At 60.3% G+C, this 55,428-nt stretch carries 57 protein-coding genes, 2 tRNA genes and 1 pseudogene (1 of these 60 only partly in view); 41 read left to right on the top strand and 19 right to left on the bottom strand.

Features of this window, described 5'->3' with window-relative positions; genetic code table 11:
- Positions 1-42 precede the first annotated feature (42 nt).
- On the top strand, positions 43-606 hold the full coding sequence (locus tag G9X67_RS22630) for a YdeI/OmpD-associated family protein (RefSeq protein ID WP_138334492.1): 564 nt from the start codon (positions 43-45) through the stop codon (positions 604-606).
- 281 nt (positions 607-887) lie between these two features.
- Positions 888-1,097: a cold-shock protein gene (locus tag G9X67_RS22625; RefSeq protein ID WP_003545273.1), complete on the top strand. Its 210-nt coding sequence runs from the start codon at positions 888-890 to the stop codon at positions 1,095-1,097.
- Positions 1,098-1,517: 420 nt separating this feature from the next.
- On the opposite strand, the gene G9X67_RS22620 is transcribed toward G9X67_RS22625, so the two are convergent.
- Complete coding sequence (locus tag G9X67_RS22620; RefSeq protein ID WP_138334491.1) at positions 1,518-1,961, bottom strand: MarR family transcriptional regulator; 444 nt, start codon at positions 1,959-1,961, stop codon at positions 1,518-1,520.
- 115 nt (positions 1,962-2,076) lie between these two features.
- On the opposite strand from G9X67_RS22620, the gene G9X67_RS22615 reads away from it, so the two are divergent.
- On the top strand, positions 2,077-2,481 hold the full coding sequence (locus G9X67_RS22615; RefSeq protein ID WP_138334490.1) for a GFA family protein: 405 nt from the start codon (positions 2,077-2,079) through the stop codon (positions 2,479-2,481).
- Between the two features lie 108 nt (positions 2,482-2,589).
- Positions 2,590-3,033: a nuclear transport factor 2 family protein gene (locus tag G9X67_RS22610; protein WP_138334489.1), complete on the top strand. Its 444-nt coding sequence runs from the start codon at positions 2,590-2,592 to the stop codon at positions 3,031-3,033.
- A 6-nt stretch (positions 3,034-3,039) separates the two neighbouring features.
- Here G9X67_RS22610 and G9X67_RS22605 read toward each other — a convergent pair whose 3' ends face one another.
- Entirely contained in the window at positions 3,040-4,242 is a 1,203-nt protein-coding gene (locus G9X67_RS22605) for an MFS transporter (protein ID WP_138334488.1), read from the bottom strand.
- A gap of 137 nt (positions 4,243-4,379) precedes the next feature.
- Here G9X67_RS22605 and G9X67_RS22600 point away from each other — a divergent pair, with 137 nt between their 5' ends.
- Complete coding sequence (locus G9X67_RS22600) at positions 4,380-4,937, top strand: TetR/AcrR family transcriptional regulator (protein ID WP_138334487.1); 558 nt, start codon at positions 4,380-4,382, stop codon at positions 4,935-4,937.
- 110 nt (positions 4,938-5,047) lie between these two features.
- Here G9X67_RS22600 and G9X67_RS22595 read toward each other — a convergent pair whose 3' ends face one another.
- Positions 5,048-8,569, bottom strand: a complete 3,522-nt coding sequence (locus G9X67_RS22595) for a hybrid sensor histidine kinase/response regulator (RefSeq protein WP_171599732.1) — start codon at positions 8,567-8,569, stop codon at positions 5,048-5,050.
- 222 nt (positions 8,570-8,791) lie between these two features.
- Here G9X67_RS22595 and mscL point away from each other — a divergent pair, with 222 nt between their 5' ends.
- The 5 genes from mscL (at position 8,792) to G9X67_RS22570 (ending at position 14,965) form a co-directional block, all read left to right on the top strand.
- Positions 8,792-9,229: a large conductance mechanosensitive channel protein MscL gene (mscL, locus tag G9X67_RS22590; protein ID WP_138334485.1), complete on the top strand. Its 438-nt coding sequence runs from the start codon at positions 8,792-8,794 to the stop codon at positions 9,227-9,229.
- 121 nt (positions 9,230-9,350) lie between these two features.
- Positions 9,351-10,517, top strand: coding sequence for a pyridoxal phosphate-dependent aminotransferase (locus G9X67_RS22585; RefSeq protein WP_171599731.1), 1,167 nt, complete (start codon positions 9,351-9,353; stop codon positions 10,515-10,517).
- A gap of 220 nt (positions 10,518-10,737) precedes the next feature.
- Entirely contained in the window at positions 10,738-11,772 is a 1,035-nt protein-coding gene (gene galE / locus G9X67_RS22580) for a UDP-glucose 4-epimerase GalE (protein WP_171599730.1), read from the top strand.
- 108 nt (positions 11,773-11,880) lie between these two features.
- The gene (locus G9X67_RS22575; protein ID WP_171599729.1) at positions 11,881-13,842 is read left to right on the top strand and encodes an EAL domain-containing protein; all 1,962 of its coding nucleotides are present in this window, start codon (positions 11,881-11,883) and stop codon (positions 13,840-13,842) included.
- A gap of 70 nt (positions 13,843-13,912) precedes the next feature.
- A complete protein-coding gene (locus tag G9X67_RS22570) occupies positions 13,913-14,965 on the top strand; it encodes an enoyl-CoA hydratase/isomerase family protein (RefSeq protein WP_171599728.1) in 1,053 nt (350 codons plus the stop codon).
- A gap of 11 nt (positions 14,966-14,976) precedes the next feature.
- Here the strand turns inward: G9X67_RS22570 and G9X67_RS22565 are convergent, their stop codons facing one another.
- Positions 14,977-17,034: an ATP-dependent helicase gene (locus tag G9X67_RS22565; RefSeq protein WP_171599727.1), complete on the bottom strand. Its 2,058-nt coding sequence runs from the start codon at positions 17,032-17,034 to the stop codon at positions 14,977-14,979.
- Positions 17,035-17,141: 107 nt separating this feature from the next.
- Positions 17,142-17,408 (bottom strand): hypothetical protein, encoded by a 267-nt coding sequence (locus G9X67_RS22560; protein WP_171599726.1) that lies wholly within the window; start codon positions 17,406-17,408, stop codon positions 17,142-17,144.
- A gap of 178 nt (positions 17,409-17,586) precedes the next feature.
- Between G9X67_RS22560 and G9X67_RS22555 the strand changes: the two genes are divergently transcribed.
- Together G9X67_RS22555 and G9X67_RS22550 are read left to right on the top strand one after the other, a co-directional pair.
- Positions 17,587-17,847: a BON domain-containing protein gene (locus G9X67_RS22555; RefSeq protein WP_171599725.1), complete on the top strand. Its 261-nt coding sequence runs from the start codon at positions 17,587-17,589 to the stop codon at positions 17,845-17,847.
- Between the two features lie 150 nt (positions 17,848-17,997).
- On the top strand, positions 17,998-18,261 hold the full coding sequence (locus G9X67_RS22550; RefSeq protein WP_171599724.1) for a hypothetical protein: 264 nt from the start codon (positions 17,998-18,000) through the stop codon (positions 18,259-18,261).
- Between the two features lie 237 nt (positions 18,262-18,498).
- Here G9X67_RS22550 and G9X67_RS22545 read toward each other — a convergent pair whose 3' ends face one another.
- Both G9X67_RS22545 and G9X67_RS22540 read right to left on the bottom strand, forming a co-directional pair.
- A complete protein-coding gene (locus G9X67_RS22545) occupies positions 18,499-18,741 on the bottom strand; it encodes a DUF982 domain-containing protein (RefSeq protein ID WP_171599723.1) in 243 nt (80 codons plus the stop codon).
- Positions 18,742-18,985: 244 nt separating this feature from the next.
- A tRNA-Thr gene (locus G9X67_RS22540) sits at positions 18,986-19,060 on the bottom strand.
- 154 nt (positions 19,061-19,214) lie between these two features.
- On the opposite strand from G9X67_RS22540, the gene G9X67_RS22535 reads away from it, so the two are divergent.
- The 12 genes from G9X67_RS22535 to G9X67_RS22480 all read left to right on the top strand — a co-directional run bounded on the left by G9X67_RS22535 (position 19,215) and on the right by G9X67_RS22480 (position 25,933).
- On the top strand, positions 19,215-19,409 hold the full coding sequence (locus G9X67_RS22535) for a hypothetical protein (protein ID WP_138388150.1): 195 nt from the start codon (positions 19,215-19,217) through the stop codon (positions 19,407-19,409).
- Positions 19,410-19,516: 107 nt separating this feature from the next.
- Positions 19,517-20,809, top strand: coding sequence for a UDP-N-acetylglucosamine 1-carboxyvinyltransferase (murA, locus tag G9X67_RS22530; protein ID WP_003545312.1), 1,293 nt, complete (start codon positions 19,517-19,519; stop codon positions 20,807-20,809).
- Positions 20,810-20,917: 108 nt separating this feature from the next.
- Complete coding sequence (locus tag G9X67_RS22525) at positions 20,918-21,349, top strand: DUF2948 family protein (RefSeq protein ID WP_012755989.1); 432 nt, start codon at positions 20,918-20,920, stop codon at positions 21,347-21,349.
- 54 nt (positions 21,350-21,403) lie between these two features.
- Positions 21,404-22,702: a histidinol dehydrogenase gene (gene hisD, locus G9X67_RS22520; RefSeq protein WP_171599722.1), complete on the top strand. Its 1,299-nt coding sequence runs from the start codon at positions 21,404-21,406 to the stop codon at positions 22,700-22,702.
- Positions 22,703-22,706: 4 nt separating this feature from the next.
- Positions 22,707-23,180, top strand: a complete 474-nt coding sequence (locus tag G9X67_RS22515; RefSeq protein ID WP_011650397.1) for a UPF0262 family protein — start codon at positions 22,707-22,709, stop codon at positions 23,178-23,180.
- Positions 23,177-23,662, top strand: a complete 486-nt coding sequence (locus G9X67_RS22510) for a low molecular weight phosphatase family protein (protein WP_171599721.1) — start codon at positions 23,177-23,179, stop codon at positions 23,660-23,662. Before G9X67_RS22515 ends, G9X67_RS22510 begins: the two co-directional genes overlap by 4 nt.
- 123 nt (positions 23,663-23,785) lie before the next feature.
- On the top strand, positions 23,786-24,004 hold the full coding sequence (gene infA, locus G9X67_RS22505) for a translation initiation factor IF-1 (protein ID WP_003545338.1): 219 nt from the start codon (positions 23,786-23,788) through the stop codon (positions 24,002-24,004).
- Between the two features lie 57 nt (positions 24,005-24,061).
- Positions 24,062-24,682, top strand: a complete 621-nt coding sequence (locus G9X67_RS22500) for a Maf-like protein (RefSeq protein ID WP_003545339.1) — start codon at positions 24,062-24,064, stop codon at positions 24,680-24,682.
- Between the two features lie 32 nt (positions 24,683-24,714).
- The gene (gene yacG, locus G9X67_RS22495) at positions 24,715-24,927 is read left to right on the top strand and encodes a DNA gyrase inhibitor YacG (protein WP_020048404.1); all 213 of its coding nucleotides are present in this window, start codon (positions 24,715-24,717) and stop codon (positions 24,925-24,927) included.
- Between the two features lie 179 nt (positions 24,928-25,106).
- A tRNA-Phe gene (locus tag G9X67_RS22490) sits at positions 25,107-25,182 on the top strand.
- 149 nt (positions 25,183-25,331) lie between these two features.
- On the top strand, positions 25,332-25,577 hold the full coding sequence (locus G9X67_RS22485) for a cytotoxic translational repressor of toxin-antitoxin stability system (protein ID WP_171599720.1): 246 nt from the start codon (positions 25,332-25,334) through the stop codon (positions 25,575-25,577).
- Positions 25,578-25,585: 8 nt separating this feature from the next.
- On the top strand, positions 25,586-25,933 hold the full coding sequence (locus tag G9X67_RS22480; RefSeq protein ID WP_138388143.1) for a helix-turn-helix transcriptional regulator: 348 nt from the start codon (positions 25,586-25,588) through the stop codon (positions 25,931-25,933).
- A gap of 155 nt (positions 25,934-26,088) precedes the next feature.
- Here the strand turns inward: G9X67_RS22480 and G9X67_RS22475 are convergent, their stop codons facing one another.
- From G9X67_RS22475 to G9X67_RS22460, 4 genes are all read right to left on the bottom strand, one after another.
- The gene (locus tag G9X67_RS22475) at positions 26,089-26,367 is read right to left on the bottom strand and encodes a transposase (RefSeq protein ID WP_164986455.1); all 279 of its coding nucleotides are present in this window, start codon (positions 26,365-26,367) and stop codon (positions 26,089-26,091) included.
- 7 nt (positions 26,368-26,374) lie between these two features.
- Complete coding sequence (locus tag G9X67_RS22470) at positions 26,375-27,799, bottom strand: HlyD family type I secretion periplasmic adaptor subunit (RefSeq protein WP_171599719.1); 1,425 nt, start codon at positions 27,797-27,799, stop codon at positions 26,375-26,377.
- A 14-nt stretch (positions 27,800-27,813) separates the two neighbouring features.
- On the bottom strand, positions 27,814-29,529 hold the full coding sequence (locus G9X67_RS22465; protein ID WP_171599718.1) for a type I secretion system permease/ATPase: 1,716 nt from the start codon (positions 29,527-29,529) through the stop codon (positions 27,814-27,816).
- A 103-nt stretch (positions 29,530-29,632) separates the two neighbouring features.
- Complete coding sequence (locus G9X67_RS22460; protein ID WP_138334522.1) at positions 29,633-30,208, bottom strand: PE-PGRS family protein; 576 nt, start codon at positions 30,206-30,208, stop codon at positions 29,633-29,635.
- Positions 30,209-30,954: 746 nt separating this feature from the next.
- On the opposite strand from G9X67_RS22460, the gene G9X67_RS22455 reads away from it, so the two are divergent.
- The 3 genes and pseudogenes from G9X67_RS22455 to G9X67_RS35090 form a co-directional block, all read left to right on the top strand.
- Positions 30,955-32,043: a hypothetical protein gene (locus G9X67_RS22455; protein WP_171599717.1), complete on the top strand. Its 1,089-nt coding sequence runs from the start codon at positions 30,955-30,957 to the stop codon at positions 32,041-32,043.
- Positions 32,044-32,855: 812 nt separating this feature from the next.
- On the top strand, positions 32,856-33,620 hold the full coding sequence (locus G9X67_RS22450; protein ID WP_138388139.1) for a response regulator transcription factor: 765 nt from the start codon (positions 32,856-32,858) through the stop codon (positions 33,618-33,620).
- A gap of 49 nt (positions 33,621-33,669) precedes the next feature.
- Positions 33,670-33,759 (top strand): annotated as a pseudogene (locus G9X67_RS35090) (LysR family transcriptional regulator); the annotation flags it as partial.
- A 38-nt stretch (positions 33,760-33,797) separates the two neighbouring features.
- Here G9X67_RS35090 and G9X67_RS35085 read toward each other — a convergent pair.
- Complete coding sequence (locus G9X67_RS35085) at positions 33,798-33,983, bottom strand: hypothetical protein (protein WP_138334440.1); 186 nt, start codon at positions 33,981-33,983, stop codon at positions 33,798-33,800.
- Between the two features lie 326 nt (positions 33,984-34,309).
- Positions 34,310-35,179, bottom strand: a complete 870-nt coding sequence (locus G9X67_RS22445) for an AraC family transcriptional regulator (RefSeq protein ID WP_246413133.1) — start codon at positions 35,177-35,179, stop codon at positions 34,310-34,312.
- A 190-nt stretch (positions 35,180-35,369) separates the two neighbouring features.
- On the opposite strand from G9X67_RS22445, the gene G9X67_RS22440 reads away from it, so the two are divergent.
- From G9X67_RS22440 to G9X67_RS22420, 5 genes are all read left to right on the top strand, one after another.
- Entirely contained in the window at positions 35,370-36,539 is a 1,170-nt protein-coding gene (locus G9X67_RS22440; RefSeq protein ID WP_138334438.1) for a sugar ABC transporter substrate-binding protein, read from the top strand.
- A 22-nt stretch (positions 36,540-36,561) separates the two neighbouring features.
- Positions 36,562-38,121: a sugar ABC transporter ATP-binding protein gene (locus tag G9X67_RS22435; RefSeq protein ID WP_171599716.1), complete on the top strand. Its 1,560-nt coding sequence runs from the start codon at positions 36,562-36,564 to the stop codon at positions 38,119-38,121.
- Positions 38,118-39,122, top strand: coding sequence for an ABC transporter permease (locus G9X67_RS22430; RefSeq protein WP_171599715.1), 1,005 nt, complete (start codon positions 38,118-38,120; stop codon positions 39,120-39,122). The genes G9X67_RS22435 and G9X67_RS22430 overlap by 4 nt, the downstream gene beginning before the upstream one ends.
- A 28-nt stretch (positions 39,123-39,150) precedes the next feature.
- Positions 39,151-40,578 carry an arabinose isomerase gene (locus tag G9X67_RS22425; RefSeq protein WP_171599714.1) on the top strand — a complete coding sequence of 476 codons (1,428 nt, stop codon included), beginning with the start codon at positions 39,151-39,153 and terminating at the stop codon, positions 40,576-40,578.
- Positions 40,579-40,903: 325 nt separating this feature from the next.
- Positions 40,904-41,161: a hypothetical protein gene (locus tag G9X67_RS22420; protein ID WP_064647809.1), complete on the top strand. Its 258-nt coding sequence runs from the start codon at positions 40,904-40,906 to the stop codon at positions 41,159-41,161.
- Between the two features lie 3 nt (positions 41,162-41,164).
- Here the strand turns inward: G9X67_RS22420 and G9X67_RS22415 are convergent, their stop codons facing one another.
- The 6 genes from G9X67_RS22415 to G9X67_RS22390 form a co-directional block, all read right to left on the bottom strand.
- Positions 41,165-41,890, bottom strand: coding sequence for an SDR family oxidoreductase (locus G9X67_RS22415; RefSeq protein ID WP_171599713.1), 726 nt, complete (start codon positions 41,888-41,890; stop codon positions 41,165-41,167).
- An 11-nt stretch (positions 41,891-41,901) separates the two neighbouring features.
- Positions 41,902-42,963, bottom strand: a complete 1,062-nt coding sequence (gene ugpC / locus G9X67_RS22410) for a sn-glycerol-3-phosphate ABC transporter ATP-binding protein UgpC (protein ID WP_171599712.1) — start codon at positions 42,961-42,963, stop codon at positions 41,902-41,904.
- A gap of 59 nt (positions 42,964-43,022) precedes the next feature.
- On the bottom strand, positions 43,023-43,229 hold the full coding sequence (locus G9X67_RS22405) for a DUF2160 family membrane protein (RefSeq protein WP_003556377.1): 207 nt from the start codon (positions 43,227-43,229) through the stop codon (positions 43,023-43,025).
- 4 nt (positions 43,230-43,233) lie between these two features.
- Positions 43,234-44,070, bottom strand: a complete 837-nt coding sequence (locus G9X67_RS22400) for a carbohydrate ABC transporter permease (protein WP_003556379.1) — start codon at positions 44,068-44,070, stop codon at positions 43,234-43,236.
- Positions 44,071-44,074: 4 nt separating this feature from the next.
- The gene (locus tag G9X67_RS22395) at positions 44,075-44,950 is read right to left on the bottom strand and encodes a sugar ABC transporter permease (RefSeq protein ID WP_003545408.1); all 876 of its coding nucleotides are present in this window, start codon (positions 44,948-44,950) and stop codon (positions 44,075-44,077) included.
- Positions 44,951-45,047: 97 nt separating this feature from the next.
- Positions 45,048-46,481 (bottom strand): extracellular solute-binding protein, encoded by a 1,434-nt coding sequence (locus G9X67_RS22390; protein WP_171599711.1) that lies wholly within the window; start codon positions 46,479-46,481, stop codon positions 45,048-45,050.
- A 297-nt stretch (positions 46,482-46,778) separates the two neighbouring features.
- On the opposite strand from G9X67_RS22390, the gene G9X67_RS22385 reads away from it, so the two are divergent.
- From G9X67_RS22385 to G9X67_RS22345, 9 genes are all read left to right on the top strand, one after another.
- On the top strand, positions 46,779-47,663 hold the full coding sequence (locus G9X67_RS22385) for a sugar phosphate isomerase/epimerase (protein ID WP_171599710.1): 885 nt from the start codon (positions 46,779-46,781) through the stop codon (positions 47,661-47,663).
- A gap of 62 nt (positions 47,664-47,725) precedes the next feature.
- On the top strand, positions 47,726-48,952 hold the full coding sequence (locus G9X67_RS22380) for an ROK family transcriptional regulator (protein WP_138334430.1): 1,227 nt from the start codon (positions 47,726-47,728) through the stop codon (positions 48,950-48,952).
- Positions 48,953-48,982: 30 nt separating this feature from the next.
- Entirely contained in the window at positions 48,983-49,960 is a 978-nt protein-coding gene (locus G9X67_RS22375; RefSeq protein ID WP_171599709.1) for a sugar kinase, read from the top strand.
- Positions 49,960-51,237 carry a D-tagatose-bisphosphate aldolase, class II, non-catalytic subunit gene (locus G9X67_RS22370; protein WP_171599708.1) on the top strand — a complete coding sequence of 426 codons (1,278 nt, stop codon included), beginning with the start codon at positions 49,960-49,962 and terminating at the stop codon, positions 51,235-51,237. Before G9X67_RS22375 ends, G9X67_RS22370 begins: the two co-directional genes overlap by 1 nt.
- A 30-nt stretch (positions 51,238-51,267) precedes the next feature.
- Positions 51,268-51,993, top strand: a complete 726-nt coding sequence (locus G9X67_RS22365) for an SDR family oxidoreductase (RefSeq protein WP_171599707.1) — start codon at positions 51,268-51,270, stop codon at positions 51,991-51,993.
- 11 nt (positions 51,994-52,004) lie between these two features.
- Positions 52,005-52,778 (top strand): SDR family oxidoreductase, encoded by a 774-nt coding sequence (locus G9X67_RS22360; RefSeq protein WP_171599706.1) that lies wholly within the window; start codon positions 52,005-52,007, stop codon positions 52,776-52,778.
- Between the two features lie 136 nt (positions 52,779-52,914).
- A complete protein-coding gene (locus G9X67_RS22355; RefSeq protein ID WP_171599705.1) occupies positions 52,915-53,739 on the top strand; it encodes an aldolase in 825 nt (274 codons plus the stop codon).
- A 22-nt stretch (positions 53,740-53,761) separates the two neighbouring features.
- Positions 53,762-54,916: a Gfo/Idh/MocA family oxidoreductase gene (locus tag G9X67_RS22350; protein ID WP_171599704.1), complete on the top strand. Its 1,155-nt coding sequence runs from the start codon at positions 53,762-53,764 to the stop codon at positions 54,914-54,916.
- On the top strand, positions 54,916-55,428 hold the 5' portion of the coding sequence (locus G9X67_RS22345; RefSeq protein ID WP_171599703.1) for a D-lyxose/D-mannose family sugar isomerase. The gene runs 159 nt beyond the window's last position; 513 of the gene's 672 nt are visible here — the first part of the coding sequence; its start codon is at positions 54,916-54,918; its stop codon lies beyond the right edge, outside the window. The genes G9X67_RS22350 and G9X67_RS22345 overlap by 1 nt, the downstream gene beginning before the upstream one ends.

Genomic DNA, 55,428 nt, shown 5'->3' with positions numbered 1-55,428 from the left:
GCAAGCAACACACGCTTCGCTGTCACCCGGACCGGACCGCCCATGCAACCATCCACCGACATCCTCGCCTTCGCCGATCCGATGGAGTGGGAATCCTGGCTCTGCCTGCATCATGCGGCATCGACCGGCGCCTGGCTGAAGATCGGTAAGAAAAATCCGAAACGAACTCTCATCACCATCGACGAGGCGCTGGATGTGGCGCTCTGTTACGGCTGGATTGACAGCCAGCGCAAGGGGTTTGACGCGCATTCCTACCTGCAGCGTTATTCGCCCCGGCGCGCCAAAAGTCCGTGGTCCAAGCTCAATGTCGATCGTGTCGCAGCACTTGCAGAAACCGGGCGCATGCGGCCCGCGGGCCTTGCCGAAGTCGCTGCCGCCAAAGCCGACGGACGATGGGCTGTCGCCTACGCTCCGCAACGCGATGCCGGCCTGCCGGACGATCTGGCGGCGGCGCTCGCTGAGAACGCTGCCGCCGGCGCTGCCTTTGCGCGGCTCGACAAGACCGGCCAATATGCAATCGTCCTGCCGCTCCTGAAGGCAACGACCCCGGAAGTGCGGGTCGCCCGCCTCGGCAAGGCGATCACCAGGTTGGCGCAGGCGGAATAGGCGGTATTCTCAGCTTCTGCAAAAAATCTCGTCCTCGGTTTTCCGCGCCGCGCGGCAGGCAAAGACCCGTCCGCGGTGTCTGAAACGTCACCGATTTCCCTAGCTGCGGCCTTGTCACGGACACAATTTCCGATTACATATCCGCGCATCGATCTTGCTAGATGAACTTTGAAACGGCCTCGTGTCGTTCCTGGCGAACTTCCTCCAAAATCGGTTTTCATCGCTGCTCGGCATTTATCCGAGCTGCATTCTTCTATGAACGATTCGAAAAGGATATCGTCATGAGCACAGGTACCGTAAAGTGGTTCAACGCAACCAAGGGCTTCGGCTTCATTCAGCCGGATGACGGCGCAGCCGACGTTTTCGTCCACATCTCCGCCGTTGAACGCGCTGGCATGCGCGATCTCAAGGATGGCCAGAAGCTGTCTTACGAGCTCGTCCGCGACAACAAGTCCGGCAAGATGTCGGCAGACCGCCTCCAGGCGGCCTGAGCCTTCAAGGCTCTAAATATCATCTCCGGATCGTGACCACGGATGTACTGGCACGGTTCGTTGAGATAGCAGGGAAGGTCGGGTTAACCCGGCCTTTTTTTGTGTCTGGTTGGATGATGCTGTGCCCGATTGGCGGAGTAGCCGGCATCGCCTTGGCACATAGGACGTGCCGTGTAAGCCCCCCTCTGCCCTGCCGGGCATCTCCCCCACAGGTGGGGAGATCACAAGTGGCTTGAACTTCGTATCCATCTATCGTTTCGTCGTGCTGGACGCCGATTGTTTGGGGAAGCCAGTGAGCCCAGCCAATCTCCCCACCTGTGGGGGAGATGCCCGGCAGGGCAGAGGGGGGCGGCCACGGCATGACCTTAGAGAATCGTTCGTTTCGCCAAGCCGAGTGCGTCGCTAACGACAACAAGTCGCTCAACCGCCGGCCGCCTCGCCACCCTCCAGCATCTCCATGACCCGCGCCATCACCGCCCGCGCCGCATCGAGTTCCGCTGACGTAAACGCGGCGCCGAGCCCGTCCGCCCACCCGGCTTGCGCAATCTCGATGGCACCCAGCCGCGCCGCCCCTTCTTCCGTCAGTCGTACCAGCTTGGCGCGCTGGTGCTGCGGGTTGTCGGCATAGGCGATCAGCCCTTCGCTCTCCAGCACGTCGGCAAGCCGCTGCACACCCTGGCGGGCGAGGCCGAGCGCACGGGCGATCTGCGCCACCGACATGTTGCCGCGCCTTGCCGCGGCCAGCACCTGCCAGCGCGCGCTGGTTTGCCCTGCCGGCTTTGCCAACTGGTCGCCCGCCGCCGTCAGATGGCCGGCGAGGCGAAGGGCGGTGATCGCGAAAGCGGAAAAAGCATCCCCCTCCATCGTCCGCTCCGGTCGATTTTGTTTGACAACATGTTGTCGATTTTGTATCTCATCCATAATGACAACATATTGTCATATCCGAAAACTGAAGGCAACGCCGAAGGAGGAGAACGCCATGAAGAAAACCTACAAGGGAAGCTGCCATTGCGGCAAAGTGCACTACGAGGTGGACATGGACCTCGATGAGGGCACCGGCCGCTGCAATTGTTCGATCTGCGCCAAGCGCCGCTATTGGGGCGCCAACGTCAAGCCGGAGGATTTCCGGCTGATGTGCGACCAGGCGGAAACGTCCGACTATCAGTTCAACACCAAGAGCGGTCATCACCGCTTCTGCCGCACCTGCGGTGTGCCGGCCTATGGCGACGGTTATGTCGAGCAGATCGGTGGCGCCTATGTCTCGATCAACATCGCCTGCCTTGACGATATCACACCCGAGGAACTGGCGGCGCTTCCAATTCGTTACGCCGACGGCAGGCACGATGCCTGGTGGAACGAACCGGCGGCGACGAGTTATCTCTAATGCATGATGCGAGCGGTTTCGCACAACATCATGCTCAATTTCAAAAGTCGCTGTCGAATTGCCGTCCTCCCATTCGTCCTATGTCCATAACGGAGAAGGAGACCGATTGTGAAAGACCAAGCGAATGTCAGGATCGACGAAGAGGCGATCATCGCCATGCTGATGATGCGCGCCAAGGCGCTGGGCGAAAAGAATGCCAAGGACGCGCTTTCTTACGAGGCGGAGGATTCCGTCGAGTTTTCGCTGGCGCCGCCGCTTGCCTATTACGGCCAGGACGAGGCGGGCCTGCAGGCCTGGTTCGATACCTGGGAAGGCCCGATCGGCGGCGAGGTCCGCGATGCCAGGCTCACAGCCGGCGAAGATGTCGCTTTCTGGAGTGGCCTCATGCACATGACGGGAACCAAGACCGATGGCGCCGAGGTCGATCTCTGGTTTCGCCAGACGCTGGGCCTCGTCAAGCAGGATGGCCGATGGCTGGTTGCCCACCAGCACGCCTCGGTGCCCTTCGCCATGGACGGCAGCGGCCGGGCGCTGCTGGATCTCAAACCGTGAAGACTGTCAGGCAGCACTCCCCGCGATCTTGCGCCGGTCGGCGCGAATGCTCATCAATCCGACGCCCATCAAAAGCAGGATCGCCGTCGCATAGATATCGGTCGTCAAGGCGTAACCGGCCGATTTCGCTAGGAACCCGGCCAGGATCGCCGGCAGGCTGAAGGCGAGGTAGCTCTGGACGTAGAAGGCCGATAGCAGCCCGGCCCGCTCGTCCGCCTTGGCAAGCGGCATGATGGTGCCGATCGAACCGAGGAAATTGGTGCCGAAACCGACGCCGGTAAAAACTGTGCCAACGAGCAACAGCGGCACACTGGCAAGATGCACGCCGGCAACGACGGTCAGGATGCCAAGCGTCTTGGCCGACACGCCGAAAGTGAGATTGGCCGAGGCCGTCTTGCTGCGCCTGAGATAGACGGCGATTGCTCCGCTTACCATCAGCGCAGTGACGACGGCCCCACCCGTCAGCGGCGCCCGGCTGCCGGTCGTGCTGGCGACCAAGGATGGGACCAGCGAGAGATAGAAGCCGGCAAGCGTCCAGTTGGCGATATTGATCGGGGTCACCAGCGAGAGCGGCCGCTTCACCTGCTTGGGAATGGTGACCCGCGGTATCAGCGAGCCGAGCGCGCCCGGCCGCGTGCCGCCGGTCTCGCCTGTCAGCCAGATGGCGGCCGCCTGCAGCGTGAAGGCGATAAGCAGTAGTGCATAGATCAGATGCATCGGGAAGGGGCCATATTGGATCAAGGCGCTGGTGCCGACGGCACCCACCGCCATGCCGCAAAGCGGCGCGATCGAGTTGACGATCTGGCCCTTTGCCCGGTCGACATCGACGAGCGCCGCTCCGATCGAGGCGCCAGCGATTCCCGTTGCCAGTCCCTGCACGATCCGTGCTGCAATCAGCCAGCCGGGACCGCTCGCGACGACGAAGAGGCCCATGGCGGCGATTTCGAGCACGAGGGCGAAAAAGATCACCGGCTTGCGGCCGAGATGATCCGAGATGGAACCGGCGATCAGCAGCGCCGCCAGCAGCGCGAAGGCGTAGACCGCGAAGATCACCGTGATCAGCACCGGCGAGACGGAAAAACTTTCCTGATAGATCCGGTAGAGCGGCGTCGGCGCCGCGGAGGCGCCGAAGAAGGTCGCGAGCGTCAGCGCATGAAAGCCGATCCAGGGGCGCGGCGAATTCTCGGTGGATTTGGCTGCGGCGAACATATATAAGCCCCTTAAAGCTAAGCTGTTGCGTTAGCTTAGGTAGAGCAACTGCTTTATAAAAGCAAATTATTTGCGTTAATAGGTCTGTCAAAGATTTTGAACCATCGGTGCCAAGGAGAGAAAGTCGGGTTGCGCGCATGACAGTGAAAGAGAATCTCCGTCCGGGCGGCAGAAGCGCCCGGGTTCAGGCATCGGTGCACAAGGCGGTCCGTGAGCTGATGGCCGAGATAAGCCGCGCCGAGGTGACGATCCCGTTAATTGCCGGCAAGGCGGGGGTAACGCCGTCGACCATCTATCGCCGCTGGGGCGACCTGCAGGAGCTTCTTGCCGATGTCGCCGTCGATCGGCTGCGGCCGGACATGCAGCCGATCGATGCCGGCACCGGCAAAGCCGATCTCGAAACCTGGGCCGACCAATATGCCGAGGAAATGTCCTCCGGCCCCGGCCGCGAAATGATCCGCGACGTGCTGGCGGCGCAGGCGGGCGCGAATGCCTGTAAATGCGCTGAATTTACCCGCCAGCAGATCGACGTCATCGCCGAGAGGGCCAAGGCTCGCGGCGAGGCCTTTCCGGATGTCGACCGCGTCATGGACCAGGTCGTGGCGCCGATCATGTACCGCATCCTGTTCGGCGATGTGCCGGCTACAGCGCGTGTGCGCGATCTGGTTGCGCGTGTCATGAGCGCGACGGACTAAGAGCAATTCCAGCAAAAGTGTGTAGCGGTTTTGCGTCCGGAATTGCGTGAAAACAAAAGATAGAGCATCTCCGCGATTCGGAGAAAAACGGAAATGCTCTGAGTTTGCTCTTATTCCGCGGCGGCGCGCTTGATGCCGGAAATCTGGGTGATATAGGCGCGCAACGCTGCCGGCCGCACCGGCTTGTGCTGGACGGCGATGCCGTGTCGCTCGGCCTCGCTGCGCACCTCCGGCGTGCGGTCGGCCGTGATCAGCAAAGCGGGGATTTCGGCGCCGAACTGCCGGCGCAGATGCAGGATAGCGGCAATGCCGGTGCCGTCGCCGAGATGATAATCGGCGATGACGATATCAGGCGGTCCCTCCTGGCCATCGAGGGCGGTGACCTCGGCGAGGCAATCCAGCGCCTCCACCTCGCAGCCCCAGCCGCTGATCAAGAGCCGCATGCCTTCGAGGATCTTCGGTTCATTGTCGATGCAGAGGATCTTCAACCCGCTCAACGGCTGCCCCGGACGGTCGGCAGGCGTGATTGCCGCCGTGGCCGCGGCCGGGCGCGAGACGTCGAGCGGCATGGCAATGCGGAATTCCGTGCCCTTGCCATGCGTCGACTGCAGCTCGACCGGATGATTGAGCACCCGGGCGATGCGGTCGACGATCGACAGGCCGAGCCCGAGGCCGGAGGCGGTTTTCGCACCTTCGTCCAGCCGCGCGAATTCCTTGAACACCGTGCGGAATTTCGATGCCGGAATGCCGATGCCTGAATCGATCACCTGGATGATCACCTGGTTGCCGCGCCGCCGCGCGCCCACCAGCACCTTGCCGGTGATCGTGTATTTGATGGCGTTGGAAACGAGGTTCTGCACCAGCCGGCGCAAAAGATTGGGGTCGGAGCGGACCCTGAGCGACGTCGGCATGATCACCAGCTTCAGCTGTTTTTCACGGGCGATCGGCGCGAAATCGGTCTGGATACGCTCCAGCAGGTCGGAGAGCGCGACGGAGGCGAGCCGCGGCCGCATGGCGCCGGTATCGAGCCTGGATATATCGAGCACCGCGCCGAGAATGGTCTCGACCGATTCCAGCGCGGAATCGATGTTGCGCACGATCGGGCTGTTCTCGGATTGCGCCATGCGCTCGACCAATGCCGAGGAATAGAGCCGGGCGGCGTTGAGCGGCTGCAAGATGTCGTGGCCGGCGGCAGCGAAAAAGCGCGTCTTGCCGATATTCGCCTCGTCGGCGGCGGCGCGCGCCTCGCCGAGTTCGCGGTTGACCCGGGTAAGCTCGGCCGTGCGTTCGGCGACACGCTGCTCCAGCGTCTCATTCGCCTGTTTCAGCGCCTGGTCGGCGTTCACGCGCTGGGTGATGTCGGTGAAGGTGGCGACGATGCCCTTGTCCGGCATGGCGTTGGAGCGCACCTCGATGATCCGCTCGCCGCCGCCGAGCACCAGCGCGAAAGGTTTGTCGAGCGTCAGGAAATGCCGCACCGTCTGGCTGAGATCGCCGGGCGCGATGTCGCCGCGCTGGATGAGCGTGGTGACGATATCGGACAAGGGAAAACCGACCTGGCCGGCACTTTCCGGAAGATCCAGCAATTGCCGGAAACGCCGGTTCCAGATCGTCAGCCGGTTGGAACTGTCGAAGACCGCAATGCCCTGGTCCATCTGCGAAAGCGCCGTCTGCAGCATGTCCTGGTTATACTGCAGCGCCTCGCTCGCCTGGTCGAGCAACCAGGCGGTGTCGGAAGAGGCATCCTCGATCTTCTGCAGGATCAATGACAGCACCAGCCGGGCCGAGGACGAGCCGATGGCGCTGCCGAGCAGCTGTTCGCTGAAATGGATGAGCGCCATGTCGGCCGGCTGCTCGTCCTCCAGCTTGCGGCCGGAGCCTTGTTCGTAAGTCGTGAAAGAACGCTGCATGCGTTCTTCGCCAAGATAACGTGAGATCGCCGCCTTGAGATCGCCGACGCTGACGCGGGTCTTCCAGCCGCGCGTGGCAAATTGCGAGCGCGAATGCCGCTTGACGAAGATGCCGGCCTGGATGCGCTCCAGCGGCTTGGCGTTGCGGGTGAGCGAGCCGACGACGAAGAAGGCGCTGTTGACGAGCAGGCTCATCGCCGTCGCATTGACCAGCGGATCGGCGTCGGGGGCCGTAAACAGCGAGGTTCCGGGAAAGATGAAGCCGAGCACGGCGCTCGCCACATAGGAATAATCGGGGCCGCCGAGCGAGGGCAGGAACAGCAGGTAGATCCAAATGACGAAGCCGGAGGTCAGCCCGAGGATCGCACCGCGCGCATTCGCCCGCCGCCAGATCAGCCCGCCGAAGAGCGCTGGGGCGATTTGCGCGATCGCGGCAAAGGAAAGCAGGCCGATCGAGGCAAGGCCGGCGGTGCTGTCGGTCGAACGGTAATAGGCATAGCCGAAAAGCAGCACGGCGAAGATGGCGCTGCGGCGGATGTTGAGCAGCGTCTTGGCGAAATTGTCGCGCAGGCTGGCGCGGCCGGCGAGTTTGCGCCGGAGGAAGATCGGCATGACGATATCGTTCGACACCATGATCGACAGTGCGACGGAATCGACGATGACCATCGCCGTTGCGGCGGAGAAGCCGCCGATGAAGATGATCAGCGAAATGACGGGCATCTGGCCGGCAAGCGGCAGCGACAACATGTAGAAATCGGCATTGCCGCTGCCGCCGAAGGTCAAGAGCCCGCCGATCGCCACCGGCAGCACGAAGAGGTTGATGGCGATGAGATAGCTGGGAAACAGGATGCCTGCGAGTTTCAGCTGTTTCGGGGTTCGGTTTTCGACAACCGTCACGTGGAATTGCCGCGGCAGCAGGATGATCGCAAAGGCCGACAATAGGATCAGGGTGATCCAGCGGCTGATCGGCGTGTGGTAGCTGAGGGCCGACATGACCAACTCATTGTCGACGGTCTTGCGCCAGAGATCGGTCGGGCCGTCGAATAGAAACCAGATGACGCAGACGCCGGCGGTCAGGAAGGCGACGAGCTTGACGACGGATTCCATAGAGACGGCGAGGATCAGGCCGTCCTGGTGTTCGGTCGCATCGGTATGCCGCGTGCCGAACATGATGGCGAAGCAGGCAAGCACCAGCGTTGCGAGGAGCGGCAGGTCGAGGAAGTAGAGATTGCCGCTGCCGATGCCGTAATCGGACGGATTGACCATGGCGCTGACGGTGCTCGAGATCGCCTTGAGCTGCAGCGCGATATAAGGAATGGCGCCGATCAGCGAGATCAGCGCGACGATCGTTGCGACCGTCGGGTTCTTGCCGTAGCGCGCGGCGACGAAATCGGCGACCGAGGTGAGCTTCTCCGCCTTGGCGAGCTCGATGATGCGGCGAAGCAACGGCATGCCGAGCGTAAAGACCAGGATCGGGCCGATATAGATGCCGGCAAATTCCAACCCGCGCTGCGCGGCAAGCCCGACGCTGCCGAAATAGGTCCAGGAGGTGCAGTAGATCGCAAGGCTCAGCGCATAGACAACCGGCCATCCACCCAGCGTGCCCTGGCCGCCTTGCGGCGTGCCCTGGCCGCGGTTCTTGCGGTCGCCATAGCTGGCCACGGCGAAAAGCAGGAGCAAATAGCCGAAGGCAGACGCGAATATAACCCAGCCTGGAAGCATTGACCCTCCGCCGGCGGAAAACCCGCCGGGACCTCCCGCAACTTGGGTCAGCTTAAGTCATTTCAGACGCTTTGAAAATTCCTGGCGGTCTAGGCCTTAAGTCAAAGACCGCGGGGAGGTATTGCCGGATAATTGCGATTGCCGATTGATTAATTGCAATGAAGATGTAGCTAATAAATTCCATTGCATATCTTTGAAATGGATCGAAGGGAGACGGATCCGATGCTCAACGAGTTCAAGGCCTTTATCGCCCGCGGCAATGTCATGGATCTTGCAGTCGGCGTCATCATCGGCGGCGCCTTCGGTGGCATCGTCAAATCTTTGGTGGATGACCTTATCATGCCGATCGTCGGCGCCATTTTCGGCGGCTTCGATTTTTCGAATTACTTCCTCCCACTCTCGTCGGCCGTCAACGCGCAGTCGCTCGCCGCCGCCCGCGAGCAGGGAGCGGTGTTTGCCTATGGCAGCTTCCTCACCGTGCTCATCAACTTTCTCATTCTCGCCTGGATCATCTTTCTGATGGTCAAGGGCGTGAACACCCTGCGTGCCCAGGTCGAGCGCCAGGAAAAGGCTGCACCGGAAGAGCTGCCAGCGCCGGCGGCAGACGTTCAGTTGCTGACGGAAATCCGCGATCTTCTCGCCACGCGCCCGACGGCTTGATCCGGCTGGAGCCCCTCCGCTTCGGCCGGGCTCATTCATCACCAAAATCGATATGCCATCACTGGATGTCATGGGATTTGCCGGCGCAAATCCGCTATGAAGGCGGAAACCGGAGATTTGCATGTCGATCGTCAGCAGCCTCAGCCCGCGCGCCCTGGCGGCGCCCGAAAGCGGGATCGTCGAACTCGTCAATTATGCCCGTGGCCGCGAAGGCCTGCTGCCGCTCTGGGTGGGTGAGGGCGATCTGCCGACGCCTGATTTCATCAGCAGGGCGGCAATGGATGCGCTTGCTGCCGGCGAGACCTTCTACACCTGGCAGCGCGGCATTCCGGAGCTTCGCCAGGCACTTTCCGATTATTACGACAGACATTTCGGAATCCGGCTTCCGGTCGAGCATTTCTACGTTACCGGCTCCGGCATGCAGGCGATCCAGATCGCCGTGCAGGCGCTGACCTCGCCGGGCGACGAGCTGGTTTACCTCTCGCCTTCCTGGCCGAATATCGCCGCCGCCCTGGAGATAGCAGGTGCGCGCTCGCTCAGTGTCGAGCTGCAGTTTGAAGGCGGCAAATGGGCGGTCGATCTTGACCGCATCGAAACCGCGATCACCCCGAAGACCAAGGGCATCTTCATCAACACGCCGTCGAACCCGACGGGCTGGACGGCAACGAATCAGGATCTTGGCGATATCCTGGCGCTTGCCCGCAAGCACGACCTCTGGATCCTGGCAGACGAAATCTACGCCCGCTACTCCTTTGCCGGTGGCCGAGCGCCCTCTTTCCTCGATGTGATGGACGAGGGCGACAAGATCATCTTCGTCAATTCCTTCTCGAAGAACTGGTCGATGACCGGCTGGCGCGTCGGCTGGATCGTAGCACCCCCTGAAATGGGTCAGGTGCTCGAAAACCTCATCCAGTATTCGACATCGGGCGTGGCGCAGTTCATGCAGAAGGGCGCCGTTGCAGCCCTTGATCAAGGCGACGATTTCGTCGCTGCCAATATCGCCAAGGCGGCCCGCTCCCGCGATATTCTCTGCGATGCGCTTGTCGCCACCAACCGCGTCGAGACACTGAAACCGGACGGCGCGATCTACGCCTTCCTGAAGATCGACGGCGTCGCCGATAGCCGCAGGGCAGCGCTTGATATCGTCGACAAGACAGGCGTCGGCCTTGCTCCCGGCACCGCTTTCGGACCGGGCGGCGAACTCTTCCTGCGCGCCTGTTTCCTGCGTGATCCCACCCAGGTGGCGATCGCGGCCGAGCGCCTCTGCGACTATATCCTCAAGCTCTGAGACGCACTGCCCGCAAGAGATATCGTGGCGTCGGCCAAGTCGATTTTGTGCCGGAATCGCCGGATCGATAAAACTCTAGCAAAGCCCGAAATCGGCCTCTAACCACGACTCCAAACATACCCGTTCAAAGGCCTTCCAACGGCCGTTCGATAAGAAAATTGGAAAGAAAAACCGGCGCCTGATGCCCCTGCTTATAAAAACGAAAGCAGGGATGCGGGACATGGCGGTTTTGGTGACGGGCGGGGCCGGATATATCGGCAGTCACATGGTTTGGGCGCTGCTCGATGCAGGCGAGGATGTGGTTGTGCTCGATCGCCTCTCCACGGGCTTTCGCTGGGCCGTGGCGCCGGCGGCGCGTTTCTATCTCGGCGACATTGCCGATCCCGACATATTGAAAAAGGTCTTCATCGAAAACGACATCGAGGCGATCATCCATTTCGCCGGCTCCGCCGTCGTTCCGGTCTCGGTCGCCGATCCGCTCTCCTATTACGACAACAATTCCGGCAAGACCCGGGCGCTGCTGAGCGCGTCGATCAAGGCCGGTATCCGCAACTTCGTCTTCTCTTCGACAGCCGCCGTCTACGGCCAGCAAAAGACCGACCTGCCGGTGAAGGAGACGGCCTCGCTCAATCCGGAGAATCCTTACGGCCAGTCGAAGCTGATGACCGAATTCATGCTGCGCGATGCCGCCGCCGCCTATGATTTCAACTATGTCGCGCTTCGCTATTTCAACGTCGCCGGCGCCGACCCGCACCACCGAGCCGGCCAGTCGACCTCAGGCGCCACGCACCTCATCAAGGTCGCCTGCGAGGCAGCGCTCGGCACGCGCGACAGCGTCAATGTCTACGGCATCGATTATCCTACCCATGACGGCACCGGCGTGCGCGACTACATCCATGTCAGCGATCTCACGGATGCACATCTGAAAGCGCTGCAGCACCTGCGCAGAGGCAAGGGTTCGCTCGTTGCCAATTGCGGTTATGGCAGCGGCTATTCCGTGCTCGATGTGTTGAACATGGTCACCCGCCTGCACGGGCATTCCTTCAAGATCCACATGGCGCCGCGCCGCGCCGGCGATTCGGCAAGCGTCGTCGCCGACGCTTCGCTCGCAAGGCAGGTGCTCGACTGGAAGCCCAGATACGATTCGCTGGAAACCATCGTCCAGAGCTCGCTCGATTGGGAACTGTTCCTGTCGAACAAGAATGTCGACGACCTGCACAGCATCCACCGGGCACTCGCCGCCGCGTCCTTCTGATCCAGAACCCGTTTCCCATCCCCGCGCCTGCAGGGGTTTGCATGCCGTAACGTGAATAAGGAAAAATCAAGCTTTCTCTGGCTGGCTCGGGCCAACGGAAAAGAGACGATGAAGAACTTTCTGGCCTCATTGCAGCTGCAAAAAGACAATCCGACGCTTCTGCTGGCGCAGTTCCGAGCCCTGTCGTCGCAGATTCCCATTCTCTATGTCCTGCTGATCATCAACGCCCTTGCGGTGGCGATCACCCACCTCAAATCCGCGCCCCTTTGGCTTTCGCTCTATATTCCCGTGGCCCTGAGCGTCGTCTGTGTCTTCCGTCTCTGCTGGTGGGAGATCCGGGGCAAGGAAGATGTGACCGCCGAGCGGGCCTACAGGCTGATGAAGGTGACGATATCAGGGGCCGGCATCCTGGCCGTCGCTTTCGGCGGCTGGGCGATCGCGCTTTACCAATATGGCGATGCTTCCCAGCAGGGTCAGATCGCCTATTTCCTCGTGGTGACAGGCATTTCCTGCATCTTTTGCCTGATGCACCTGCCGATGGCGGCAGCCCTGACCACGGTCATCACCTTCTCGGCCATGGTCGCGACCTTCCTGTTCTCGGGCAATCCCGTTTTCGTGGCGACGGCCATCAGCGGCCTCTTCCTGATCCTGCCCTTCCTCAGGGTGATCAACAGCTATTTCCAGAATTTCGTCGGTCTCGTGCAATTGACCGAGGAGCTGAAGAAGAAGCAGGCGGAAGCCGAAGAGCTGAACCTCGTCAACAGCCGCAACGCGCTGCACGACCAGCTGACCGGCCTTGCCAATCGCCGCAGCTTCTTTCTCTCGCTGGAAAAACGGCTGCAGAAGAATCCGTCCTCGCCGCCTGTCCTCGGCATTCTCGATCTCGACGGCTTCAAGCCTGTTAACGACGTCTTCGGCCATGCCGCCGGCGATCTCGTGCTCAAGGAGACGGCCCGCCGCTTCGTCGCCCTGGTCGGCGAAGAGGGCATCGTCTCCCGTCTCGGCGGCGATGAGTTCGGGATCATCTTCCCCTGTTCGATGACACGCCAGGCGATCGCCGATCTCGGCCTGACGCTCTGTGCTGCCGTCCGCGATCCTTTCGAAATCCCCGACGGCTCGGTCCGCGTCTTCGGCTCGTGCGGCATCGTCTATCCCGATATCGGCACATACACCGCCGAGGATCTCTACGAGAAAGCGGATTTCGCCCTCTACCAGGTCAAGAGCAAGCGCAGCAGCGGCGTCGAATTCTTCTCGGCCGAGCACGAGAAGATCCTGACGCAGCGCCACCTGATCGAACTCGAGCTGCAGGCGAACGACTTCGCCAAGGAATTGAAACTCGATTATCAGCCGATCGTCGAGCTGAAGAGCGGCCGCGTCGTCGCTTACGAGGCGCTCGCCCGCTGGGACAGCGCCCGCTTCGGCCGCATCAGTCCAGACGCCTTCATCCCGGCGGCCGAGCGCACGGCCGTCATCGGCCGCATGACGCGCATTCTCTTTGCCAAGGCGCTCGAAGCGCTGGCGATCATTCCACGGCATCTGAGGCTGTCCTTCAATCTCTCGGCGCGCGATATCTGCGACCACGAGACCTCGATGGCGCTGCTGGCCATGATCACCCGCTCCGGCATCGATCCCAGGCGCATCGAATTCGAGATTACCGAGACGGCACTGCTCTCCGATTTCGACACCGCCGACCAGGTGATCACTATGCTGCGCGCTGCTGGCATCTCGATTGCGCTGGACGATTTCGGCACCGGCTATTCGAGCCTCAGCCATATTCATCGTCTCGGCTTCGACAAGCTGAAGATCGACAAGTCCTTCGTGATGAATTTCGATCGTGACGCCCGTTGCATGAACATTACCCGCTCGGTCGCCAATCTCTGCCAGAATCTCGGCATAGCCTCCGTCGCCGAAGGCGTCGAAAGCGAAGAGATCGCCGAGGGATTGAAGGCGATGGGCGTTCGTCTGGCGCAGGGCTATCATTTCTCGCGGCCGCTGCCGCTGGAACTTGCCATCGATTACGCCGCTCGGTGCGACACCGCAGTCTCCGCCCGCAATACGCTGTCTGCCTGAACCGACCTTGAATCGACTGGAGCGATGCGTCATCGTCGTCTATTCATGGTCGCAACAGATGAGGTGAACCATGCAGGACGGCGAAGTCATCATTGAACGGCGGGGCACCGCAGGCGTCATCCGGCTGAACCGGCCGCGAGCACTGAACAGCCTGACGCTGCCGATGATTCGAGCGATCACCGAAGCCCTTCACGACTTTGCCCGAGATTCCGAGGTGGCAAGCGTCGTGGCGACTGGGGAGGGCGAACGCGGCTTCTGCGCCGGCGGCGATATCCGCGCCCTGCATGAGAGCGCCCGCGCCGGCGATGGCCTCGCAGGTACCTTCTGGCGCGAGGAGTTCCGCCTCAACCATCTGATCGCCTCTTATCCCAAACCCTATGTCGTGCTGATGGACGGCATCACCATGGGCGGCGGCGTCGGCCTGTCGTCGCACGGCCGCCACCGCATCGTCACCGAGCGCACGCGCCTTGCCATGCCCGAAACCGGCATCGGCTATGTCCCGGATGTCGGCGCCACCTGGCTGCTGCCGCGCGCACCCGGCGAAGCCGGAACATGGCTCGGCCTGACAGGGCTCGATATCGGTGCTGCGGACGCGATCCACGCCCGCCTTGCCGACCTTCAGATCGCGTCGTCGCGGCTCGGCGAAGTGATCGATGCTCTCTCCGGCCTGCCGCGCGCCAGCTCATCCGGCGATGTCGATGCCGTGCTGCAGGCGCTTTCGGAGCCTCAGGGAGAAAGCCGGCTGCGACAGAACGCGGCGGTGATCGATCGCGCATTTGGTTTCGACAGCGTCGAGGAAATCCTGGCAGCACTCGCCGGGGAGGAAGGCGAATTTGCCGCCGAGACGCGCCGGGTGCTGCTGACGCGTTCACCGACCAGTCTGAAGCTCGCTTTGCGGCTGCTCAGGGACGGCCGCCGCAGCGCCTCGCTTGCCGAATGCCTCGGCCGCGAACTCGGCGCCTGTCTGCAGATGCTTGATAATCCCGATTTCTTCGAGGGTATCCGCGCCGCCGTCATCGACAAGGATCGCAATCCGAAATGGTCGCCGGCCTCAGTCGAGGCTGTTGAAGCAGCAGGGATCAAGCATTTCCTGAAACCGGCCGAGCCGCCGCTTTCACTCTGAACGCTATCCAGTTATCGCCACATGCCGCGCATGCGGGCGCCGACATCGATGCGCACCTGCCGCGCCTGCGCTTGCGCGGCCTCCGATTTTCCCTGCGGCCAGCTGCAGGCTTCGAAGAACTGCAGCAGCGTTGCGGGAATGAAGCGGCTGCGTGAGGCATAGACATGCCGGTCGCCCTGCGAATTCTGCCCGTAGGTGAAGAAGCGTTGCGGCACGACGAGGTCGAGACCATCTCGGGCGCGCGTCATCGCGACATAGAGCAGTCGGCGTTCCTCCTCGATTTCGGCGGTGGTGCCGACGGCGAGATCGCTCGGTATGCAGCCGTCGACGACGTTCAGCATGAACACCTTCGTCCATTCCTGGCCCTTGGCCGAATGAATGGTCGACAGGATGAGATAATCCTCGTCGAGAAGCGGCACGCCCGCCTGGTCACTGGTCGCATCCGGCGGATCGAGGGTGAGCTCGGTGAGAAAGCGCTCGCGTGAGGCATAACCGCTAGCGATCTGCTCGAGCTGCAGCAGATCGGCCTGCCGCGTCGCGGCATCCTCGTGCAGCCGTTCCAGATGCGGCGCGTACCATTGCCGCGCCAAACCGATCTCTGCCGGCCAGCCGGCCTTCCCGGTCTTCAGCTCCTGCAGCATCGAAACGAACATTGTCCAGTCCTCGCCGGAGCGCGGCGGCGCTGGCATGGAGCCAAGAGCAGTAATCGGGCTGGCATCCTCGGCCATCAGGTCGAGCGTCTTCTGCGCCGTCGACGGGCCGACGCCCGGCAGGATCTGCATCAGCCGGAAGCCCGCCACACGGTCGCGCGGGTTCTGCGCGAAGCGAAGGGTGGCCAGCATGTCCTTCACATGCGTGCTGTCGAGAAACTTCAGCCCGCCGAATTTGACGAAGGGGATGTTGCGCCGGGTCAGCTCGACCTCCAGCGGCCCGCTGTGATGCGAGGCGCGGAAGAGCACGGCCTGCTGTTTGAGCGTGAGGCCTTCCTCGCGGTTGTCGAGCACCATGTCGGTGATGTAGCGCGCCTGCTCGGCCTCGTCGCGCACCGTGACCAGGCGCGGCCGCTCGGACGATTGCCGCTCGGTCCAGAGGTTCTTGGTGAAGCGCTCCGAGGCGAGATCGATGACGGCGTTGGCGGCGGCGAGGATCGGCTGCGTCGAGCGGTAGTTGCGGTCGAGCGTGACGATATTGGCGGCCGGGCTGAAGGCGGCGGGAAAATCGAGAATGTTGCGCACCGTCGCGGCACGGAAGGAATAGATCGACTGGGCATCGTCGCCGACGACGGTCAGCCCCTGGCCTTGGGGTTTCAGCGCCAGCAGGATCGAGGCCTGCAACCGGTTGGTGTCCTGATATTCGTCGACCAGCACATGGTCGAAGCGGCTGCCGATATCCTCGGCAATCATTTCTTCGCCAACCATCTGCGCCCAGTAGAGCAGCAGATCGTCGTAATCGAGCACGTTCTGGCTCTGCTTGGCCTCGACATAACAGGCGAAGAGTTCGCGCAGCTGTTTCTCCCACGTCGCGCACCAGGGAAAGACGTCGCGCAGCACGAGGTCGAGCGCGGTTTCCGAATTCACCGCCCTGGAATAGATGGCAAGGCACGTGCCTTTTGTGGGAAAACGGCTTTCCGTCTTCGAGAAGCCGAGGTCGTGCCGGATCAGGTTCATCAGATCGGCACTGTCTTCGCGGTCGTGGATGGTAAACCCAGGATCCAGACCGATCTGCTCCGCATAATCGCGCAACAGCCGCGCGCCGATGCCGTGGAAGGTGCCGGACCAGGAAAGCGCGTCCGCCATCACGCCGGCATTCGAACCAAGCACATCGCGGCAGATGCGCTCGACACGCCGCGCCATCTCGGCGGCTGCCCGGCGCGAGAAGGTCATCAGCAGGATGCGGCGGGGATCGGCGCCTTTGACGATGAGATGGGCGACGCGATGCGCCAAGGTATTCGTCTTGCCGGAGCCGGCGCCGGCAATGACCAGCAGCGGCCCGGCAATATGGTTGCCGTCGATGAGCGTGCCGTGCTCGACGGCCATGCGCTGCTGCGGATTGAGCTTTTCGAGATACATCCAGCCGTCCGGTCGGGCTCCCGCAGAATCACTGGGGAAAGATTAGATGTTCCTTGAATGTTCGCGATTGCTGTCCCTGTCAAGCGATCTGGCGCGCGGGCAACATCTCAGTCGGGGAAATCCGGACCGATCTCGCGCCGCACCAGCTTCAGGCTGCGGTCCGGCTGAAGAATATAGGTTTCCTCCACGCGCTGTCCTGTCCCGTTGTAGAACTGGTTGTAGACGGCGCTGCCGACCGGCGACTTGCTGAGCTTCGTTCGCGGCTGGCCGCCATAGGTGATGCTGCCGGGAATGGGTTCCAGCGCCGGCGCATCGGCCGAGGAACAGCCGGCAAGCAGTGCCTCAGCAAACAAGGCAGGCAGAAGCGCTTTCATCGTCATCATCCCTCTTTCGACTGCAGCCAAATATGGAAGCCGCGGCGCCTTTCGCCAAGGGTACCCCATGCCACCGTGCAGGTATCGCTGTCGAACAGGCTCTTCTTTTCCGGGGGACGCAACGAAATGCGTCGCTGCGGCGTTAACAGACATCAACCAACATTAGGAAACGTTCACGGTGCTCGGCTTTCCAGCATTCACGGGGCATGGCGAGCCCGGCCGGCAGGGCCACAGCGATGCCGCGACGCGCGCCTCGGTGGAGAGCGCCCTTCATGCGGCCGCCGATATCGAAGCCGGCGAAATCACCGTCAGCATATCGGGCTCCTATGTCATCCTCGAAGGTTTCGTGCGTCAGCGGGGTGATATCGAGCGGGCAATCGAGATCGCCGAGGGCGTCGTCGGGCGAGGCTATGTGCGTGCTCGCTTGCTGCGACGCTAACGCATGTCGCCTAAAAGTGTGCAGCGGTTTTAGGACAACGACATGCATCAAATAAAAGTCCGGCTCGCGTGCATTTCTTTACGATTTATGAAGGGAACCAAAATGCCCTCCCGCGGGTTGAAATGCCGGACCTAAACGCTGGAGACTCTCATGCAGTTGCTTCCTCGCCTCTGGGCAACGACCTTGATTGCCGGTTGCGGTGTCTTTGCCGGCTCCGCCCATGCCTCGCTGGAAACCGGCACGAATTATTCCGCTTTGCCGAAGGACCAGATCGCTCTCAACGAATATACCGGGGCCGTCGCCTGCACACCGGCAGAGCCTCACTATCTCCCCTCCTTCATCCGCGCGACGGACGGCACGATCATCGGCGTCGGTTATATCGAAGTGGAGAATGAGGGCGGCGCGGACTGCTGAGGCGTCCGCTTGCTCGGACGAGGCTCGCCTGCGTTTCCGCAGAGCTGACGAGCCTCTAACCATCATCATGATGGCTGGTCGTCTTCTATTGATGCACCTGTACCAGGCGCAACGCCCTTTGCACCAAAACCCGGCAGGCATTTATTGCAGGGTTAAATCAAAACTAAAGCATTGTCCCGTTCCGGCACGCTTGCGCGCCCAGAAGGCGAAAATCGCCCGAAATTCCTTGCCGAAGTGCTAATGCAGCTTCAGCTTCGCCTCTTCGGCGGCCGCCAGAAACTCGGCTCTTGCTTCTTCCACGCTCTTGCGCCCATCGAGCGCCGCCCGGCAGGTGCTGCGGGCCTTGATATAACGAAGCCCGCGCATACTCGGCCACAGATCCGCCAGGCACTTCAGCGCATCGAACGGCCCATCGACCGTTCGCGCATCGGCACCTTCGAAACCAACCTTGACCGGGCTGTTCCATCTTTCAGTTGCCATCGACGCTCCTCCACGATTTTCGACAGAAACGAAGTGCAGCATCTCCCAGTTCCTCCGGGGAGACTTTGCGATAGTTAATATTCTAGCGTGATTTTCACGGTCAGCAATGGGCGGATCGTCGCTGATGCCGCAACGAATGGTTTCGCCTCGACCCATGACAGGCAAGCCTATGGACGGCAGTTGATGAGAAACGCCAACTTATGAGGTGTTTTCGCCGGGAGGTAGACTGTCTTTTCAAGAAAACTGGTGCTGCCGAGTGGGATTGAACCACCGACCTCACCCTTACCAAGGGTGTGCTCTACCACTGAGCTACGGCAGCAGGACCAGACCGCGTAGAGCCGGGTGGCTCAATCGCGGGAACGGGGCGGCTATTGCCACAGCTTGACGGCAAGCGCAAGCAGCAAATTCCAACTTCGCGTGGATTGGCACGCAAGGGCCTTTTGGATCGGCGCGAATTCGGCTAATCCTGTCGCATGAATGAAAAGACCGAAACCGGCCAGCAGAGCCGCAAAGAGGCGATCGAGGCACAGGCGAAATTGCGCCGTGAGCGCGCCGCCGAAAAGCTCAGGGAAAATCTGGGGCGACGCAAACAGCAGGTCCGCGCCCGCCGTTCCGGCCAAGCCGACGAAACAAATGGGCTGCCCGCCGCAAAATTGGACGAATCGTAATGTTCCGTCCGTCGCGAATTGAAGCGTGTCGAGAAATCCCCTAAACACCTCACTCCTTATTCCAAGGCAGAACTTTCAGGAAAGGCGGGCGCTGCCCGTAAGCGCACATGGATCGTATCAGAATCGTCGGCGGTAATGAGCTGAATGGCATCATTCCGATTTCCGGCGCCAAGAATGCCGCACTGCCGCTGATGATCGCCTCGCTTCTGACCAGCGATACGCTGACGCTCGAAAACGTGCCGCATCTGGCCGATGTCGAATTGCTGATGCGCATCCTCGGCAATCACGGCGTCGACGTTGCCGTCAACGGCCGCCGCGAGCGCCAGGAAGATTCCTATTCGCGCACGATCCATTTCACCTGCCGCACCATCGTCGATACGACCGCATCCTATGAACTGGTCTCGAAGATGCGCGCCTCCTTCTGGGTCATCGGGCCGTTGCTGGCGCGCGAAGGCCATTGCCGCGTTTCGCTGCCGGGCGGCTGTGCCATCGGCACGCGCCCCGTCGATCTCTTCATCGAGGGCCTGACGGCGCTCGGCGCGACCATGGAGATCGATGCCGGTTATATCAACGCCAAGGCGCCTGCCGGCGGCTTGATCGGCGCACGCTACACCTTCCCGAAGGTTTCCGTCGGCGCCACCCATGTGATGATGATGGCGGCAACGCTTGCCCGCGGCACGACTGTCATCGGCAATGCCGCCCGAGAGCCTGAGGTCGTCGATCTCGCCAACTGCCTGAACGCCATGGGCGCCAAGATATCGGGCGCGGGTACTGCGACGATCACCATCGAAGGCGTCACTTCGCTCTCCGGCGCTCGCCACCGCGTCCTGCCGGATCGCATCGAAACCGGCACCTATGCCATGGCCGTCGCCATGGCCGGCGGCGACGTCGTGCTCGAGAATACCGATGTGGCGCTGCTCGAAACCGCGGTGGAAACGCTCCGTCGCGCCGGCGCGGAAATCTCGTCGACCAACAATGGCATGCGTATCAAGCGCAATGGCGCCGGCATCAGGCCGGTCGATATCGTCACCGATCCTTTCCCGGGCTTCCCGACCGATCTGCAGGCGCAGTTCATGGCGCTGATGACCCGTTCTTCCGGCGTCTCGCATGTCACCGAGACCATCTTCGAAAACCGTTTCATGCATGTGCAGGAGCTTGCCCGCCTCGGCGCCAGGATCTCGCTGTCCGGCCAGACGGCGAAGATCGAGGGTGTCCAACGCCTGCGCGGCGCGCCGGTCATGGCGACCGATCTGCGCGCCTCCGTCTCGCTCGTCATCGCCGGCCTTGCCGCCGAGGGCGAAACCACGGTGTCCCGCGTCTATCACCTCGACCGCGGTTTCGAGCGGCTCGAGGAGAAGCTGACCCGCTGCGGCGCCATCGTCGAGCGCATCAGCGAGTAAGCACCGCTCATCCCGGTTGCGTAATTGGTCGCCGCGCCTTATTTCCCTTGTCTGACGCATCGCCATTCCGGCGGTGCCCGGCCTAGGCCGGTAATGGGATGAGGCTGAATGACCGACCTGAAACTTGTTGCGCTCGATAACGAGGATCTTGCGATCATGTCCGCGCATATGCAGGACAGCGTCTTCAAGGTCGGCGACATCGACTGGTCGCCGCGCGACGCGCAGTTCGCACTTGCCGCCAATCGTTTCGTCTGGGAAGGTGCCGAGCGCAAGCGCAAGGGTTTCGAGCGCCGCCGTGCTGCGCTGGTCTTCAAGCGCGTGCTTGCCGTCCGTTCGCTCGGTATCGATCGTGGAAAACGCGACGAGGTGCTGTCGCTGCTGGCACTGCGCTTCGAGCAAAAGGGCGAGGGGCCGGAGGGCACAATCGAGCTGTCGCTGTCCGGCACGGCCTCGATTGCACTCGATGTCGAATGCATCGAGGTCCAGCTGGCCGATATCGGCGGCGCCTGGGAGGCCTCCTCCAAGCCTCGCCACCGCTGACATGACGCCCTAAGTTTGAACATCGCAGTTTCGAGTTGAGAAGGAATATCGGCCTTGGCAATCTGGCTGGATCAGGCATCGGAAGGTTTCGAGCAGCATTTTGCCGCCTTTCTGACGACGAAGCGTGAAGTCTCCGAGGATGTGAACGTGGTCGTTCGCGCCATCATCGATGATGTGCGCGCCCGTGGCGATGTCGCGCTTGCCGAATATTCGCTGAAATTCGACGGCATCGATTACGCCACCGTGCCGATGCGTGTCACGCCCGAGGAGTTCGACGCCGCCGTCGAAGCGGTGCCTTCGGAAGTGCTGGGGGCGCTGAAGCTCGCCGCACTGCGCATCGAATCCCATCATCGCCGGCAGCTGCCGAAGGACGATATCTACGAGGACGATATGGGTGTCGGTCTCGGCTCGCGCTGGACGGCGATCGAAGCGGTCGGGCTCTATGTTCCGGGCGGCACGGCGAGTTATCCAAGCTCGGTGCTGATGAATGCCGTGCCGGCCAAGGTCGCCGGTGTCGATCGCATCGTCATCGCCGTTCCCGCCACGGGCGGCGCCGTCAATCCGGCGGTGCTTGCCGCCGCCAAGCTTGTCGGTGTCACCGAGATTTACCGTGTCGGCGGCGCCCAGGCGATCGCGGCTCTTGCCTATGGCACCGAGACGATCGCCCCGGTCGCCAAGATCACCGGCCCCGGCAATGCCTATGTCGCCGCTGCCAAGCGCCATGTCTTCGGCACCGTCGGCATCGATATGATCGCCGGCCCCTCCGAAGTGCTTGTCATTGCAGACAAGGACAACAATCCTGATTGGATCGCCGCCGACCTCTTGGCCCAGGCCGAGCACGACGTCAGTTCCCAGGCGATCCTCATCACCGATGATGCCGCATTCGGCAAGGCAGTGGAGCAGGCCGTCGAACGCCAGCTGAAGACGCTGAACCGGGCCGAGACGGCGGCAGCAAGCTGGCGCGATTTCGGCGCGGTCATCCTCGTTGCCGACCTGAAACAGGCTATTCCGCTGGCAAACCGGATCGCTGCCGAGCATCTGGAACTCGCCGTCGTCGATCCGGACCGGCTGCTCGACGGCATCCGCAATGCCGGCGCGATCTTCATCGGCGCCCATACGCCTGAGGTGATCGGCGACTATGTCGGCGGTTCGAACCATGTGCTGCCGACGGCGCGCTCGGCGCGCTTCTCGTCCGGCCTTTCGGTGCTCGATTTCGTCAAGCGCACCTCGATCCTGCGCCTTGGGCCGCAGCAGCTCCGCACCCTCGGCCCAGCGGCGATCGCCCTTGCCGTTTCCGAAGGCCTTGATGCCCATGCGCGATCGGTCGCGATCCGCCTCAACCTCGAAAGGTGAGGGCATGGCGAAGGGCGAATTCCGGCTTTGCGACGTCGTCCTTGACGATACGATCGGCCGTTCGACGCCCGATGTCGAGCATGAGCGCGCTGTCGCCATCTTCGATCTGATCGAGGAGAACAGGTTCGAGCCGCTCGGCCATGCCGGCGGGCCTTACCGGCTGAACATCTCGCTGGTCGATTCGAAGCTGGTTTTCGCCATCACCACCGAAGAAGGCGGCGGCGTCGCCACCCATATCCTGTCGCTCACGCCCTTCCGGCGGATCGTCAAGGATTACTTCATGATCTGCGAGAGCTATTACGAAGCGATCCGTTCGTCGACGCCGAGCCGCATCGAGGCGATCGACATGGGCCGGCGCGGCATCCACAATGAAGGTTCGCAGACGCTGAAGGATAGGCTGGCCGGCAAGATAGAGGTCGATTTCGACACCGCCCGGCGCCTCTTCACGCTGGTCTGCGTGCTCTACTGGCGCGGATGACGGCAATGGAGCGCGCCGTCGACGTCGAGGAGGGAAAGCGGCCGGGCGCCATCCTCTTCATGTGCGGGATGAATGCCATCCGCTCGCCGATGGCCGAAGCGATCGCCCGTAGCATTTTGCCCGCCAATACCTATATCAGGTCCGCCGGCGTTCGCGCCGGCGAGCGCGATCCTTTTGTGGATGTCGTGCTCGAGGAGATCGGGCTTTCCCTTGGGCGCCGCCAGCCGCAGACGCTGGAAGAACTCGAGGACGATTACTTCGATCTGATCATCACGCTGTCGCCGCAGGCCCATCATGCAGCACTCGAGCTGACGCGGTCGAGTGCGGTCGATGTGGTCTATTGGCCGACCATGGATCCGACGGTTGCAATCGGAACGCGCGAGCAGATTCTGGAGAGCTACCGCGAGGTTCGCGATCATTTGGCCGGCCTCATCGAAAGCCGGCTACTCAAACGAAATGGCATTGCCGCGCAATCGGCATGAAAACAAATAAAGGAAAGCCTGATCAACGAGGTTCACAAACCTGCGTTGATTGTGTAGTTTCCGCCCAAATTTTAAAGGCGCGCGCTGCGCTGCCTATTCAACCCACAGGAAGAAAACACTTATATGCCTAAAGAAGAAGTCCTCGAATTCCCGGGAATCGTCACCGAACTTCTGCCGAATGCGACGTTCCGCGTGAAGCTCGAAAACGAACACGAGATCATCGCCCACACCGCCGGCCGCATGCGCAAGAACCGCATTCGCGTTCTCGCCGGCGATAAGGTGCTTGTGGAAATGACGCCCTACGATTTGACCAAAGGCCGTATCACCTACCGTTTCAAGTAAGTTTGCCCGAAGGTCCTGCAAGGGTTTTTGCTCCCGTCTGACGATGGTCGAGGTTCCATGGCGCTGAAATACAAGCTCATTCTGGCCTCGGGCTCGCCCCGTCGCGTTGACCTGCTCAACCAGGCCGGCATCGAGCCCTCGCGCCTGATGCCGATGGATATCGACGAGGCGCCGAAGAAGTCGGAGCATCCGCGTTCGCTGGCCCGCAGGCTTTCGGCGGAGAAGGCTGAAGCGGCTCTTGCCGCCATCAAGGGCGATATCACCTGGAAGGGCAGCTATATCCTGTCTGCCGATACGGTGGTCGCTGTCGGCCGGCGCATTCTCGGCAAGGCTGAGTTCGCCGACGAGGCGTTGAACTCGCTGCATCTCCTCTCGGGACGCAACCATATGGTCTACACCGGCGTTTGCCTGGTGACCCCGGATCGCAAGGTCCGTCAGAAGATTGTCGAGACCAAGGTACGCTTCAAGCGTCTCTCCGGCTTCGAGATCGAGAACTACCTGGCCTCCGGCCAGTGGCGCGGCAAGGCAGGCGCCTACGGTATTCAGGGCCTCGCCGGCACCTTCGTACAGAAGATGGTGGGCTCCTACACCAATGTCGTCGGCCTGCCGCTTTATGAAACCATTCTGCTTTTGACCGGCGAAGGCTTCGATGTGCATAGCCGGTGGCCCGAGGGTTGAGCCCGACGGCCGATCGCATAGGACAAACCGATATGCCTGAAGACAAGAAAGCGGCCGCCAAGGTCGAACCGCTGCGCAAGACCCGCCCTTGCCCCGAATGCGGCAAACCTTCGAACCGCGAACATTACCCCTTCTGCTCCAACCGCTGCCGCGAGGCCGATCTGTCCCGCTGGCTGACCGGCGCCTATGCCATCCCGGTTGCCGACGATGAGACGAAGGCCGAATATCCCGATGAGGAAAACTAGAGAATTTCGCCTGCGAAGCTCTTATTTTTCCTCACGAATCCGTAAAGCCGGCAAGACCGTCAAAAAAGAGTCATTTGACGCTTGCCATGGGCGAACAAGATGCTATAACCCCGCTCGCTTCCGGGGTGAACCAAGGCCCCGCGGTTCCTTTTCTGAAAGGGAACTTCTGAAGCAGGTTAGCCCAGGTAGCTCAGTTGGTAGAGCAGCGGATTGAAAATCCGCGTGTCACTGGTTCGATTCCGGTCCTGGGCACCACTGCTATCAATCTTGTTTTCATTGTATTTTTTATATCCGCATCATCGATGCGTGCGGGCATCCGATCGAAAGAACCTGCAGAATTTCGCAAGTATCGCCGTTGGCAATATTATTGTTGCGAAATAATTCGCTTTCAGCTATATTTACCCATGAAAAAGATCGCCTACAGCAAGGCCGCCACGAAGGCACTCCGCAAGATACAGCCGAAGCGCGCCGCGGCGATCGTCGTCAGGGTCGAAGCCTTCGCCAACGGCGAGACGGTCGACCTCAAGAAGCTGCAAGGCAGCGATTTTTTTCGAATTCGTGTCGGGCAGGACCGTGTCATCATCGACGATCAGACCATGCAGGTCCTCGTCATCAAGGCCGGCCCACGCGGCGACATCTATAACGAATAGGAACCACCATGGGTGAAATCCAGAAACTGACCATCGACGGCAAGGGGTACGTGCTGCTTTCCGAAGACGACTATCAGGACCTTGTCGACATCAGCGAGGCGCGCGCCGCAAAGGCGCGTATCGACGCTGGTGAAGAGACCTGGCCTGAAGACGTCGTCAAGGCGCTGATTGCCGGCGAAGATCCTGTCCGGGTGTTCCGTAAGCATCGCGGTATGAGCATCAAGGAGCTGGCTGAAAAGTCCGGACTCTCCCAGCCCTATCTTTCCGAAATCGAGACCGGAAAGAAGGAGGGCTCCCTGGACGCACTCAGGTCGATCGCCAGCGCGCTGGACGTCGACCTTGACGATGTGGCTTGATGCATACGCATCCCAAGGCGGCCACGTTGTGATGGAGCTTGGTACTTTTCGAGCCGGATCCCTTTGCCCCATTTGGGGAGGCTCCCTCGTCAAAATATGATGCCGCGCGCCCGATATGCGGGGCCAGAAGGCGGCCAACAAACCCCTGACAGAGGTTAGTTTCGCCCTTTCGATGTCTTCGCCAGCATCTCGCTCAGTGTTGCCGCCGAGAGCATGGATTCGGCCAAAAGCTTTTTGAGCTTCTGGTTCTCTTCCTCCAGTGCTCTCAATCTTTTGGCATGGAGACCGACATTTCCGAACTGCAAGGATTGCCACCGATAGAAAGTCGGCTCGCTGATACCGTACCTGTGGCAAACATCTGCCACCGTCACTCCGGCTTGATGCTCCTTCAGAATGCCCGTAATCTGGTCGTTGTCGAATTTTCTCTTGCCCATCACCGCTTCAGTCCTCACGAAATGCTCTGTTGAAACTGTCGAGAAGTGGTCTGACAGCATAGAGCGCCACGCTGCTTTTGCCTGTTTCGATCAGTGTCTGCGCGGGCATGCCCGCGACCAGTTCGACATCACTCATTTTCGCCAATCGCTCGTCCGTTACACGGATCGTCGCGGCAAAGTAGGGCTGGCCGCTCTGCGTATCGATGAGACGGTCCGCTGAAACATACTCGACCCGACCTTTCAGGAGTGGAACGCGCCGCTGATTGTAGGGAAGGAGGTGGACCTGTGCCTCGAGCCCCGCATGAACGAGGTTGATGTCTTCCGGTCTGACGTGGGCAGACACGACAAGGCGATCGGAGCGTGGCAGAAGATCGACGAGCGGTTCACCGGCGCCGATCACGCCACCTGATGTGTGGACGCGCAGATTCATGATTGTTCCATCGTCGGGAGCGCGGATGTCGGTCCTTGCGAGTTGGTCGTCGATCGCCCGCAAGCGCTCGCGCAGCTGCATGATCCGGCTTTCCGTATCGCGCATGCCTTGGGCGACTTCGCTCAACCGGTCGCTCTCAAGCTTTGCGAGATCGGCCTGTGAGCCGCTGATCACTTGGTAGGCGCGAGAGATCTGTGCCTCTACTTGACCCTGCTGGCCATCAAGGTCTGCTTTTTCCCGCTGGAGGTTGAGAAGTCTGCTCCTTCTTTCCAGTCCTTTGGCGCTGAGGATCGTAACCTGATCCAGTTCTTGGCTCGAGATTGTCGCTCTGTCGGCCAGTGCTGCCTTCTGTGCGCCAAGTCCGACGATTTCCTGCCGCACCTGCGCGATTTTTTCATTGGCGATCTGAATTTCCGCCTGCATGACGCGGCGACGGGCTTCGAAGATTTTCTGTTGCCCGATCAGAATCGCGCTGACCGAAGGATATCTGTCCATGGCTGACCTGAGGTCCTCAGGATAGGCGATATGGTCGCCGCCCGTCTGCTCCGCAAGCAGGCGGGCGCGGCTTCCTTCGGCGTCCCAAAGTTGCCCTTGAATGCTGTCGCGCTCCGAGCGAGACTTCGTGTCGTCGAGTTCTATCACGATCTGTCCGGCCATGACCGCATCGCCGTTTTTAACGAGTATCCGTCGGACAATTCCACCTTCCAGATGCTGAATGGTCTTGCGGCTGGACTCCGGTTCGATAACGCCCGATGCAATTGCAGCGCTTTTCAGCGGCGCCAGGACAGACCAGATTCCCAATCCGACTATGAAAACCAGGATCAACAGGTTGCCTGTCCAAACAACGCCTCTGAGCCCCGGCATCGGCGAGGGGGGCGCGGGTCCGCGCTGTTTCGACTCGATCACCGGCAAATAGGCCGTCTGTTGCTTGACCAACCGCCGACCCGTCCTCGGCGAATTCGAAAATTTCGTCGGCGTTGCATCCAGTTGAACAAGGGCCATGGCCGCGTTTCTCCCTATGTTCCTGTTCGAGACGGTGGTTGAAGATAAGTTTCATAAATCCGTTCGCTGTCGCCGAAGGCAGCCACCGTCCCGTTACGCATGATGGCAATCTTGTTGGTGACCGGCAGGATCCCCATCCGGTGCGTTATGATAACGACGGTCATCCCCCTGGATTTCATGCGCTCGATTGCCGCAAACAGCATGCGTTCGCCGTCATAATCCAGGCTCGAATTCGGATCGTCGAGAACGATCAGAGACGGATTTCCATAGGCCGCCCGGGCCAGTCCCAGCTGTTGGCGCTGAGCTCGAAGGAGCAGGTTGCCACCTTCACCGATATCGGTCTCGTAACCCTGCGGCAGCCGCATGATCGCTTCGTGCAACCCAACCAGCTTCGCGGCGTCGATCGCTTTGCCGGGATCTCCTCCGTCCAGCCGGCCGATCACATCCTTGATCGCTCCGCCGAAGAGTTCGATGTCCTGCGGCAGGTATCCGACGTGGCAGGTCCCCCCACAAAGGCGCAGAGCCGAGATATCGACCCCACCGAGAAGAGCATATCCGCGCGTTGCTGGCACAACGCCTGCCATGACGCGACCGAGTGTTGATTTTCCCGATCCCGAAGGACCGATGAGCGCTATGCAATCGCCGGGGGCGAGGCGCAAGGTGATATCAGTCAATATCGGCCGATCAGCGAATGGCTTGATATAGCTGACATTATCGAGAACGAGGCCATTTGGTTCCGGCAGCGGCACCATTCGGGCATCGCAATCCGATGCAACTGATATCAGCATTTTGTTCAAGCGATTGAAGGCATTGCGCGCAAACGTAAAGGAGCGCCATGCCCCTATTGCGCCCTCGATCGGTGCGAGCCCGCGCCCGAGCAGCAGGCTCGCAACGAAGATGATCCCGGGACTGCCATTGTTTACGAGCACTAGCCATGTCGCGGATCCCATCATGAGGATCTGCGCGAGTGTGCGGATCGATTTGGAGAAACCAAGAATGATCTCCGTCCGATGCATCGCGATGTCCTGTGCCCTTCTTGCCATTTCCGCATCGCGATAGACGATCAGCGCCGCGCCATCCTGCATGCCCATCGCCCTGATGACCTCGATGTTTTTGAGGGCGGTCGCAAATCGGATATAGCTCCTCGAAAGGGCAAGATTGGCGTAGGCAAGCGGCTCTCGCGTCGCCAGTTCCGTCAGGAACGCAAACAGCAGAAGTGCAAGCGCGCTCAGAAGACCGATGGTCCCAAGCAGCGGATGAACGAGAAAGAGCAGGAACAGGAATACGGGTGCCCAGGGAACGTCAAAAAAGAGCGAGCTAGCCGGTGAATCGAGGAACTGGCGTATTGCGGCCAGGTCCCTGTAACATTCCGTGGCGGCTCCCGTATCGGCGCGAGCGGCATATTCGAACGATGAGGTGAGCACCATGGGCCGTAGCCTGTGGTCCAGCCAACTGCCGATGCGCGAAAGAGCTGCTCTGCGCACGATATCCAGCGTGGACCCGACCATCACGCCGATGGCGATGATCATCGTCAGCATCAGCAGCGTGTCAGCGCTTCGGCTCGACAGGACCCTGTCATAGATCTGCAGGAGATAGATGGAAGGCGCGAGAAGAAAGAGATTGTAGCCGCAGCTATAGAGGAAGACCAACCCGAAGGCTCCGGCACAAGCCCTGAGCGCAACAACAAGCTGTGTCGGCGGGCGCGGTGGCTTTATGGAAATCGTTGTCATTATCAGATCTCGCTGCACTTGATTCTGACAAGAAGAGGCTGCGTGCTGATTCAGCAATTCAGGAGGGTCGCCAGCCGAAACCGGCGACCCTCAGAGTCAGAGTTCAGGAGCCGAGATGGTCGACGTCGATATGGCCGAAGGCGTTTATGAAGTGATCGAGAGAATTGTTCACCGTCGTCGTTTCGGGATCCGTGTGCACCAGAGCTGACGAGATATCGCCGCCCAGAGCGTTGTTCCCGTTGCCGCCGTTGCCGCCGACACCTGCGAGGATGGTGGCATGCTGATCGGCCACAAGCTGCGTATATTGTGTCGCGGTCGTAGCCGCATTCACGGTAGCCGTGTCGCCGCCGCTCGAGTTTCCTTGGCTGCCGTTGGAGTTTGAATCTCCCCCCGCGCCGCCGTCGCCGCTGTTCGTGACCGCCGCCAGGAAGCCGTTCTTGGCCTGAGCAAAGCCACCGTCTCCGCCACTGCCGGCGTCCCAACCTGCCTTCTGCCAAACGTGATCGCCATTGTGCAGATCGGTCGTTGCCCCGTAGACCGTTTGCACGGGGTTTACATAGGCAACCGGGTTGTAGTTGATGTTCCCATCGTTGTGGCCATCACCGCCGTTGCCGGCATTCGCGTCACCCGCATCCGGGTTGTTGAGATGAATCGTGTCGGATATTTGTGGAATAGGCATTGATGTCACTCCTTTACTTGGTTTCATCCGTGTTCGTTCTACGGCGTCCCCCTACGGCGTGCATTTCCAGCATGTCACCGCAGCCAATACAACCGCAGGCGAATATTGCCTGCGATTTAATCTGTGGCCTATCTAGATATTCGGTGACATTCATTTGGGCGTATACTTGGAAATGGCGGAGCGTTATTTGGATCAGTACTTATTGATTTGGTGCAGGGTGGCATGGTCGATCGTGTCTGCGACCTCGTCGAGGCGACATCAGGACCTCTGATCCATAGGCAGATTTAGAGCCTTTCCGGGTTAGATTGCAGCATTCTGCCGGAGCAGGTTTTCGTCAGGGCAAAGGCGATTGGCGAAGGGCATACCCCTTGGTACGTCCGAGCCGATCGCCTTTGATCCTGGCGGAAAGGTGCCCGGCCCTTCGGGTTGGCTGAAACGGGCCGGCTGATCGACCGGCCGGCTTGGCCGTAGAACCGGGCTACGACGCGCGCCGGCCGGTCGACCATCCGACTCCGTTTGAGCCAACAGAATGCTGCAATCTAACCCGGAAAGGCTCTAATGCTCGCAAACTCGCACAACGGGCGCTGCGGCCATGACAGCCAAATGGCTACAGCACTAGCCGACAGGATGTAGACGAATTGCAGGCTCTGCTTTTCCCACGTTCAGATGCACAATGCCTGAACAATTCAGGCTGCATAGCGCCGCATGCTCGGTGGACGTGCAGTCGCCGGCGAATGGAGACGGTAATGGCGGAAACTCGTCCCTCATTGGAAGACCTGCCCAAGACGGGCAGCGATCAACACCTCGCCTCCAACGTGGCCGCGGGGCATCTGGCGCTGGTGCCGACTTGGCTTCCATTGGATGTCGCTTCCGGTCAGAGCCATAATTCAGCCGGCAGCGGTGGTGACGGGATCAGCGAAGGCGTGATCAGCAGCAACGCACTGGCCGTCTTCACGCCGTCCAATGCCGCCATTGCGGGACCTCATTCCGGTGCAGACGCCTTCCAGGGCAACGACGCGCTCATCAATCAGCATCCCACCGAAATGGCGGGGATAGGCGGGAATGGCGGAAGCGGCAATGTTGCCATCGGTAGCGGCGATGGCGCCAATCATGCCGGCAGCGGGGGCAATGGGCTTTTCTACGGTGGACTCGTCAGCACCGAAGTCGCGCTGTTTGCCCCCGTGAATACTGCCGTGGCTGCAGGCCCTGGCGCGACGGCTCACGCTGAGCAATCGAACAACGCACTGTTCCTGCAGGGCGCAACCCAGATCGGCGGCATGGGCGGCTCGGGCGGAGACCATAACGTCGCGAGCCACGGCACGTCGATGAGCCCGGGAACTGCGCTCACATTGACCGGCGACTTTTATGCGGGCCATGGCGGCGATGGATATTTCGTCGGCAGCATGGTCGATGTGAGTATTGCCATCTTTTCACCGATCAACATCGCCATCGGCGCCGCAGGCGGCTCCGCAGAGGCTCATCAGACAAACAATGTCATTTTCGATCAGGGCACTGTGCAGATCGCAGGCATCGGCGGCAATGGCGGTGGCTTCAACTTGTCGTCAGATACGATTTATACCGGCAATCACGCAGGTGGCGGCGGTGGGGACGGATCGTCAACCGGCAGCATGGTAGACGTCAATTTCGGCTATTTCCATCCCATCAACATTGCCGTTCCCGCCGGCGGGACGGCGGATGCCCAACAGACCGATCATGTTCTCTATGATCAGCAAGCGCTTCAGTTGGCCGGCATCGCGGGCCACGGTGGAGACGGTAACCTCACGGATGCCCATTCGGCTCTCGTAGACGACATTCTGAGCTTCATGCATGGCTAGAGCCTTTCCATTTTTCTTCGAAGCACGGAAATGCTCTATCTCTTTGTTTCCACGTAATTCCGGACGCAAAAACCGCAATGCACTTTTGCTGGAATTGCTCTAGCGAATAGCCTCCCCACTTGCATTGCGGAGGCTCAACCGCACGAAACCGTTCTTTGTGCCATTATCAGGCCATATGTTGAACGCTTCCTCCGCCGGGCTCTCGTCTTTTGGGCCGACATGGCACGCAACGGTCGGCTCACTCAGAACTGAACATTCCACCATGACCTCATCCGCATTGTCGCCGATTTCGGCCGCCAGGGGCCGTGACCTCCGGCCGCTATCGGTCGGTGCCGGCGCAGTGCTGTCTGCGGGAGAACAATGCTAACTGGTATTAATGCGTCATTAGAGCACAGTTTCACTAATCATAACGGGTAGTCAGCGATCTCAGGCTTTTTTGCTGTCGGGTCTGCGACTGCTTTGAATTGAGATATGGAAACAAAGCCGAGCCGATCGGCAACTCGTTATATCCAATGGCGCTTTCCGAAATGGGTCTGTAGCAGATCGGTTGCCTTTTCAGTGCCTTTGAAAGCTTTGTTGACGCGCTTGCCGTACGTGAATTCGGCGAAGCTGGAAAGTCTGCAGCGACAAGTCGAACCAGCAGGAATTCATGAAAAATCTCTTCAATGTGCTCTGCAAGCCCAGTTATCTATCGTTGATATCTTATAAACTATAAGAATTATCATGAGAGGTCAGACTATTAATATCCGAAATACACTCACTTTTTCTCATGACATGTAGTGAGAACAGGAATAATATGAATAGCTGTTGCGTTGCAAATATTCGTGGGGAGCACGCAAGTGTCCGACATTACTGGAACTAGGCGCCGTATCGGGCGCAATGCACCAACTGTGATCATCATCGAGAATTCTACATTGGCGCGCACCACCGTGGTGAAGCTTCTTGAGCGTGAACTCGCCGGGTGGAACGTTATAGATTTGATCTCAACCGAGAGTCTCGATAGTGCTCTTGGAGCAGAGGTGCGTTTGATTGTATTGGGCCTGGCTGGCAGAAGTGTTGAGAGCACCAGCCTGCGTGATGATCTCGCGGCGATTGCTGCACGTTTTCCTGAGGCTCCTGTCACGTTGCTCTCAGGTACGGATGACGCCATCATAGCCCGTCAGGCACTCAAGATGGGCATCCGCGGCTTATTCTCGACTTCACTTCCCATTGACATTGCTCTTGCCGGTCTTCGTCTCGTTCTGGCAGGAGGAACATTTTTCCCGCAGCTATTGGGAGCTGGTACAAACGGCTCAAACGAGCATAGTCCGGCCAGAAATGAAGCCGAAAAGAGCTTGGATGATAGGACGCAGTACTTGGCGATCGCTGATTTCACTCCCCGGGAAGCGGATGTCCTCGCAGAGTTGCAATGCGGCTGTTCAAATAAGGTGATTGCAGGAAAACTCAATTTGTCGGGGCATACAGTGAAGATGCATTTGCAACACATAATGCGCAAGTTGCAGGCGCAGAACCGCACTGAAGTGGTTGCCCGCTTAATTCAAAGAGCCGCCGGTGGGCCTGACGTCTCGCCGGGTTAGGCGGTGTCGCCAGTACCGGCGTTCGTTCGTTCGTTTCAACGGGTCTCATATCGTGATGGCCTGGAACAGGGAAGACCCGACCACCTCGCGTGACGACATCATCGATATCGCACGCTCGCTGGTGCCGCCGGCCAGGTGAGCGCATGGAACGTCAGCCGTTTCGCCGGGTCGGCCTCTTCACCTTGACCTTGATCTACGCGTTACATTGTGGACGAGTTCGCTGATGGTCGCGAACTCACCGAACAAAGCAGTAAGCTTGGCTTGCTCCTTGCCATCCAATCGGTGCTGCGAGCAGAAGTCCGCGATGCACCAGACCTTCGCCGCTACGATAGGCTCGGCAGTAATCGAATCAATGTGTTGCATTGTAGTCCTCCCGCAAAGGAAGCTAACGGAGTTCAAATTAGCTTTCAATGAAATAAGAGGTCTTCCGAAAACTGTGGTTCCCATTGCCCGGCGCGCCGCCTCTTCAGCGACTGGCGGACATGCGGCTTCTCCACTGGTTGCAGCGTCGAGCAGCCGCTCTCGTTTCTACGCCGCGAAACGGCATGCAGCCTTGTCGGATGCCTTCCGATCGGCTCCATATTGCGCGATGATCTTTTCTGCGTCTTCGACGCTGCCGCTGGTTCCGGACATCGAAGACAGACTGAGGGACGTCTGGGATCGCGCGGTGCCACGGATCGGCAGACTTCTCAATTCTCAGAGGTCCTACGATATTCCGTCGGTGCGCAGCCAACCGCATTTTTGAATTGGCTGGAAAAATGGAAGGCGGAATGAAAGCCGAGCAGGCCGGCGATTTCTTTTACCGATTTGTCGGTATTTACTAGGAAGTCGCGTGCTCGCTGAACACGGACGTTCATTTGATACTGTTTCGCCGACATCCCGGTTTGCTCACGAAACAGCCGGCGAAAATAGGGGTAGCTCACCCCCATCTCTGCTGCGAGATCCTCGACCGATTGTGAAGTTCCGCAGCGCTCCATCAGGATCATGCGCGCCCGATCGACGAGGCGCGCGCCGGCGCCGGTTGCCAGATCGTCCGGCCGGCAGAGCAGCGCAAGGAGCTGCAACCCGAGCGTGGATATCACCAGCTGATGAAGCACGGGATCCTGCCGCGCCAAGTCATGGATGGCGGCGAACACATGATTGATCTCATCGCTTGCCGGGTTGAGCGGGCGTTCGACATGCAGGAGGCCAGCATCCACTGCAAAGTCGAAAGCGGTTCCCCGGCACTCTATCCAGTGCTCGGTCCAGCCGGTTCGCCGATCGGGCGCGAACCTGTGCCACACGCCCGGGAACAGGAGAAAAATCGATCCTTCCGTGACGCGCACCTGTCGGCGCAGGTTGCCGAATTCGAGCTTCCCGTTGCCGGCGCTGATCAGCACGACCTGATAGGCCTGAAGGATGCGGCCGCGAGACCAGCTGAAGTGATGGTCGTCCGGATGGCGGCTCGGAGGGTAATCGGAGTGCGGCGCAATGACCGAATAGCCCGTCGAGACAGCGGTGCAGCCCCATGCTGCAGAAATTCTGTTGTCAGGCATGTAGACGAAGTAGTTTTCCGTCATTTGACGTCGCCTTTTTAGGATCATTTTTTGTATGCAAATGATCACTTTTGTGGATTTTGGCGTCGTGTCAACAGGTGTGGCCGATGGTACCGTCATCAGGTCAGGGCAAAGTTGATCGAATTTTGCCGAACGCTGATTGCATCAGCTATCGCCGCTGCCGGGGAGGGTAGGGGCTGGGAGGAGAATAGATATGAAAACTCACGCCAGACTGCTGGTCGCAGCCGCTTGCCTCGCCGCATCTGCTGCCTATGCCGATGATTTCCACGGGTTCGATCCCGCGAAGTTCGACGGCAATATGCTTTCGGCCGAGGCTCTCCAGGCCATGGCCGCCGACGCGTCGAAAGTGACGCCTCCGAAAAACGGCAGCAAGTACAGCATCGGCTTCGCCAATCTTCAGCGTGACATCGCTTTCGGCGTGCTCGTGGAGAAAGGCATTCAGGCAAACGCCGATGCTGCCGGCGTGGAACTCGTCGTCGCCGACAACCGACTCGATGGCCCGACCGCGCTTGCCAATGCCAAGTCTTTTGCCGAACGCAAGGTTGACTATGTCATCGAGTTTCAGACCGACGCAAACTTCGGTCAGACCGTGATGGACGTGTTCAAGCAAGACGGCACCAAGGTCACGGCAATCGATATCCCCATGCCCGGTGCAAGTTTCTTCGGCGTGAACAATCCGAAGTCCGGTTTCATGGGCGGGTCCTACCTTGCAACGGCTGCGGCAAAACAGTTTGGCGCGGACACGGTAAAAAGCGGCTATCTCGTCATCGGCGCACTGCCCCAGTCGGGCGTCATCCCGCGCATGCGCACGGAAGGTCAGCGCGCCGGCTTCCTAGCCCTGACCAAGGATTTCCCGGCCGACCACATCATCGAGATCGATACGAAGAATACGCTGCAGGAATCCTATACCCAGATGAACAACGTACTCGGCCGCATTCCGCCAGGAGCGCCGATCCTGATCATCGCGATCAACGACCAGGCGACCATGGGCATGCTGCAGGCCGTCCGAGCAGCCGGACGTGTTGATCAGGCCATCGCCGTCGGCAACGGCGCGGATGAAGCCGAGGCGCTTGCCACGGACCCGAAACTCGTGGCGGCGACGGGTTCGTTTCCAGGCAGCTACGGGAATTATCTCATTCCGATTGCACTGTCTGCGCTCGCCGGCAAGGCCGTGCCGGAGGCAACCTTCGTCACCCATCAAATGGTAACCAAGGCAAACATCTGCAAATTCTACAAGGAATTCGCGTGCGCCGGTGAAGCCGACGGTTACACCTTTCCCGAGGCAGAGTTCGCAAGCTATCTCTCTGGTCTGAAAAAAGAGGATTGGTTGAAGGGCTACGAGGCAATTCTCCCCAAGCAATGATCTGGGGTCGGAGGAGATTTTGATGCAGACGGTATCGAGCACCGAGAGCCGCGTAGCGCGGCTCCAAATCACCAACGTCACGAAGTCCTTCTCCGGCGTGCAGGTCCTGAAAAACGTCACATGTTCGGCCGATGCCGGCGAGGTCGTGGCACTGCTCGGCGCCAACGGTGCAGGCAAATCCACGCTGATGAAGATCCTGTCCGGCGTCTATTCCTGCGACGCCGGACATATACAGATCGATGGGGCCGCAGTCGACATCACGTCGGCACGTGCGGCCATAGCATCGGGCATTCGCTTGATGCCGCAGGAACTGTCCGTGCATCCGGACTTGTCGGTCGCGGAGAACATCGCGTTGGGATCGATGCCCCAGCGCAAGATCGCCGGCATAAGTTTCGTCGACCGTGCCGCCATGCAGAGGCAAGCGACGACGCTGCTCGGCCGACTGAAGCTCGGTCATGTCTCTGCGAGCCGGAGAATGGGATCACTATCGCTTCCGGAGCAGCGGATCGTCGAGATCGCCCGGGCATTGGCCGGCCAGGCCCGTATTCTGATCATGGATGAACCGACTGCTGCACTCGGAGAAGCAGATGCCGAAACCCTGTTCGGGGTGATCGATGCGCTTCGCGCCGATGGCGTCACGATCATCTATATCTCCCACTACCTCGACGAGGTGTTTCGCCTCTCCGACCGGATCGTCGTGTTGCGGGACGGCGAGGTACGCGGACAGTTCCAGACGAGCGCCACCAGTCACGACGAGGTGCTGCGGGCGATGCTGGGAGGCGATCTCGGCGATCTTTTTCCGGCAAAGCCGCAATCCCTGCCGGACGAGACGATCCTGGCTGTCGAAGGACTGTCGCTGCCAGGCTGGCTCAGCGACGTGTCCTTTTCGGTGCGCCGCGGCGAGGTCCTGGGTGCGTTCGGCCTGATCGGCTCCGGGATTGAGAAGGTCGGCAGAGCCATTTATGGGGCGGAGCCCAAGGCGAAGGTCCGTTCAATCCGGATGGGGACAGCCGAAACGGCGTTGTCGAACCCGCGGGCAAGCATTCGAAGCGGTATTGGTTTCGTTGCAGCCGAACGCAAGCGGCAAGGCCTGATCGCCAACCTCACCGTCCGTACCAACACGACCCTTCCTTACCTCACGCGCTTTACGCGCTTCGGGCTCGTCGATGACAATCGGGAGCGGGCAATGTCGCAACACTGGATCCGCACCCTGCGCGTCAAGACGACGGGTCCGGAGCAGGAAATAAGACTCCTGTCCGGCGGCAACCAGCAGAAAGTGTGCCTGGCGCGATGGCTGCTCGGCGACCCCAAGCTGCTCATTCTCGAGGAACCGACCCGCGGGGTCGACCTCGGCGCTCGACGAGAGATTTATGAGGAGATCCGCCGGCTCGCAGCGAACGGATTGGGCATACTCCTCGTCTCATCGGACGCTGAGGAAGTCGCCGGTCTTGCCGACCGAGCGATCGTCTTCGAAGAGGGCCGGGCCGTGGCCGCATTGGGAGCCAATGCATCGGCCGCCGAGCTGATGCAGGCGGCGGAGTCGCACTCCGTGTCTGCTGCGAACGAATTGGAGAAAGCATGAACAAGTCAAACTCGATCGTTGCAAGCGAACCCAAGACGACCAGCCAACGCCAGTCGATGACGGAGATCCTTGCCAGACCGACCGCCGGGATCGTGGTTCTGCTGGGCTTCTATGTCATCCTTCTTGCGGCTTTCGCTATGCTGTCGCCGTTCTTTCTGTCGGTGAGCAATCTTGCCAATATCGGCACGAACATGGCCTTCATCGGGCTCATGGCCGCAGCCGGAACGCCGCTGATCATTGGCGGTGGACTCGATCTGTCGGTGGCTGCCGTTGCCGGACTCGCCGGTGTCATCGTCGCATTGATGCATTCCAACGGGATCAATATCTGGGTTGGATGCCTGACAGCCTTGGTCATCGGCGCCGGGGTCGGAATTTTGAATGGGGTGATCGTCACCAAGCTGCGCCTCAATCCCCTGATCGTGACACTCGGGACGATGAGCATCTTCTCGGGCCTGTCGATGGTCATGACGGGTGGCTTGAGCAAGCCGCTTTTCGTGCCGGCCTTCAATTGGCTTGGTTCAGGTCGCATCTTGTCCGTGCCGTTTCCCGTCATCGTCATGCTGATCGTCTTTGCCGTCCTTTGGCTCGTGCTTGCCAAGACGCCGTTCGGACGGTTTGTCTACGCAACCGGCGGCAATCCCGAGGCCAGCAGCCTTCTCGGCGTGCCTGTTGAGCGCACCCAGATGATCCTCTACGTGATCTCAGGCATTTCAGGCGCTGCCGCTGGTATCATTCTTGCAGCAATGCTCGGCGCGGCAGCCCCGAATGCAGCAAGTCAGCATCTGCTGACGATCATCGCCGCTATCATTCTTGGAGGCACGAGCCTCTTTGGCGGGCGGGGAAGCGTCTGGGGTACGCTGATTGCGGTGCTGATCCTCGGAACTCTGAACAACGGCCTGACCCTCATGAACGTGTCCAGTTTCTGGCAGGATGTCACGCGCGGTGTCGTGTTGCTTCTGGCCGTGGGCCTCGACCAGCTTCGTGTCCGCCTGCAGGGCTGACCCCGCTATAATTCCAGGAGAAAATGGAATGCCTGATCGCCCTTTGAAGGCCGGCCTGTTCGGTATCGGTCTGGAGGCCTATTGGCCGCAGTTTGACGGTCTCGAAGCAAGGCTGCGCGGATATGTACATGTCGTCGCGTCCAAGCTGGAACGGCCCGGGGTCGAAGTCGTCAATCTTGGCCTCGTCGATACGCCGGAGAAGGCCGTCGATGCCGGCCATCTGTTTCGTCAGGCCGATGTCGATATCATTTTCCTTTACATCACCACCTACGCTCTATCGTCGACCGTCTTGCCGGTTGTTCGGCGTGCAAAGGTACCGGTCATTATTTTGAATCTGCAGCCGGCTGGTGCGATCGACTACGCGTCCTTCAACGCACTCGGCAACAGGACTGCCATGACCGGCGAGTGGCTGGCGCACTGCGCTGCATGCCCGGTGCCCGAGATTGCCAATGTGTTCACTCGAGCGGGCATTCGGTTCCACCAAGTAACAGGCGTTCTCAACGATGACCCGTTTGTCGACAACGAGATCGAGGAGTGGATCGAGGCCGCACGGGTAGCCCACGTCATGTCGCATAATCGCCTTGGCGTCATGGGGCGCTATTACAACGGCATGCTCGATATCTATTCCGATCTCACAGCCCAAAGCACGGCATTCGGGACACACATCGAAGTGGTGGAGATTGACGAACTAGCACGCCTCAGACGCGACGTTGGCGAGGCGGAAGTGGCGGCCTGCTTGGACAGAATCCGAACGGAATTCGACGTGCAGCCGGATTGCGATCCGGACGAACTGGCGCGGGCGGCAAAAACTGCTGTCGCGCTGCGCAAACTCGTCGACGCGAAGCGTCTCGGCTCGCTCGCCTATTATTATGAATCGGTGTCCGGGCATGAATACGAGGACGTCATCACGTCGGTAATCGTTGGTTGTTCGATGCTCACCGCCGAAGGCATACCGGTTGCTGGCGAATATGAGATCAAGAACGCGCAGGCCATGAAGATCATGGACAGCTTCGGCACCGGAGGTTCCTTCACCGAATATTATGCAATGGATTTCGATGCAGATGTGGTCCTGATGGGCCATGATGGCCCAGGCCATACCAAAATTGCACAGGGTCGAACCAAGATCCGTCCTCTGGAGGTCTATCACGGCAAGGTCGGCTCCGGCGTAAGTGTCGAAATGTCGGTTAAGAATGGCCCGGTAACACTGCTCTCCGTGGTGGAGTGCGCCGGAAAAGTGAAGCTGTTGTGCGCCGAAGGACAATCGGTGCCCGGACCGATCCTGGAGATTGGAAACACCAACAGCCGCTATCAGTTTCCAATCGGGGCGCGCGCGTTCGTCGAGAATTGGAACGCCGAAGGACCGGCGCATCATTGCGCAGTCGGCGTCGGACACATTGGGAGCAGCATCGAAAAATTAGCAAAGCTGTTGGAGGTTGAGTTCGTGAGGATTTGCTAATTGTCAAAAATATTTCTCGCTGCGGGAACTGCTTGACGAATAAAAAGACCCGTCAAAACGATCGCAGCTCCTCCGCCTATCTTGCCAGCGTTGCTCATCAAATCCCAGACGACTGCCCGTTCTTGCCGCCTCACCGGCGGCGCGGCGATCGATAGTGCCATGCTGTGGCAGCGCCAAACCTCGCAGCGAGGGCATAAAAACAGTTCGGCCCGCGCGATGGCGGGCAATGTTATCGGCGAGCATTCGTTTCAATGGGTCTCACATCGTGATGCCCTGATGGGAACCGCGAGTCCGCCCGTCCGTTACCATTTGAGCAACGGAGGAAATGGACATGCGCAAGAAAAAAGCCATCGTCGAGGCGGCGCTTGAGTCCGAATACGAGCGCCAGGCACTGGGGATCATGAATACGGAGCAAGCTCTGAAGCTTGAGGATTCAGACGGACTTGTCTTCAGCCATCCGGATAAAGAGGCTGGCGTGACGGATCATTTTGTTGATCAGGATGAGCTGCGCCGTTTGGTGCGGCGGTCAACCTCGCCGCATCCCCTATTGCAATCGCAGGCTCGTACGACACGTTCGTCCTGAACTTCAGGCAATCATGTAGCCGCCGTCCACCGGCATCGATATGCCATTCACCATGGCAGCCTGGTCGGACAGCAGGAAAAGAACAACCTCGGCAATGTCTGCCGGCTCAGCGAAGCGACCGACCGGAATTCGCTTCATCATCCCCGCGGCCTTCTCGGGATCGCTCCATGCCTTCACCGCCATTGGCGTCAACGTCACCGTTGGGTGGACGCCGTTTGCGCGGATGCCGTGAGGCGCAAGCTCCTTTGCCATGACGCGCGTCAAGCCATCCAATCCACCCTTCGATGCACAATAGGCCGCGTGGTCCGGGATGCCGACGAAGGATGCGACCGACGAGACATTGACGATGGCGCCTGGACGGCCTTCCTTGATCAGCGAGCGGGCATATTCCTGGGCAACGATCATCGGAGCACGCGTGTTGACCGCGACAAGGCGATCGAATGCTTCGACGGTTGTCTCCAGGAATGGCTGAAGCTCGGTCGTGCCGGCGCAGTTGATAAGGAAATCTGCGGGAAGGGCAGCGATGACAGCCTCTCTGGTCGCATCGGCGTCCGCGAGATCGACTTGGATTGCCCGGCAGCCGAATTCCCCTCGCAGCGCTTCGACGTCGGCGGCACTGCGGGTCAGGGCGACGACCTGCGCACCCCGTTCGACGAGCATCCTTACAATTTCGAGTCCGATGCCTTTGCCGGCACCGGTCACGATCACCGTCTTTCCTCTGAAGTCCATGGGTCGATCTCCTAAAGTCTCTGGCCTGTTTCCCGATCGAAGATATGCGCACGTCGGGGATCGATGTGGAAGTACATCGTCCGTCCGGGGTCGACCTCGATGCGCTCGCGGATCAGCGCGTCGATCGGCACGCCTCCGGTGCGGCCGAAGATCAACGTCTCCGAACCCGTCGGCTCGAACACCGAGACTTCGACCGGAACGCCTTCTTCGCCGATCGTGATGTGCTCCGGTCGTATGCCGTAGGTAACGGCTCGTCCTTCATCCGCATTTGTGTCCGCCATCGGAAGGGCGATGCCCTGGTCGGTGACGACGACCTTCCTGCCGTCGCGGGTGGCTATGCGGCCCTCAAGGAAGTTCATCGATGGGCTGCCGATGAAGCCGGCGACGAAGAGGTTGACGGGGAAGTCGTAGAGATCGAGTGGCTTGCCGATCTGCTCGACCCTACCATCGCGCATCACCACGATCTTGTTGGCCATCGTCATCGCCTCGATCTGATCGTGCGTGACGTAGACGGTGGTGGTCTTCAGCCGCTGGTGAAGCTCCTTGATCTCGACGCGCATGGTGACGCGGAGCTTGGCGTCGAGGTTCGACAACGGCTCGTCGAACAGGAAGACCTTCGGATCTCGGACGATGGCACGACCCATCGCCACGCGTTGACGCTGTCCGCCCGACAGCTGCTTCGGATAGCGGTCGAGATAACGCGTCAGATCGAGGATCTCGGCCGCCCTGCCGACCTTCTCGTCGATCTCGGCCTTCGGACGTTTGGCCATCTTCAGCGGAAAGCCCATATTCTCCGCGACGGTCTTGTGGGGATAGAGCGCGTAGCTCTGGAAGACCATCGCGATGTCACGCTCCTTTGGAGGAGCGTCGGTGACGACACGGCCGCCGATCCGGATGTCTCCGCTGCTGACCGTCTCCAGCCCGGCGATCATCCGGAGCAGGGTGGACTTGCCGCATCCGGAGGGACCGACCAGAACGACGAATTCGCCGTCCTCGATGTCGACGCTGACGCCATGCATGACCTGAAGAGAGCCATACTTCTTGGTGACGTCGCTAACCTGTACGTTTGCCAATGTCGTTCTCCTAAAGCAGCAAGGCTTGTGTTTTGGTGTTGTTGACGGAATTCATCGGCTCATCCCTTCCAGACGACATAGGCGCCAAGGACCGCCGAGATTGCCGCCGCAAACCATACCGAAGGCCCGAACGGCTCGATGAACCGCATCCAGAACAGGGAGAGCGCGACCCAGATCACGATCGAGATGAAGAGCCGGTCGAACCAGTTCGTTTCGATCGGCAGAAATCCCGGCTTGCGTTCGTTGTTTCCTGATTGAGACGTCATCGTTTCATCCTTTCACGGCGCCGAAGGTCAGGCCGGCGACGATGTGACGCTGGACTACTGAAAAGACGATGAGCGCCGGAACCAATGTCAGCATTGAGATCGCGGCCATGATGCCCCAGGCCGTCCCCGTCGTCGTCACATATTCCGACAGGCCGGTGGTCAGAGTCCGCGCATGGAAATTGGTGAGCGTCGCTGCCAGCAGGTATTCGTTCCACGCAAACACCCAGGTCAGGATCAGCGTCACCGCAAGTCCGGGCCGTGCCAAAGGAAAGATGATATCATAGAGGACGGTCCATGGGCTCGCGCCGTCCATATAGGCCGCCTCGTCCAATTCCTTCGGAATGCCTTCCACGGTCGGGCGCAGCGTCCAGATGGCGAAAGGAAGGTTGAAGGAGCAGTAGACCAGGATCATGCCCAGCTTGGAATCGGCGAGCGAGAAGTCGCCGATCCTGTAGACCTGCGTCAGCAGCAGGAAAAGCGGCAGCAGGAAGACCGCCGGCGGCGCCATGCGGTTGGTGATCGTCCAGAAGAAGATGCTTTCCTTGCCGGCAAGGTCGAAGCGCGTCAGGGCGTAGCAGGCAAGGAAGCCGAGCGTGGTGACGAGCAGCGCGTTGCCCGACGAAATGATCATCGAGTTGAGCATGTATCCGCGCAAGGTCGGATTGGTCAGCACGTCCTGGTAGTTCTTCCAGAAGAAGCTCCGGAGAATGACATCGGGCGTCGAGAACAGGTCGAAGGGCTGTTTCACCGATATGACGAAGAGCCAGTAGATCGGGAAAAGGGTCGCGAGGCTTATCAAGGTCCACAGGACGACCGGAAGCCAGGGAAAACGGGTCTTCATCGCTTCAACCTCTCTTCACGCGGGGTGCAATCAAACCGACATAGAGCAGCCAGCAGACGACGATGGTGAGATAGAGGACGATGACGGAGATCGCCGAACCGTAGCCGTAATTCGTCTTGGGAAAGACTTCCCTGAAGATATGGACGCCGATGTAGCGCGTCGAAGAACCCGGACCGCCGCCGGTCAGCATCAGGACTTCGTCGACGGTGCGCAGCGCGTCCATCAGCCTGATGAACACTGTGGCGAGCAGGGCCGGGCGGATCAGGGGGAGCGTGATGTGCCAGAAGATCTGGCTTTTGCCGGCGCCGTCGATCTGCGCCTGCTCGAAGGGGTCTGATGGAAGCGAGACGAGTGCGGCGATCAGCGAGAGGGTGACGAGCGGCGTCCAGTGCCAGATGTCCATGATGACAGTGACGGTGAAGGCCGCGACAGCGCTCTGGCCGATATTCAGATCGTAGCCGAACCAGCTCCTCAGAAGATAGGGAATGATGCCGATGGACGGGGTGGTCATCAGCTTCCAGACCGAGCCGACGATGATCGGCGCCATGATCAGGGGCAGAGTATGGATCGTGCGAAACACCGCTTTTCCGGGAAAGTCCTTGAGCAGCGCCTGGGCGAGGATGTAGCCGAGGACCAGCTCCGACACGACCGCGAAGAAGACGAATGTCAGGGTTATGCCGAGCGATGCCAGAAACTGCGGGTCGAAGACGAGCCGCCGATAGTTCTCAGCCCAGTTGAAGATCATGCCCGGATTGGCCGCGAACGGGTTCCATGAATGGAAAGAGACCCAGAGGACGTAGATGAAAGGAAAGATCCCGAACAGTCCGAGGATCACTATGGTCGGTGACAGCAACAGCCACCCGAGCTTCTGCGAATGCATCGCCTATCCCCCATTGAACACTATGTGGATGTCCGGCCCATCTGGGAACGGAAGATGACGGGTCGTCGGAACGACCCGTCAAGTTGGGGAGGATGTTTTATTTGCGATAGCCGAGCGAGGTGAGCTCTTCTTCGGCCTTGGCGGCCATCTGGTCGAGGCCTTCATCGGGCCCGATTTTGCCGGTCAGGATGTCGTAGAAGATAGGCGCGGTCGCTTCACGCACCTGGGCATGGAAGGGGTAGGGAGGAGCGCCGGCGAAGAGCTTGCCGTCGTCCTTCAGCATCGTGTAGAAGCCGCCGAGCTTGACGTCCATCTCCTTCACCTTCGGATCGTCGAACGTCGCCGTATTGGTGATGCGCGGTGCGGCGATCGCCCAATCGGGTTGCACTTCGTTCTGGCCGATGAATTCGAGGAACAGCAGTGACGCTTCCTTGTTCTTGGACGTGACCGGCACGCCGAAGGCACCGCCATCATAGTAGCCGATATAGCCCTTTCCGGCTTTCGCGTCGTCCAGCACGCCCGGCTCGAGCGGCGGCAGAGCGAAACCGACCTGGCCGACCACCTTCGACTGCGCCGGATCGCTTGCGATCCACGCGGCATTCTCACCGTAGATCAGTCCCTGGGCGACGCGGCCTGCGGCGAAAGTCGTTGCAGTTTCCGTCCAGGTTGACTGCGTCGATTCCGGAGGAGCGATGTCGCGCAGGTGCAGCCAGTACTTCAACGCGGCCTTTGCCTTGTCGCCGTTCATTGCGCCGCCATGTTCGACCGTCGCCGCATAATTGTTCTTGGCGTCGATGCCCCAATTGTAGACGCCGAAGGTCGGCGCGATGGACTCGAAGAATTCATACCAGGACGCCGGATGGCCTGTATGTGCCTGAGCGGTGGTGCCCCAGAGCTCCATGCCGTTGTCCTTGCCGTACTTCGTGAAGAAGTCGGCGATTTCGGTGTATTCCGCGTGTGTGGTCGCCGGCTTCAGGTCCTTGCCGGTTTCCTTCTTGAAGGCTTCCTTGATCTTCGGATCGTCGAAGAGGTCCTTGCGATAGAGATACGCCTTCAGGAAGGCTTCCATCGGAACGCCGAAGAGATCGCCGCTCGCATCCTTGAAGTAGTCGGCAAAGCTGGTGAAGTTGGCGTCATCGTAGGTCGGGGCCTTCAGATCAGGCTGTTCTTTCAGCGTCTTCGTGATGTCGACGAGGAAATTCCTGGCGAGATAGGAGTAGATGATGTCCTGCTCGATGTAGACCATGTCATAGATGCCGGTCTTGGCTTCCATGTCCTTGATGGCCTTGTCGTACATCTGATCCCAGGACGTCGTCTCGATGTCGACCTTGATGCCGGTCTTCTTTTCGAATTCCGGAGCCAGCACGTTCCTGATGTAGTTCGATGGCGGGGTGCTTTCGGTGACGCCGTGCAATGTCACGCCCTTGAATTTGGCGCCGGCATCGGACCAGAAGTCAGCCCGGGCCGGCGAAGCAGTGGTGGCGAGGCCGAGCGTCAGCGCAAGCGCGCTAGCCTTCAAAGCATAATTCATTTTCAATCCTCCCAAAGTGCAGCGAGATCATTTCGCCGGTCCTTTGTGTAGGCCAAAAAATCCACCGGCGCAACATTTGTTGTCTAAACATGCAAATGGAGGATCTATCCCATTGATTTTTGCAGAAAGTAATTTCCGGCGGAGGGCGGAATGCAATGTGCGCGGGCTTAAAATATTGCATTGCAAGGTAATTTTGCAAAGCAGCAAAAGATTTTCAGCCAAAATTATTTGTTGTCTTGCCAAACTAAATGGCATAGCACTGTCCGCAGCCAAAGGCATTTTTTGGAGGAAAAGGCTATGCGTCGATTGGGTATCCATTCATTTGTATGGACAGGCGGCCAAACGCAGGAAGGGCTGGAAATGGCCCTCAACAAGACGGCCGAACACGGATATCGCACCATCGAATTTGCCTATCTGCGCCCCGAGAAATTCAATCTCGATCGACTGGCAAAACTTGCGCAGTCGCTTGACGTGGAGATTGGCGTGACGATGGGTCTGCCGCTCGACAAGGACGTATCGAGCGAGGATACCTCTGCGGTGTCCGCCGGCAAGCAGACGCTGGCCGACGCCGTTCGGGCGGTCCGTGATATCGGCGGCAACAAGCTGGGCGGGATTCTCTATTCCGCGCATACCAAGTACAATCGCCAGCCGACGAAGAAGGGCTGGGACAACAGCGTCGCCGCGATCGCCGCGACCGCCGAAGTCGCCAGACAAGCGAACGTCGACCTCGTCCTGGAGGTTGTCAACCGGTTCGAGACCAACCTGCTGAATACGGCGGCGCAGGGGCTGAAGTTCATCGCCGAGACGGGATCGGAGCATGTCCGTCTCCACCTCGACACATTCCACATGAATATCGAGGAAGCCAATCCGGCCGCGGCGATCCGCCTGGCCGGCGACAAGATCGGTTACTTCCACATCGGCGAGAGCAATCGCGGCTATCTCGGCGACGGTGTCATCAACTTCGATCTGATCTTCGACGCTCTGCTCGACATCGACTATAAGCGCGACGTCGTGTTCGAAAGCTTCTCGACGACGGTCGTGGACGAAGGCCTGTCGCTCGCCTGTGCGATCTGGCGCGACACCTGGGAGGATAATGATCCGCTTGCGGCGCACGCGAAGCGCTACATCGAGCTGAAATATGACGAGGCCAAGCGCCGCCGCGCCACAAACGCGCGGCCCTGATTATCCCTCTGACAGCCTGTTCCAGTCGTGTAAGGGTTGGGCCGACTGAAGGGAATTGAAATATGAACGACACCGTCTCCATCGGAAGTTCGCCGCGCAGGATCCGACAGAACAATATCGTCGCCGCCTTGCAGACGATCTATGCCCACCGAAGCCTCAGCCGGGCGGATCTCGCCCGGAAACTCGGGATGAATCGCTCATCCTCGGGAGAGATCGTCGCCGAATTGACGGAAGGCGGGTTCGTTCAGGAGTCGGACGAGAGCGGCAAGCAGCGCCTGGAGCATTCCCGTGCCGGTCGTCCGGGCATCATGCTCGAACTGGTTCCCGATGCCGCATTCTTCGTCGGGATCGAGATTGGCGTCGAGCATATATCGGCTGCAGTTGTCGATCTCTCCGCCGAAGTCCGGGCATGTCGGAAGATCGCGTTCGACACGCCGTCTTCGACGGTGGAGGAGGCCGTGGCGCAGGGCGTCGAGTTGATCGTCGGCGCAATGGCGAAGAGGATGATCGGACGGTGCAAGGGTCTCGGCATATCGGCGCCGGCCCACATCCGGCCGGACGGAATTGTCACCCTCGCACCCATCATCGGCTGGCGAGAGGTGTCGTTGAAGGAGATTGGGCGATCTGCCTTCCTGGCCGCCGTCCCGGCCGCTGTCCCGATCGCGGTTGAAAACGACGCCAACGCGTTTGCGATCGGCGACAGCTACCGTCACGGCGTCTCAGGCGTGACCCTGTTCCTGCTCATGGAAACCGGCGTCGGCGGCGGCATCATGATCGATGGCAAGCTGTTCCGGGGCGGCCACGGCCTGGCGGGAGAAATCGGCCACACCCTGGTGCCGGGAAGCGGCGGTCAGAAGTTTGAGCAACTGATCGGTCGCGAAGTGCTGATCAGGCAGTATCGCGAGGCTATTGGACGTAAGCACGTCGATCTGCAGGAATTCCTTGGCGACGTTCATGACCGTGTCCCGGCCGCGGTCAATATCGCCGAAACCTGGTCGCGCCATCTCGCTTACGCATTGCTGCAGGCCTGTCGTCTGCTCGACCCCGACAGGATCGTGCTGGGTGGCTCCGTGGCATCCCTCTACCCGATGGTGGCCGCCCGCGTGGCGGTCCACATGTCGGAGGGCCAGAATATACCTTTCCCCATGCCGGAGATTGTCGTGGACGATGATGCGGAGTTCGGCTCCGCCTTCGGAGCGGCATGCATGTTGCACCAGCGCTTTCTGTCCCTGGAGAGCGAGGAGTTCGGCAGCGAGGATGGTGCGCCGGTCCAGTCGGCGACGAGTTGACGACAAGAACTATCGAAAGCGGGATTGCAAATGACCTCAGTACTGGCTCCGGACCAGCTTGGTCCCACGGTTTGCGTAGGGGAGATCCTCGTCGAGATCGTCGCCACGACGGTCGGAGACGGGTTTCTCAAAGCCCAGCCGCTTGTCGGTCCGTTCGCGAGCGGGGCGCCGGCGATCTTCATCTCGCAGTGCGGCCGCCTCGGCGGAAAGGCCGCAATGGTCGGCGCCGTCGGCGATGACGATTTCGGTCGTGTCAATACCGATCGCCTCAAACACGACGGCGTCGATGTTTCGACGATCTCGATCGATCCGGACTATCCCACGGGAAGCGCCTTTGTCCGCTACCGCAAGGATGGCTCCCGGGATTTCGTCTACAACATCGCCACATCAGCAGCTGCGCGCTTCGGCTGGTCTCAAGCGGTCGGCGATCTCATCAATCGCAGCGGGCATCTTCACGTGATGGGTTCCGCTCTGTCGGTCCCTAGTGCGCGCGAAGTGATCGACAAGGCCGTCGACATCGTCAAGGCGCGCGGGGGAACGCTCTCGGTGGATCCGAACATTCGCAAGGAATTGAAGCTGAACGAGGACACCGAGCGCCGCTTTTCCAAGCTTGTCGCTGCCGCCGATCTGCTTCTGCCGTCCGGAGAGGAGCTTGAGCGTGCCGCCGGCGTCGAAGGCGAGGCAGAAGCGATCCGCCGCTTGTTCGAGGTGGGCGTCAAGGAGATCGTGCTGAAGCGCGGAGCCGACGGCGCGACCTATTTCGGCAGGCAAGGAGACCGCATCGACGCCCCGGCATTTGTCGTTCAGGAGGTCGACCCTACGGGCGCCGGCGACTGCTTCGGCGGTGCCTATCTCACCTGCCGACGGCTCGGAATGTCTCCGCAGCAGGCTCTGACCTACGGCTCGGCCGCCGGCGCCCGCAACGTGACGGTCCTCGGACCGATGGAAGGTGCCGGCACTCAGCAAGAACTCGATGCGTTCATCGCTTCAACGGAAAGGCGACCGTGATGCAGGTGCATCTCAACGAACTGGCCAGGCTGAGGATCGAAGGCCATCCGAGAGGCGTGACCTCCGTATGCTCCGCCCATCCGATCGTGCTTCGGGCAGCACTCCGACACGGGAAGCAACACGAGAGCACCGTCCTGATCGAAGCCACCTGCAACCAGGTCAATCACCTCGGCGGCTACACCGGAATGACGCCAAGCGACTTCGCGTCTCTCGTGATGAAGATCGCGGCGGAGGAGGGGTGCCCCGAAAAACTCATCCTTCTCGGCGGCGATCATCTCGGCCCCAATCCGTGGCGTGACCGCCCGGCCGAAGAGGCCATGGCCGAGGCCGAGAAGATGGTTGCCGCTTATGTCGATGCCGGGTTTCGCAAGATTCACCTCGATGCCTCGATGGGCTGCAAGGGCGAGCCGGTGGCGCTCGACGACGAAACCACGGCCCATCGTGCCGCCCGGCTTGCGGCGGTCGCCGAGGCGTCGGCGAAGAAGAGCGGCGGCGCAATGCCGGTTTACGTCATCGGCACCGAAGTGCCGCCGCCAGGCGGGGCCGACCATGCCCTGACAACCATCGAACCGACGGCTGCCGCAGCGGCGCTGAAGACGATCGAAGTCCACCGCGGGGTCTTTGCGGAGGCAGGCCTGGCGGAGGCGTTCGGACGCGCCATCGGCCTGGTCGTTCAGCCGGGTGTCGAGTTCGGCAATCAGAATGTCATCCTTTATGACCGCAGCAAGATAGACCCGCTGAAATCGGTGCTCACCGACGAGCCGCAATTCGTGTTCGAAGCTCACTCGACGGATTATCAGGGGACACTGCCGTTGACCGCGCTGGTGGAAGATGGGTTTCCGATTCTGAAGGTCGGTCCCGAGCTGACCTTCGTCCTGCGCGAGGCGCTCTACGCGCTGGATGCCATCGCTTCGGACCTCTTGCCCGATTACGGCCAGCGTCCGCTCTATGCCGCGATGGAAGCGTTGATGCTCGATCAGCCCGGCAACTGGAGCCGCCACTACCACGGCACAAACGCCGAGATGCGCTGGCTGCGGCATTACTCGCTGTCTGACCGCATTCGCTATTATTGGGCGTCGGCTGAAGTCCAAGATCCCGTCCGGCAGCTGTGCGAGGCGCTTCGAGGGCAAATCGTACCGCTGCCCTTGTTTTGGCAGCACATGCCGGCCGCACAGGAATTCGCAGATGCGCCGCTCGATCCGGAACAGGTTTTGATCTGGAGAGTGACAAAGAGTCTCTCGGACTATCACGCCGCCTGCGGCGTCGGGAATAATTAGCAATCAGAATCAAGACAGGAGGAAAAATCGATGACGGAATTGAATGGGAAGATCGCGGCGGTTACTGGCGCAGCATCCGGAATAGGACTCGCTTCGACGGAGGCAATGCTCGCCGCTGGCGCGACGGTCGTGCTGGTGGATCGCGATGAGAAGGCCCTTGAGACGGTTTGTGCCCGGCTTGGCGAGCGCGCTATTCCGCTCAAGATCAACTTGCTGGATCCGGGCGAGTGTGCGGGATTGCTCGAGGGCATCCTGTCGAAGACGGGCAAGCTCGATATCCTGCATGCCAATGCAGGCACCTATATCGGCGGCGACCTGATGGAAACCGACCTCGATACCATCGATCGGATGCTCAATCTCAATGTCAACGTCGTCATCAAGAACGTTCGAAGCGTCATTCCGCACATGATCGAACGTGGCACTGGCGACATTGTCGTCACCAGCTCCGTTGCTGGACACTCGGCGATTCCATGGGAACCGGTCTATTCGTCATCGAAATGGGCGATGACGTGCTTCGTCCAGACGATGCGACGCCAGCTTGTGAAAAGTGGCATTCGTGTGGGGTCGGTTTCTCCAGGCCCGGTGATCAGCGCTTTGCTTGCGGATTGGCCGGAGGAAAACCTTCGCAAGGCCAAGGAGGCCGGAGCCTTGATTGAGCCGAAGGAAGTCGCTGACGCGATCATCTTCATGCTGACCCGGCCGCGCAACGTCACCATCCGCGATATCGTCGTGCTTCCAAGCGCCTTTGACATTTGAGGAGACGTGACATGAGCTACCAGCAGAAATTTCGCCTCGACGGCGAACGGGCGGTGGTCACAGGCGGAGGGCGTGCGATCGGGCTCTGCTGCACCGAGGCGCTGGCGGAGGCGGGCGCCGCCGTCGTCGTCATCGAACGCAGCGAGGCCGACGCTGAGCAAGCGCTTGCGCTGCGCGACAGAGGCTACGACGTCGAAGTCCGGGTCGGCGACGTCACCGACGCGGCCCGAATGGACGCGATCGCGGCTGAGCTCGCCGACGGCGGGCGACCGGCGACGATCCTCGTGAACAATGCCGGAATTGGCCAGAGCGGCGTTCCGGCGCAGGATCTCACCGACGCGGATTGGCTGCGCATGATGGACGTCAATCTCAATGGCGTCTTCTGGTGCTCGCGCGCCTTCGGTCGTCCGATGATTTCGATGAAACGCGGCGCCATCGTGAACCTCGGCTCGATGTCTGGGCACATCTGCAACCGGCCTCAGCCTCAGACGGCCTATAACGTCTCCAAGGCGGCCGTCCATCACCTCACGCGCTCTTTGGCAGCCGAGTGGGCGCACCACGGCATCAGGGTAAATGCCGTCGCGCCCACCTATATCGAGACACCGATGGTGGTGGCCGTCGAAGCCAATCGCGAGCGTATCCCGCTCTGGCTCGCCGACACGCCGATGGGAAGAATGGGAACGCCGGAGGAGGTTGCCAGCGCCGTCCTCTTCCTCGCATCGGGCGCCGCCAGCCTGATGACCGGGGCGATCGTCAACGTCGATGCAGGTTTTACCTGCTGGTAGTCCTTCCTGGACGAGGTGCGAGCAGCGCCTCGTCCACACCTGGAAACCAGTATGGAAACGTTACCACATTATCTTGACTCGCATTCCTGCTGCGTTTATCCAGGTGTGGAAACGTTGCCATATTGGGAGGAAGCTGATGAAATCCGCGCGGTTGAACCGACTTTTCGGCGTGTCTGGAAACTGTTTTGACGTTGCTATCGATCACGGCATGTTCAATGAACGCACCTTCCTTTCCGGCATCGAGAACATGAAGACGGCCATCGAGGTGATCGCGAACGCGGCGCCGGATGCCATTCAGCTGCCGCCGGGGACGGCACCCCTTCTGCAGGCTATTCCCGGCAAGCATCGTCCGGCACTGGTGCTGCGCACCGACATCGCCAACATCTATGGCAATCCCCTTCCGTCTCAGCTGTTTTCCGAAATGATCGACAGGGCGGTGGAACAGGGCGTCGCGTTGGATGCTGCCTGTGTCGTCGTCAATCTCTTGATGCTGCCGGACCAGCCGGAAGTCTACCGCGCCTGCGTGCGCAATGTGAACAGCCTGAAGCGCGAATGCGAGATCTACGGCATACCGCTGATGGTCGAGCCGCTTGTCATGCAGGACAATTCCAAGGGCGCCTACATGGTCGATGGCACGATCGACAAGATCCTGCCGCTGGTGCGCCAGGCGGCCGAACTCGGCGCCGATATCATCAAGGCCGACCCGTGCGACAATGTCGAGGAATATCATCGCGTGGTCGAGATCGCCCAAGGTCTGCCGGTGCTGGTGCGCGGCGGCGGCCGCGTTTCGGATCAGGAAATCCTGATCCGCACCAAGCAGTTGATGGAGCAGGGCGCCCGTGGCATCGTCTATGGCCGCAACGTCATCCAGCATCACAATCCCGGCGGCATGACGCGGGCCTTGATGGCAATCGTCCATGACAAGGCTTCCGTCGAGCAAGCCTCGCTGCATATTGGCTGACGCGCGTCTGGGAGGAGATGTCATGACGAAAATATTCCGCTTCGGCGTCATCGGCTGCGGTCTGATGGGGCGCGAGTTCGCGAGCGCTGCGGCGCGCTGGCTGCATCTGGCCGATGTGAAGGCGCGACCGGAAATCGTCGCCGTCTGTGATACCAACGCGACGCTGCTCGACTGGTTCAGGGATCATGTGCCGACTGTTCGCCAGTTCACCGCCGACTATAAGGAGCTTCTGGCCAATCCCGAGGTCGATGCAGTCTATTGCGCAGTCCCGCATGTGCTGCACCAGCAATTCTACATCGACATCCTGAAGGCCGGAAAACATCTTCTCGGCGAAAAGCCCTTCGGCATGGACGCCGCGCAGAACCGGGAAATTATGGCGGTTCTTGCCGAGCATCCCGAACTCTTGGTCCGCTGCTCCTCGGAAATGCCTTTCTTCCCCGGCGCACAAAAGGTCATCGCGCTCGCAAAAAGCGGCGAGATGGGGGAAATCCTCGAAGTCGAGGCGGGTTTCTTGCACTCTTCGGATATCGACCGGCAGAAGCCGATCAACTGGAAGCGCATGGCCGACATCAATGGCGACTATGGCTGCATGGGCGATCTCGGCATGCATGTGCTGCACGTGCCGCTGCGTCTCGGCTGGCGCCCGACCACCCTGCATGCGCAATTGGTCAAGAAGGTCACCGAACGTCCTGACGGCAAGGGCGGCATGCTGCCCTGCACCACCTGGGACAATGCCACGATCAGCAGCCGTGTGCGCACCGGCGATCAGGATTTCCCGATGGTGCTGAAAACCTGGCGTATCGCGCCCGGCGAATCCAACACCTGGTACATCAGGGTTCTCGGCATGAAGAAAAGCGCATTCTTCAGCACGAAGTCGCCGCGCCAGTGGCAATGGATGGACTATAATGGCGGTGCGCAAGCCTGGAGCACCGAGGATCTCGGCTATGGCTCGCTGTTTCCAGCCATTACAGGCAAGATCTTCGAATTCGGTTTTGCCGACGCCATACAGCAGATGTGGGCGGCCTTCGTCGATGAGCTTGCCGGCGGCAACGCCAACGGTTTCGGCTGCGCGACGCCGGCGGAAGCGCAGGCGCATCATGCGGTCCTGACGGCAGCCCTCAAATCCGGCCGCGAGGACGTCGTGGTACCGGTCGCGTATGACGGGGCATCCGTCTGATGCAGCGCTCTGTGATCAACGCCGCCTTGCTGCGGGCAACCGAGACCCTCGAGCGCTGGCACTGGTCCCTGCCGGCATGGGGATATTGGACGGCGGCGGATTTTGCCACTCATCCCGAGGCTTCAGCCTATTTGCGCGCCCATCAGCTGGGTTGGGATGTCACTGATTTCGGCTCGGACCGGTTCGCCGAATGCGGCCTCGTGCTGTTCTGCCTGCGCAATGGCATCGTTGATATCGAGGGTGAGCGGACCTATGCCGAAAAGCTGCTCTTCGTCGAGGAAGGGCAGCTCACGCCGACGCACCGTCATGCGGCGAAGATGGAAGACATCATCAATCGCGCCGGTGGCGATCTCGTCATCGAATTCGCAGCAACCGATGCCGATGGCAATGTTCTGACGGAGGATGTGACGGTTCCGGTAGACGGGCTGCCGCGCCGGCTTGCCGCATGGGAGCCGCTGGTTCTCCAGCCTGGCCAGAGCGTGACGATCCGCACCGGACTTTATCACCGCTTC

The organism is Rhizobium sp. WYCCWR 11152 (assembly GCF_013087615.1).
Taxonomy (GTDB): Bacteria; Pseudomonadota; Alphaproteobacteria; order Rhizobiales; family Rhizobiaceae; genus Rhizobium; species Rhizobium indicum.
Note: the sequence above shows the minus strand (reverse complement) of the source record. Positions and strands in the feature narration are given on the sequence as shown.

Bases quoted from the DNA above. Each gene is read 5' to 3' on its own strand.
- G9X67_RS22630 (WP_138334492.1), top strand. From the start codon at position 43: ATGCAACCATCCACCGACATCCTCGCCTTCGCCGATCCGATGGAGTGG.
- G9X67_RS22625 (WP_003545273.1), top strand. From the start codon at position 888: ATGAGCACAGGTACCGTAAAGTGGTTCAACGCAACCAAGGGCTTCGGC.
- G9X67_RS22620 (WP_138334491.1), bottom strand. From the start codon at position 1,961: ATGGAGGGGGATGCTTTTTCCGCTTTCGCGATCACCGCCCTTCGCCTC.
- G9X67_RS22615 (WP_138334490.1), top strand. From the start codon at position 2,077: ATGAAGAAAACCTACAAGGGAAGCTGCCATTGCGGCAAAGTGCACTAC.
- G9X67_RS22605 (WP_138334488.1), bottom strand. From the start codon at position 4,242: ATGTTCGCCGCAGCCAAATCCACCGAGAATTCGCCGCGCCCCTGGATC.
- G9X67_RS22600 (WP_138334487.1), top strand. From the start codon at position 4,380: ATGACAGTGAAAGAGAATCTCCGTCCGGGCGGCAGAAGCGCCCGGGTT.
- G9X67_RS22595 (WP_171599732.1), bottom strand. From the start codon at position 8,569: ATGCTTCCAGGCTGGGTTATATTCGCGTCTGCCTTCGGCTATTTGCTC.
- mscL (WP_138334485.1), top strand. From the start codon at position 8,792: ATGCTCAACGAGTTCAAGGCCTTTATCGCCCGCGGCAATGTCATGGAT.
- G9X67_RS22585 (WP_171599731.1), top strand. From the start codon at position 9,351: ATGTCGATCGTCAGCAGCCTCAGCCCGCGCGCCCTGGCGGCGCCCGAA.
- galE (WP_171599730.1), top strand. From the start codon at position 10,738: ATGGCGGTTTTGGTGACGGGCGGGGCCGGATATATCGGCAGTCACATG.
- G9X67_RS22575 (WP_171599729.1), top strand. From the start codon at position 11,881: ATGAAGAACTTTCTGGCCTCATTGCAGCTGCAAAAAGACAATCCGACG.
- G9X67_RS22570 (WP_171599728.1), top strand. From the start codon at position 13,913: ATGCAGGACGGCGAAGTCATCATTGAACGGCGGGGCACCGCAGGCGTC.
- G9X67_RS22565 (WP_171599727.1), bottom strand. From the start codon at position 17,034: ATGTATCTCGAAAAGCTCAATCCGCAGCAGCGCATGGCCGTCGAGCAC.
- G9X67_RS22560 (WP_171599726.1), bottom strand. From the start codon at position 17,408: ATGAAAGCGCTTCTGCCTGCCTTGTTTGCTGAGGCACTGCTTGCCGGC.
- G9X67_RS22550 (WP_171599724.1), top strand. From the start codon at position 17,998: ATGCAGTTGCTTCCTCGCCTCTGGGCAACGACCTTGATTGCCGGTTGC.
- G9X67_RS22545 (WP_171599723.1), bottom strand. From the start codon at position 18,741: ATGGCAACTGAAAGATGGAACAGCCCGGTCAAGGTTGGTTTCGAAGGT.
- G9X67_RS22535 (WP_138388150.1), top strand. From the start codon at position 19,215: ATGAATGAAAAGACCGAAACCGGCCAGCAGAGCCGCAAAGAGGCGATC.
- murA (WP_003545312.1), top strand. From the start codon at position 19,517: ATGGATCGTATCAGAATCGTCGGCGGTAATGAGCTGAATGGCATCATT.
- G9X67_RS22525 (WP_012755989.1), top strand. From the start codon at position 20,918: ATGACCGACCTGAAACTTGTTGCGCTCGATAACGAGGATCTTGCGATC.
- G9X67_RS22515 (WP_011650397.1), top strand. From the start codon at position 22,707: ATGGCGAAGGGCGAATTCCGGCTTTGCGACGTCGTCCTTGACGATACG.
- G9X67_RS22510 (WP_171599721.1), top strand. From the start codon at position 23,177: ATGACGGCAATGGAGCGCGCCGTCGACGTCGAGGAGGGAAAGCGGCCG.
- infA (WP_003545338.1), top strand. From the start codon at position 23,786: ATGCCTAAAGAAGAAGTCCTCGAATTCCCGGGAATCGTCACCGAACTT.
- G9X67_RS22500 (WP_003545339.1), top strand. From the start codon at position 24,062: ATGGCGCTGAAATACAAGCTCATTCTGGCCTCGGGCTCGCCCCGTCGC.
- yacG (WP_020048404.1), top strand. From the start codon at position 24,715: ATGCCTGAAGACAAGAAAGCGGCCGCCAAGGTCGAACCGCTGCGCAAG.
- G9X67_RS22485 (WP_171599720.1), top strand. From the start codon at position 25,332: ATGAAAAAGATCGCCTACAGCAAGGCCGCCACGAAGGCACTCCGCAAG.
- G9X67_RS22480 (WP_138388143.1), top strand. From the start codon at position 25,586: ATGGGTGAAATCCAGAAACTGACCATCGACGGCAAGGGGTACGTGCTG.
- G9X67_RS22475 (WP_164986455.1), bottom strand. From the start codon at position 26,367: ATGGGCAAGAGAAAATTCGACAACGACCAGATTACGGGCATTCTGAAG.
- G9X67_RS22470 (WP_171599719.1), bottom strand. From the start codon at position 27,799: ATGGCCCTTGTTCAACTGGATGCAACGCCGACGAAATTTTCGAATTCG.
- G9X67_RS22465 (WP_171599718.1), bottom strand. From the start codon at position 29,529: ATGACAACGATTTCCATAAAGCCACCGCGCCCGCCGACACAGCTTGTT.
- G9X67_RS22460 (WP_138334522.1), bottom strand. From the start codon at position 30,208: ATGCCTATTCCACAAATATCCGACACGATTCATCTCAACAACCCGGAT.
- G9X67_RS22455 (WP_171599717.1), top strand. From the start codon at position 30,955: ATGGCGGAAACTCGTCCCTCATTGGAAGACCTGCCCAAGACGGGCAGC.
- G9X67_RS35085 (WP_138334440.1), bottom strand. From the start codon at position 33,983: ATGCAACACATTGATTCGATTACTGCCGAGCCTATCGTAGCGGCGAAG.
- G9X67_RS22445 (WP_246413133.1), bottom strand. From the start codon at position 35,179: ATGACGGAAAACTACTTCGTCTACATGCCTGACAACAGAATTTCTGCA.
- G9X67_RS22440 (WP_138334438.1), top strand. From the start codon at position 35,370: ATGAAAACTCACGCCAGACTGCTGGTCGCAGCCGCTTGCCTCGCCGCA.
- G9X67_RS22435 (WP_171599716.1), top strand. From the start codon at position 36,562: ATGCAGACGGTATCGAGCACCGAGAGCCGCGTAGCGCGGCTCCAAATC.
- G9X67_RS22430 (WP_171599715.1), top strand. From the start codon at position 38,118: ATGAACAAGTCAAACTCGATCGTTGCAAGCGAACCCAAGACGACCAGC.
- G9X67_RS22425 (WP_171599714.1), top strand. From the start codon at position 39,151: ATGCCTGATCGCCCTTTGAAGGCCGGCCTGTTCGGTATCGGTCTGGAG.
- G9X67_RS22420 (WP_064647809.1), top strand. From the start codon at position 40,904: ATGGACATGCGCAAGAAAAAAGCCATCGTCGAGGCGGCGCTTGAGTCC.
- G9X67_RS22415 (WP_171599713.1), bottom strand. From the start codon at position 41,890: ATGGACTTCAGAGGAAAGACGGTGATCGTGACCGGTGCCGGCAAAGGC.
- G9X67_RS22405 (WP_003556377.1), bottom strand. From the start codon at position 43,229: ATGACGTCTCAATCAGGAAACAACGAACGCAAGCCGGGATTTCTGCCG.
- G9X67_RS22400 (WP_003556379.1), bottom strand. From the start codon at position 44,070: ATGAAGACCCGTTTTCCCTGGCTTCCGGTCGTCCTGTGGACCTTGATA.
- G9X67_RS22395 (WP_003545408.1), bottom strand. From the start codon at position 44,950: ATGCATTCGCAGAAGCTCGGGTGGCTGTTGCTGTCACCGACCATAGTG.
- G9X67_RS22390 (WP_171599711.1), bottom strand. From the start codon at position 46,481: ATGAATTATGCTTTGAAGGCTAGCGCGCTTGCGCTGACGCTCGGCCTC.
- G9X67_RS22385 (WP_171599710.1), top strand. From the start codon at position 46,779: ATGCGTCGATTGGGTATCCATTCATTTGTATGGACAGGCGGCCAAACG.
- G9X67_RS22380 (WP_138334430.1), top strand. From the start codon at position 47,726: ATGAACGACACCGTCTCCATCGGAAGTTCGCCGCGCAGGATCCGACAG.
- G9X67_RS22375 (WP_171599709.1), top strand. From the start codon at position 48,983: ATGACCTCAGTACTGGCTCCGGACCAGCTTGGTCCCACGGTTTGCGTA.
- G9X67_RS22370 (WP_171599708.1), top strand. From the start codon at position 49,960: ATGCAGGTGCATCTCAACGAACTGGCCAGGCTGAGGATCGAAGGCCAT.
- G9X67_RS22365 (WP_171599707.1), top strand. From the start codon at position 51,268: ATGACGGAATTGAATGGGAAGATCGCGGCGGTTACTGGCGCAGCATCC.
- G9X67_RS22360 (WP_171599706.1), top strand. From the start codon at position 52,005: ATGAGCTACCAGCAGAAATTTCGCCTCGACGGCGAACGGGCGGTGGTC.
- G9X67_RS22355 (WP_171599705.1), top strand. From the start codon at position 52,915: ATGAAATCCGCGCGGTTGAACCGACTTTTCGGCGTGTCTGGAAACTGT.
- G9X67_RS22350 (WP_171599704.1), top strand. From the start codon at position 53,762: ATGACGAAAATATTCCGCTTCGGCGTCATCGGCTGCGGTCTGATGGGG.